The 57,671-nt window shown below is 45.6% G+C and carries 55 protein-coding genes and 2 riboswitches (2 of these 57 running past the window's edge); of the genes, 42 read left to right on the top strand and 13 right to left on the bottom strand.

Annotation, left to right across the window (positions count from 1 at the left end; all coding sequences use genetic code 11):
- The 7 genes in view from ACH59B_RS23890 to ACH59B_RS23860 are tightly spaced (at most 60 nt apart) and all read left to right on the top strand, a layout consistent with a single transcriptional unit that may run on beyond the window.
- Positions 1 to 961 carry the 3' portion of an NADase-type glycan-binding domain-containing protein gene (locus ACH59B_RS23890; protein ID WP_285693493.1) on the top strand. 455 nt of this gene lie to the left of the window's left edge, so only the last 961 of its 1,416 coding nucleotides appear in the window; the start codon falls outside the window, past its left edge; the stop codon is at positions 959 to 961.
- Between the two features lie 24 nt (positions 962 to 985).
- A complete protein-coding gene (locus ACH59B_RS23885; protein WP_025366084.1) occupies positions 986 to 2,176 on the top strand; it encodes a hypothetical protein in 1,191 nt (396 codons plus the stop codon).
- 25 nt (positions 2,177 to 2,201) lie between these two features.
- The gene (locus tag ACH59B_RS23880; protein WP_025366083.1) at positions 2,202 to 3,395 is read left to right on the top strand and encodes a hypothetical protein; all 1,194 of its coding nucleotides are present in this window, start codon (positions 2,202 to 2,204) and stop codon (positions 3,393 to 3,395) included.
- 60 nt (positions 3,396 to 3,455) lie between these two features.
- Positions 3,456 to 4,526, top strand: a complete 1,071-nt coding sequence (locus ACH59B_RS23875; protein WP_236633976.1) for a hypothetical protein — start codon at positions 3,456 to 3,458, stop codon at positions 4,524 to 4,526.
- A 17-nt stretch (positions 4,527 to 4,543) separates the two neighbouring features.
- Positions 4,544 to 6,571, top strand: a complete 2,028-nt coding sequence (locus tag ACH59B_RS23870; RefSeq protein ID WP_349365374.1) for a DUF4163 domain-containing protein — start codon at positions 4,544 to 4,546, stop codon at positions 6,569 to 6,571.
- A 21-nt stretch (positions 6,572 to 6,592) separates the two neighbouring features.
- Positions 6,593 to 7,987, top strand: coding sequence for a hypothetical protein (locus ACH59B_RS23865; protein WP_031462412.1), 1,395 nt, complete (start codon positions 6,593 to 6,595; stop codon positions 7,985 to 7,987).
- Positions 7,988 to 8,015: 28 nt separating this feature from the next.
- Entirely contained in the window at positions 8,016 to 8,162 is a 147-nt protein-coding gene (locus ACH59B_RS23860) for a hypothetical protein (protein WP_016822753.1), read from the top strand.
- 251 nt (positions 8,163 to 8,413) lie between these two features.
- Here the strand turns inward: ACH59B_RS23860 and ACH59B_RS23855 are convergent, their stop codons facing one another.
- On the bottom strand, positions 8,414 to 8,761 hold the full coding sequence (locus ACH59B_RS23855) for a hypothetical protein (protein ID WP_016822754.1): 348 nt from the start codon (positions 8,759 to 8,761) through the stop codon (positions 8,414 to 8,416).
- 80 nt (positions 8,762 to 8,841) lie between these two features.
- Between ACH59B_RS23855 and ACH59B_RS23850 the strand changes: the two genes are divergently transcribed.
- The 11 genes from ACH59B_RS23850 (at position 8,842) to ACH59B_RS23800 (ending at position 20,266) form a co-directional block, all read left to right on the top strand.
- Positions 8,842 to 10,302 (top strand): lipase family protein, encoded by a 1,461-nt coding sequence (locus ACH59B_RS23850; RefSeq protein WP_285693477.1) that lies wholly within the window; start codon positions 8,842 to 8,844, stop codon positions 10,300 to 10,302.
- Positions 10,303 to 10,341: 39 nt separating this feature from the next.
- Complete coding sequence (locus tag ACH59B_RS23845) at positions 10,342 to 10,638, top strand: WXG100 family type VII secretion target (protein WP_017428620.1); 297 nt, start codon at positions 10,342 to 10,344, stop codon at positions 10,636 to 10,638.
- Between the two features lie 492 nt (positions 10,639 to 11,130).
- Complete coding sequence (locus tag ACH59B_RS23840; protein WP_013373571.1) at positions 11,131 to 11,475, top strand: hypothetical protein; 345 nt, start codon at positions 11,131 to 11,133, stop codon at positions 11,473 to 11,475.
- A gap of 174 nt (positions 11,476 to 11,649) precedes the next feature.
- Entirely contained in the window at positions 11,650 to 12,723 is a 1,074-nt protein-coding gene (locus ACH59B_RS23835) for an ABC transporter substrate-binding protein (RefSeq protein ID WP_263560906.1), read from the top strand.
- A complete protein-coding gene (locus ACH59B_RS23830; protein WP_404302846.1) occupies positions 12,723 to 13,652 on the top strand; it encodes a nucleoside hydrolase in 930 nt (309 codons plus the stop codon). The genes ACH59B_RS23835 and ACH59B_RS23830 overlap by 1 nt, the downstream gene beginning before the upstream one ends.
- 27 nt (positions 13,653 to 13,679) lie before the next feature.
- Positions 13,680 to 14,501 carry an ABC transporter permease gene (locus ACH59B_RS23825; RefSeq protein WP_016822759.1) on the top strand — a complete coding sequence of 274 codons (822 nt, stop codon included), beginning with the start codon at positions 13,680 to 13,682 and terminating at the stop codon, positions 14,499 to 14,501.
- Positions 14,502 to 14,507: 6 nt separating this feature from the next.
- The gene (locus ACH59B_RS23820) at positions 14,508 to 15,296 is read left to right on the top strand and encodes an ABC transporter permease (RefSeq protein WP_013312456.1); all 789 of its coding nucleotides are present in this window, start codon (positions 14,508 to 14,510) and stop codon (positions 15,294 to 15,296) included.
- A 16-nt stretch (positions 15,297 to 15,312) separates the two neighbouring features.
- The gene (locus ACH59B_RS23815) at positions 15,313 to 16,371 is read left to right on the top strand and encodes an ABC transporter ATP-binding protein (RefSeq protein ID WP_016822760.1); all 1,059 of its coding nucleotides are present in this window, start codon (positions 15,313 to 15,315) and stop codon (positions 16,369 to 16,371) included.
- Positions 16,372 to 16,399: 28 nt separating this feature from the next.
- Positions 16,400 to 18,121, top strand: coding sequence for an adenine deaminase C-terminal domain-containing protein (locus tag ACH59B_RS23810; protein ID WP_017428615.1), 1,722 nt, complete (start codon positions 16,400 to 16,402; stop codon positions 18,119 to 18,121).
- A 354-nt stretch (positions 18,122 to 18,475) separates the two neighbouring features.
- Complete coding sequence (locus ACH59B_RS23805) at positions 18,476 to 18,952, top strand: Dps family protein (RefSeq protein WP_031462407.1); 477 nt, start codon at positions 18,476 to 18,478, stop codon at positions 18,950 to 18,952.
- 150 nt (positions 18,953 to 19,102) lie between these two features.
- Positions 19,103 to 20,266 carry a nitric oxide synthase oxygenase gene (locus ACH59B_RS23800; protein WP_290409755.1) on the top strand — a complete coding sequence of 388 codons (1,164 nt, stop codon included), beginning with the start codon at positions 19,103 to 19,105 and terminating at the stop codon, positions 20,264 to 20,266.
- A 24-nt stretch (positions 20,267 to 20,290) separates the two neighbouring features.
- Here the strand turns inward: ACH59B_RS23800 and ACH59B_RS23795 are convergent, their stop codons facing one another.
- Positions 20,291 to 20,452, bottom strand: coding sequence for a hypothetical protein (locus ACH59B_RS23795; protein ID WP_017428612.1), 162 nt, complete (start codon positions 20,450 to 20,452; stop codon positions 20,291 to 20,293).
- Between the two features lie 121 nt (positions 20,453 to 20,573).
- Here ACH59B_RS23795 and ACH59B_RS23790 point away from each other — a divergent pair, with 121 nt between their 5' ends.
- Positions 20,574 to 21,032 (top strand): hypothetical protein, encoded by a 459-nt coding sequence (locus ACH59B_RS23790; RefSeq protein WP_031462405.1) that lies wholly within the window; start codon positions 20,574 to 20,576, stop codon positions 21,030 to 21,032.
- A 69-nt stretch (positions 21,033 to 21,101) separates the two neighbouring features.
- On the opposite strand, the gene ACH59B_RS23785 is transcribed toward ACH59B_RS23790, so the two are convergent.
- The 5 genes from ACH59B_RS23785 to ACH59B_RS23765 form a co-directional block, all read right to left on the bottom strand.
- Positions 21,102 to 21,539, bottom strand: a complete 438-nt coding sequence (locus ACH59B_RS23785) for an AbrB/MazE/SpoVT family DNA-binding domain-containing protein (RefSeq protein ID WP_013373561.1) — start codon at positions 21,537 to 21,539, stop codon at positions 21,102 to 21,104.
- A gap of 185 nt (positions 21,540 to 21,724) precedes the next feature.
- On the bottom strand, positions 21,725 to 22,444 hold the full coding sequence (locus ACH59B_RS23780; protein ID WP_016822765.1) for a 3-ketoacyl-ACP reductase: 720 nt from the start codon (positions 22,442 to 22,444) through the stop codon (positions 21,725 to 21,727).
- A 117-nt stretch (positions 22,445 to 22,561) separates the two neighbouring features.
- The gene (locus ACH59B_RS23775) at positions 22,562 to 23,413 is read right to left on the bottom strand and encodes a DUF4097 family beta strand repeat-containing protein (protein ID WP_017428576.1); all 852 of its coding nucleotides are present in this window, start codon (positions 23,411 to 23,413) and stop codon (positions 22,562 to 22,564) included.
- Positions 23,414 to 23,417: 4 nt separating this feature from the next.
- The gene (locus ACH59B_RS23770) at positions 23,418 to 23,969 is read right to left on the bottom strand and encodes a DUF1700 domain-containing protein (RefSeq protein ID WP_017428577.1); all 552 of its coding nucleotides are present in this window, start codon (positions 23,967 to 23,969) and stop codon (positions 23,418 to 23,420) included.
- Positions 23,962 to 24,291 carry a PadR family transcriptional regulator gene (locus ACH59B_RS23765; RefSeq protein ID WP_016822768.1) on the bottom strand — a complete coding sequence of 110 codons (330 nt, stop codon included), beginning with the start codon at positions 24,289 to 24,291 and terminating at the stop codon, positions 23,962 to 23,964. The genes ACH59B_RS23770 and ACH59B_RS23765 overlap by 8 nt, the downstream gene beginning before the upstream one ends.
- A gap of 380 nt (positions 24,292 to 24,671) precedes the next feature.
- Here ACH59B_RS23765 and ACH59B_RS23760 point away from each other — a divergent pair, with 380 nt between their 5' ends.
- Positions 24,672 to 25,205 (top strand): DUF6985 domain-containing protein, encoded by a 534-nt coding sequence (locus ACH59B_RS23760; protein WP_016822769.1) that lies wholly within the window; start codon positions 24,672 to 24,674, stop codon positions 25,203 to 25,205.
- Between the two features lie 87 nt (positions 25,206 to 25,292).
- On the opposite strand, the gene metE is transcribed toward ACH59B_RS23760, so the two are convergent.
- From metE to ACH59B_RS23740, 4 genes are all read right to left on the bottom strand, one after another.
- Entirely contained in the window at positions 25,293 to 27,611 is a 2,319-nt protein-coding gene (gene metE, locus ACH59B_RS23755; protein ID WP_017428578.1) for a 5-methyltetrahydropteroyltriglutamate--homocysteine S-methyltransferase, read from the bottom strand.
- Between the two features lie 157 nt (positions 27,612 to 27,768).
- Positions 27,769 to 27,965: riboswitch (cobalamin riboswitch) on the bottom strand.
- Between the two features lie 189 nt (positions 27,966 to 28,154).
- The gene (nrdG, locus tag ACH59B_RS23750) at positions 28,155 to 28,652 is read right to left on the bottom strand and encodes an anaerobic ribonucleoside-triphosphate reductase activating protein (protein WP_016822771.1); all 498 of its coding nucleotides are present in this window, start codon (positions 28,650 to 28,652) and stop codon (positions 28,155 to 28,157) included.
- The gene (locus ACH59B_RS23745) at positions 28,649 to 30,598 is read right to left on the bottom strand and encodes an anaerobic ribonucleoside triphosphate reductase (protein WP_017428579.1); all 1,950 of its coding nucleotides are present in this window, start codon (positions 30,596 to 30,598) and stop codon (positions 28,649 to 28,651) included. The genes nrdG and ACH59B_RS23745 overlap by 4 nt, the downstream gene beginning before the upstream one ends.
- 292 nt (positions 30,599 to 30,890) lie before the next feature.
- Positions 30,891 to 31,361, bottom strand: coding sequence for an AbrB/MazE/SpoVT family DNA-binding domain-containing protein (locus tag ACH59B_RS23740; protein WP_017428580.1), 471 nt, complete (start codon positions 31,359 to 31,361; stop codon positions 30,891 to 30,893).
- 232 nt (positions 31,362 to 31,593) lie between these two features.
- Between ACH59B_RS23740 and ACH59B_RS23735 the strand changes: the two genes are divergently transcribed.
- Entirely contained in the window at positions 31,594 to 34,515 is a 2,922-nt protein-coding gene (locus ACH59B_RS23735; protein ID WP_404302838.1) for a glycoside hydrolase family 3 C-terminal domain-containing protein, read from the top strand.
- Positions 34,516 to 34,581: 66 nt separating this feature from the next.
- Complete coding sequence (locus ACH59B_RS23730) at positions 34,582 to 35,079, top strand: Rrf2 family transcriptional regulator (protein WP_016822775.1); 498 nt, start codon at positions 34,582 to 34,584, stop codon at positions 35,077 to 35,079.
- 88 nt (positions 35,080 to 35,167) lie between these two features.
- Here ACH59B_RS23730 and ACH59B_RS23725 read toward each other — a convergent pair whose 3' ends face one another.
- The gene (locus tag ACH59B_RS23725) at positions 35,168 to 36,259 is read right to left on the bottom strand and encodes a diguanylate cyclase (protein WP_017428583.1); all 1,092 of its coding nucleotides are present in this window, start codon (positions 36,257 to 36,259) and stop codon (positions 35,168 to 35,170) included.
- Positions 36,260 to 36,481: 222 nt separating this feature from the next.
- Between ACH59B_RS23725 and ACH59B_RS23720 the strand changes: the two genes are divergently transcribed.
- The 10 genes from ACH59B_RS23720 (at position 36,482) to ACH59B_RS23675 (ending at position 47,301) form a co-directional block, all read left to right on the top strand.
- A complete protein-coding gene (locus ACH59B_RS23720; protein WP_016822777.1) occupies positions 36,482 to 38,116 on the top strand; it encodes a spore germination protein in 1,635 nt (544 codons plus the stop codon).
- 43 nt (positions 38,117 to 38,159) lie between these two features.
- A complete protein-coding gene (locus ACH59B_RS23715) occupies positions 38,160 to 39,335 on the top strand; it encodes a Ger(x)C family spore germination protein (RefSeq protein WP_017428584.1) in 1,176 nt (391 codons plus the stop codon).
- A gap of 24 nt (positions 39,336 to 39,359) precedes the next feature.
- Entirely contained in the window at positions 39,360 to 40,469 is a 1,110-nt protein-coding gene (locus ACH59B_RS23710) for an endospore germination permease (RefSeq protein ID WP_019688881.1), read from the top strand.
- The gene (locus tag ACH59B_RS23705) at positions 40,466 to 41,572 is read left to right on the top strand and encodes a GerAB/ArcD/ProY family transporter (protein ID WP_017428586.1); all 1,107 of its coding nucleotides are present in this window, start codon (positions 40,466 to 40,468) and stop codon (positions 41,570 to 41,572) included. Before ACH59B_RS23710 ends, ACH59B_RS23705 begins: the two co-directional genes overlap by 4 nt.
- A 424-nt stretch (positions 41,573 to 41,996) precedes the next feature.
- On the top strand, positions 41,997 to 42,392 hold the full coding sequence (locus ACH59B_RS23700; RefSeq protein ID WP_013373543.1) for a Fur family transcriptional regulator: 396 nt from the start codon (positions 41,997 to 41,999) through the stop codon (positions 42,390 to 42,392).
- Positions 42,368 to 43,207, top strand: a complete 840-nt coding sequence (locus ACH59B_RS23695; RefSeq protein ID WP_017428587.1) for a response regulator transcription factor — start codon at positions 42,368 to 42,370, stop codon at positions 43,205 to 43,207. The genes ACH59B_RS23700 and ACH59B_RS23695 overlap by 25 nt, the downstream gene beginning before the upstream one ends.
- Before the next feature lie 142 nt (positions 43,208 to 43,349).
- On the top strand, positions 43,350 to 43,763 hold the full coding sequence (locus ACH59B_RS23690) for a BlaI/MecI/CopY family transcriptional regulator (protein ID WP_016324858.1): 414 nt from the start codon (positions 43,350 to 43,352) through the stop codon (positions 43,761 to 43,763).
- Positions 43,764 to 43,766: 3 nt separating this feature from the next.
- A complete protein-coding gene (locus ACH59B_RS23685; RefSeq protein WP_016822783.1) occupies positions 43,767 to 44,627 on the top strand; it encodes a M56 family metallopeptidase in 861 nt (286 codons plus the stop codon).
- A 119-nt stretch (positions 44,628 to 44,746) separates the two neighbouring features.
- The gene (locus ACH59B_RS23680; RefSeq protein ID WP_013373539.1) at positions 44,747 to 45,154 is read left to right on the top strand and encodes a DoxX family protein; all 408 of its coding nucleotides are present in this window, start codon (positions 44,747 to 44,749) and stop codon (positions 45,152 to 45,154) included.
- Positions 45,155 to 45,312: 158 nt separating this feature from the next.
- The gene (locus ACH59B_RS23675; RefSeq protein WP_404302832.1) at positions 45,313 to 47,301 is read left to right on the top strand and encodes a methyl-accepting chemotaxis protein; all 1,989 of its coding nucleotides are present in this window, start codon (positions 45,313 to 45,315) and stop codon (positions 47,299 to 47,301) included.
- An 87-nt stretch (positions 47,302 to 47,388) separates the two neighbouring features.
- Here the strand turns inward: ACH59B_RS23675 and ACH59B_RS23670 are convergent, their stop codons facing one another.
- A complete protein-coding gene (locus tag ACH59B_RS23670; RefSeq protein ID WP_025366067.1) occupies positions 47,389 to 48,375 on the bottom strand; it encodes a DMT family transporter in 987 nt (328 codons plus the stop codon).
- A 180-nt stretch (positions 48,376 to 48,555) separates the two neighbouring features.
- On the opposite strand from ACH59B_RS23670, the gene ACH59B_RS23665 reads away from it, so the two are divergent.
- The 10 genes from ACH59B_RS23665 to cobJ all read left to right on the top strand — a co-directional run.
- Entirely contained in the window at positions 48,556 to 49,413 is an 858-nt protein-coding gene (locus ACH59B_RS23665) for a LysR family transcriptional regulator (RefSeq protein ID WP_016822786.1), read from the top strand.
- A 70-nt stretch (positions 49,414 to 49,483) separates the two neighbouring features.
- Positions 49,484 to 50,197 (top strand): pirin family protein, encoded by a 714-nt coding sequence (locus ACH59B_RS23660; protein ID WP_025366066.1) that lies wholly within the window; start codon positions 49,484 to 49,486, stop codon positions 50,195 to 50,197.
- Between the two features lie 15 nt (positions 50,198 to 50,212).
- Positions 50,213 to 50,551, top strand: a complete 339-nt coding sequence (locus ACH59B_RS23655; protein ID WP_019688877.1) for a hypothetical protein — start codon at positions 50,213 to 50,215, stop codon at positions 50,549 to 50,551.
- Positions 50,552 to 50,730: 179 nt separating this feature from the next.
- The gene (locus tag ACH59B_RS23650) at positions 50,731 to 52,356 is read left to right on the top strand and encodes a spore germination protein (RefSeq protein WP_016822789.1); all 1,626 of its coding nucleotides are present in this window, start codon (positions 50,731 to 50,733) and stop codon (positions 52,354 to 52,356) included.
- Positions 52,356 to 53,573, top strand: a complete 1,218-nt coding sequence (locus ACH59B_RS23645) for a Ger(x)C family spore germination protein (RefSeq protein ID WP_404302828.1) — start codon at positions 52,356 to 52,358, stop codon at positions 53,571 to 53,573. Before ACH59B_RS23650 ends, ACH59B_RS23645 begins: the two co-directional genes overlap by 1 nt.
- Positions 53,566 to 53,790: a hypothetical protein gene (locus ACH59B_RS23640; protein WP_016822791.1), complete on the top strand. Its 225-nt coding sequence runs from the start codon at positions 53,566 to 53,568 to the stop codon at positions 53,788 to 53,790. The genes ACH59B_RS23645 and ACH59B_RS23640 overlap by 8 nt, the downstream gene beginning before the upstream one ends.
- A 43-nt stretch (positions 53,791 to 53,833) precedes the next feature.
- The gene (locus ACH59B_RS23635) at positions 53,834 to 55,000 is read left to right on the top strand and encodes an endospore germination permease (RefSeq protein ID WP_016822792.1); all 1,167 of its coding nucleotides are present in this window, start codon (positions 53,834 to 53,836) and stop codon (positions 54,998 to 55,000) included.
- 101 nt (positions 55,001 to 55,101) lie between these two features.
- On the top strand, positions 55,102 to 55,959 hold the full coding sequence (locus ACH59B_RS23630; protein ID WP_016822793.1) for a uroporphyrinogen-III synthase: 858 nt from the start codon (positions 55,102 to 55,104) through the stop codon (positions 55,957 to 55,959).
- 200 nt (positions 55,960 to 56,159) lie between these two features.
- Entirely contained in the window at positions 56,160 to 56,714 is a 555-nt protein-coding gene (locus ACH59B_RS23625; protein ID WP_016822794.1) for a TIGR00730 family Rossman fold protein, read from the top strand.
- Between the two features lie 56 nt (positions 56,715 to 56,770).
- Positions 56,771 to 56,958: riboswitch (cobalamin riboswitch) on the top strand.
- 308 nt (positions 56,959 to 57,266) lie between these two features.
- On the top strand, positions 57,267 to 57,671 hold the 5' portion of the coding sequence (gene cobJ / locus ACH59B_RS23620; RefSeq protein WP_016822796.1) for a precorrin-3B C(17)-methyltransferase. Its footprint extends 1,392 nt past the window's final position; only the first 405 of its 1,797 coding nucleotides appear in the window; it begins with the start codon at positions 57,267 to 57,269; its stop codon lies beyond the right edge, outside the window.

Below are 57,671 nucleotides of genomic sequence, written 5' to 3'. Positions count from 1 at the left end.
CGTTATGTCTCCTGACTTGCGGAAGTGTGTTTACACAGAGGATGCTGCCTTTTTTTATTATATAAATCAGATGCAGAAAACGAAAGCATTAGGACATTTATACGATGGTCACTATCTCGTTCTTCCCGTGTTCTCACCTGACAGTAACCAATTTGCCCTTGTAGATAGTAACCATAATATATTGATCTATGACTTGTCCAAGAACAAGCTAATCCAACAAATCAAGTCAGGATTAGACGGCATACAGATTGAACAGTGGCTGTATAACGATCAAATGGTCCTTTATTCAAACGATAATGATAAGGCTTATGTGCTCAATATCAGGACTGGGGAGAAGAAGTTACTAATGAAAGCCACAGAATCTCCTGTTATAACCTCGGATAACCACAGGGTTGCTTATTTGAACTTGAAGGGTGAAATCCAACAACGAGACATCCAAACAGGTCTGCCTATAAAATACTCCAATGTGTTCCACAGGATAGGCTATAACGTGTCCCCTACACAATGGATACAAACTACAACGGATTTGATGAAATATCGGAAAAACATTCCGGCACAGAGAATTGTTGCTTCATCTACACTTCCAGATCAGGCGGGGAACTCCTATGCTGCCCGTAACATCATGGATGGAGATGCGAGAACAGCCTGGTGTGAAGGAGTTAAGGGAGACGGGAACGGGGAGTGGATCAGAATTGATTTCGGCTCTATGCAAGAACTAAAGGGGTTTGAGCTTATCAATGGTTTAGCTAAGTCATCTAATGCTTTCCAAGCAAATAATAGAGTTAAACGAATGAAACTGGAGTTTTCAAATGGACAGACCATAATGGTAGATAATGATTTTATAAGAAACGAATTTCTTGATAAGCCCATTCATACTTCATTTGTGAAAATATCGATTGAGGCCGTAGAGCGAGGAACCAAATATCACGATACCTGTATGTCGGAGATACGATTCTTCTAGCATCCCTAACAAAGGAGAAGGCATATGAAGTGGAAAGAACCAACGTTTGGTGCAACCCCTATGTTGAAAGCTTTAACAACCGCTAATGCACACAGAAAAGCACAGGCTTTTGATCTGGTGGCAGAACAGAAGAAACAGAAACTGAATTACCCCGACTGGGCCCAGTCCTGGCTGCGTAAATACAAAGAGGACTGGTACATCGCTCAAGCCAACGGTGATGAGGTTGGCATGCGTAAAGCACAAAAGCTAGCAGAGGGGCTGCGAAGCAAATTACGTGAAATGGCCACATTCCCCAAGTGGGCTCAAGAACAGATGCAAAAAGAAATCGTTCGTTGGATGACTGCGGAGGCAAGCGGAGATATCAGGGAAAAGCTGGCTGCTGAGAAGGCTGGACGAGCAATTCGCGAGAAGCTAGGTTTGATCGATACGAGTACTAAAGCACCACCAGAAGTACCCATTACCACTGAATCGAAAGATGAACCTATAAAAACGAACGTAAAGACTCCGGCTGGAAAATGGATACCTGCTGAATTCCAGTATAACGGTAGTTCTAAAGCTGAAAAAACATTTAAAAGACGCTCATTAAAATTCACTAAAATGCAATGGAATCAGGAAAAGATACACGGTTTGTGGGAAGCTACAAAAAAGATACAAGAAATGTATGACATTCAGATTGATCCCCGTTTTTTGTTAGCAATTATTATTCAAGAAGGAACAGGCAGTTTTAATACTAGCAGTACAAATAGGGCAGCCGATGGTGAACATGGTGCTGAAACTAATTATGCTAAAGATTTGATGAAAGCCAATAGCTTAATATTTGGGAAAATATTGGGCTATATATACTATGGTCAGGAATTCAGAAAGGCCGTAGTAAAAAACAATAAATTGAGTGGGATTACGGGTAAAGGAAACGTTTTTCAATATTGTAATTGGATCACACCAATCATTAGAATGAAATCAAAGCAAGTTGATTGCGGGGAATATGCTAGTGATAACCATTGGGGTGAACATGTGCAGGAAGTTTACAATTTATTTAGTGGGAATGAAGCTTCTAACTATGAACAATATCTGTTGAGTCTCGATAAAAGTGTGGCTCAGAAAATTGCTGCATCCGAAGGTATTAAGCTTCCTAATGTTAATTTTAAACCTGTGCAAAATGGTAACGATAGCAAAAAAAAACGTAACGGAGAGTGGACAATCGTTGGTAAACGATAACTATAATGAGAAACGAGGAAAAGATATGTACAGGCAAGGCTACGGTTATCTCATTATAATGCTTGTAATGATATTGGCGTTAACTGCATGTAGTTCTTCGTCTATCCATGATTTTAATAGTGGGGAAACAGCTACCACCAAAGTTAAGCAAGAAGACACTGGCTACTATCCAGATAAAAAATTAGACAAAGCCAAAAATGTTGTATCTGCCGATCCTAAACTCCTTCAGGACGACGACTTTGAAGTCTCATATCGGTCGCACAAGATTGATAAAAATACGGATATTAAAGAACTTATCCGTAAGTGGGGTTATGGTGAAGGATACGATAACTTCAATCGGGGATATGTTAGTGGAAATGGAACATATAGAAGATGGAGCTTGTCTTATCCTAAATATGAAGATCCAGAAATTGATTTTGTAGTCTTATCTAAAATTGAACTTGAAGGGGAGGAATTGGTGGATGGTGAAAGTTATCTAGTAGCTGTGAGCTTGGAGAATCCCAAGTTTAAAACCAAAAGAGGATTGAAGATTGGTGATACACTTAGCAAAGTACTACAACTTTACGGACAACCAAGTATTGTGAAAAATGGTAATGTTATTTACTCCAAAGATGGCCAACATTTGAGTATTAATTGGGATACTAAAACAGAGAAAGTAAATAATATTTTTATTGAATATAACATGGAAAAATCCGTTAAGCAGCAACGTAGTGGTGATTACGTAGAAGAGGATGCTCAGCCCGATCCTGATCTAGAACCATATACTATTCAGAGAGAACAATCATTTACCACCCCTCTTAATGGATGGGGAGAAGTAAAGTTTATATCCACTTTAAAAGATGAGGATATGAATGATCTGATTCAAGCAAAGTTTTTTTTGGAAGTTAACAGTGACAAAAATGTGGAAAACAAGATCCTGTACGAATTCCCCGAATTTTATGGTAACAACGGTAAAATGATTGATAGGATCAAAGCAGTAAGTTTTAAGGATTTGAATCAGGATGGACGTACGGATATTGTTATTATTGCTGATTATATCACCGGAGTTAATGCACACGGAATAGAGACACTGCCTGTCGCGGGGATTTATTTTCAGAGAAAGGATAACACATACACTACTCTTCCTAAATTGGATAAGAATATTAATCAAACAGGCCATAATCAAACGCTTCAAAATGTCATTCAATACGTAAGCAAACAACGGATAAACGTGCAGTAATTAATATAAAAAAGGGAGTTTTGTGAAATCAACTTTATAAATAGAATACTATTGTTAATATTGTTAACTAGTCTGTTTTTGAATGGATGTTCAGTAGAACCTACGAATGAGAAGCAGCAGGCAGTTGACCCCACCAATCCTAGCACTCAAGTGATAGAGCAAGAAGCCGTGACTGAGCCAGAGTCTGCTGCTCAAAAACAAGATCGAAATAGTAATGTTGCGAATCCGATTAATAAAAGAAATGGAAATTACGTCGCAGATTCTAACACATTAGATCAGTTTATAAAGAAAGTCCAACCCTCAAATGAGCAGCTTCAGAGAATATTTAAAGAAGATTTGGACCTTGATGGAAAGCCGGAATATGTGCTTGCTTTTGGATTAGAAAAAGGGGGGATTGACAACATATTTGTAGTCCGGGAGGATGCTGGCTATCACATCATTGGTAAATTAGAGGACCCAGTTATGGTTGCACATCTTAATATAGACATGAAAATTATGAAATTAGATCAAACAGAACAAAAATTTATAGTTGTATATTCAACTAGCGAAGTGAATGAGGCAGAAGGCTTCTCTATATTTGCTTTGAACCATAACCAAATTAACAACCTTAATTACAGTTATCCAGAAGCAACAGGGCAAGGGAGCAGGAAGCTAGAGGACATTAATAAAGATGGTGTTTTTGAGGATGTGAGTTACTACCGTTTTCAGGATATTCAACAACATATGATAATAACATATCAAAAATTCGACAGCACCGGACCCGAAAAAACAAAAGTACTATACGAGAATGGAAATAAAAAATTTGTATATCCCACGGTTCCCAAAGATATTATTCAAAATTATTTGGAAGATCATTATCTTATGAATCGCTTCTTGATACACTTGCCTGAAATGGCGGAATTCACTGCGTTGTCAGCAAGCCCGAAAAATCATTTTGAAGATTTTTCCGCTATGGACTATACGGGATTAGATCTGAACATAAAAGAGATTGCTAATGAGGCTAATCAGCGGACCTTTTTAGTAAGAAGTAATTCAAGTGAAGAGAAAAAAGACCAAGGACTTGTTTTCACGTTAGAAAAGCAGTCAGGCAAGTGGAAGATTATGAGTATAGAGATGAACGATAAATTGTAGAAAGCGTGATCTCCAGCATGAGTTACTTGAAGTATGTGCGAATTTGTTACGTGCTGTTATTACTCATTTCCTGTGTAGTGCTGAATGGATGCATGAAGGGACAGGATTCTCCAGCAACAGAAACAAATCATGCGCTTTCTCTCCAAAATGACGTTAAAACGATTTCTTATTCGAAAATGTTGGATGCGTTAGTTCAAAAACTTCGTATAGTCAACGATGAGAATAAGGATTCTGATATCAGACAAAACAAGCTTGAGGAGTTCACACAGGAACTTAATTTGTTGTTAAACGAGCCAGAAAGTGTAGAGATGAAGGATGGAGAATTAGTAGAAAAATTCGATAACAATCTCACTATCTTAACAAAATCGTTTCAGTTAAAAAGTGGGCAGCTAAACGTTAGGGTTATGAATTATAGAGCACCTAAAACGCTGACAGGTACGATCGGAGATAAATACACATTTATTCAGTGGTGGAGTTCGAAGCAACTTGTACACGCCCAGATGATTGAGGATGGCGGGCCAGAATTGACTACAGACTTTGTGGTTCGAGATTCAGACCAAGGAATACAGTTGTGTTTAGGGGGACATGTTTCCATATATCATCCAGACCCCGTATTTATTGATTTGTGGGAGTTGTCTGGACAAAAGTGGACGCAGAAAAGTATAGATGTAGGTAAGATAAAGCTCCCGGATGCGTGGGAACTGAACAAGGATACGAATGAGCCTATTATTATCGAGAATCGACAACATGATAGCATGAGTATCGAGGTTTTAGACCACGGCGATGGTTTCTTAATAAACAGTGATGATTCTGAACAAAACCTTATCATTGAGTTCTCCAAAAGTGGAGAAGTCCGTATTGATTCCGAATATAGCATCGCCTCGAATACTCATGGTGAACCGCAAAGCTATGAGCTCACTCGAGAGAAGTATTCAAAAAATGGGATCGTGATTAAATACCCTCAAATTACAAAACTCAAGGATATTGCAAAGCAAAAATCTTTAAACCAAATTCTTAAGACTGATGCTTTAGAAGGGTTACAAAACTATGCGGATTCCAATTCTGGAGTTCATGTCGAAATTGATTATGAGATCAAACGACAAAGTGAACGATTCTTGAGCGTTCAATATACGGGTATTCGTTATGTGAAGGACGCAGCCTATCCTACTCATATGTTTTATACGACGAACCTGGATATGAAGCAGGCTTCAAGAATAAGATTGAGAGATCTGATAAAAGTCGAAAAACCTTTTATTGAGCTTATAAAAAGCGGGAAGATTACAGCTGTTCAGCCGGAGCAACAAGGATTAATCGGTGATTTCACAAAAGACGATTTGATGCAATTGTTAGCCAACGCAGATGTAATCAAAGGTTCGCTTGCGGAAGTAGAAATGGAATCGTTTAGTTATCTCACAAATGATTCGTTGGGGATGAGTGTACCTATGGCTCATGTAGTAGGGGACCATGCGGAGTATGAAATTCATTTTGCACAAATTCCAGAGAATATCAGGCAGAATGAGGAACTATGGAGTGAGCTAAGTTCTGTTGAGGATCAGTCTGTTTCCACAGTTGGCGGTGAAAAATTGGATACCGACCAATATGAAATTGAAGAGTCGCAGTCTTTTCAAACTACTCTCGAAGGCTTTGGAAAAGTACGTTTTGTATCCACATATGGGTATCCAGAAGGTTTTCGTAAATTCTTTTTCTTCCTACTGGATGACCAAGGACATATTCTATATCCATTCCCCAATTTCTACGGGAACCGTGAGTGGGTTGCACGTTACGAAGGAGTAGAAGCAGTGGCCTTCAAGGATGTGAATAAGGATGGATTGAAGGATGTTATCATCATTGCGGATGTTGACAACGGGATTCATGGGCCTGGTAGAGTTGATGAATTCCCTATAGCGGATATTTATTTTCAGAAAACAAATAAAACCTTTACCACGATCCCTGCATTAGATGAGACTCTTAACGATCAGGGACATAATCAAACCATTCAAGATGTCGTTCAATATGTAAGCAAACAACGGATAAACGTAAATTAACCGACAAAAGGGAGCGGTAACATGGGATATCCAATCATCAAGTATAACGGGACGGTTTTATCTCTTAAAAACCCGAAAGTTAAAGTTGTACAGAAAATGAATGAGCATGTGAAAGTCTTTTTGACAGGTGTGTTAACGGGTGCCCAAATGGAAGAATATACAGATCATATGGAAGCAGGGGCGAAGTTAGTTATATCTTATGTGAATGATGATCATAAACAGATTGTATTATTTCGAGGATTAGTCGCGCAGTTTAGAATCAAGTTGGTGTCCAATGTAGCCCATTTGGTCGTCGAAGCTCTATCCTATACAAGCCAGCTGGATGAAGTGCTTCATAGACAAACTTTTCAAAATGTAAAGATGAAGCTGCAAGTATTGCTCGAACATGTGCTCAAATCCTATCCCAAAGCCAATTGTACGAGCCGCTTAAAAGATCAGCTTTTACAGGAATTTACGATGCAATTCGACGAAACAGACTGGTCGTTTTTGAAACGTATAGCGTCTCGACTCGGTTGGGGACTGATATCTGATCCGATTGGAGAAAAACCTCAGTTTTATTTTGGATTACCGAATGGTGTCAATCAAGGGGAGCTCAAACAGTATAACTACTCCATGACCAGAAAAACCAAACCAGGTTCCGGCAAGGACGACAACCTTTTGTATTATAAAGTGCAAACGACAGGAGCCAAAGATGTCCTACTGCAAATTGGGGCTGAGGTTAAATTTAAAGGGAAAACTTTATACGTCCTGCAGTCTGTGGCGTTTATACGTCATAGTGCTTTGTGGCATGAGTATGTGCTGACTACAGCGGATGGAATGAAGCAGGATTTGATTGTAAATGAGAGCATTCGTGGCATCTCGTTGAAGTCCAAGGTCATTGGAATCGAGCAGGATCATGTGAAGGTTTTCTTTTACGAAATGGACAAGGTCAAGCCGAACGTAAAGGAAACCTACGCGTTTCCAACGGCTACATTTTATACATCGGAAGGAAATACAGGATGGTACTGTATGCCGGAGTTGTTTGACTTTGTAGACATTTACTTTCCGACCGCTAAAGAAAAGGACGCCATCGTAACTCATTCAATCCGCAAGAGATCCAAAGGGGGCGACTTTATTAAGGACCCGTCCACGAAGATCTTTATGACCAAGTACCGCAAAGCCATTATATTTGAGAAAAATGAAATTTTAATCACGGGGAACGACGATGAAGTAGTGATTCGACTGCTAGATGACCACGGCATCGAATTGCGGAGTAAAAAGGACATCCGTGTTAAGGCTGATGGAAACCTAGTACTCAATGCGGGTAACACCATACAAGTCACAGCCAAAGATGCCATTGGTTTAAAATGTAAAACGAGTTTGGTCGAAATGGACGGAAACATCAAAATGACTGGAGAAAAGATAAAGACGCAGTAAATAAAACCACCAAGGGAGGGGGAAAAGCATGGCTAAAGTAACTACAGGAGCAATCGTGAATGAGAAAACGCCGACCCAGGAAGATATGGTTCAAGAATGGAAACGTAAAATAAGCAAAGGCGAATATCCTTTTATTTATATAAATCAGCCTCTCGCTCAAAGTGAAAAACGTTAAATAAGTCAGGCAACGTGTAAACAAGGCTCCTTAGGAGCCTTATTTCTATGTTCATCTGTGCAACTTTCACCTAACATACAGTTACAAAGACCTATTCCGCCCAAGCTATGTACTATGACCAGAAATACTGAATCCAATGACTTTATACTTATTTTTCCTCTCGGCTATATCACTCGTAAATAGGATGCACTATAATTATACTACTTCTTAATTTGGGAAAAATTAGACGTTAACATTTATAATAGCCCTTCTCAGGAAGAAGGGGTCTTGTATTTGGGAACTTCGCTGTCGATAAACCAATCTGGCCCAGAGACGTCGATTACTTCTTTGGTTTTATAACTGTAATAAATAGTAATTTTGCTGTCTTCGTGACCTTTAATGTACCCATACAGATATATTCTTGAGTGGATAGCCGGATCGTCCACAACATAATCTTTTAGTATGAAATCAGCATTATAGTGTTCTTTAATAAATTCCACGCCGATCGGAGTGGCGACGTCTACTAATTCTTTTTTCTCTTTGTCGGACAAGCTGGAACAACCTCCTAAATACATAATAATTAAAATAAGTGCCAGAATCAGTTGGATTTTTCTGTTCAAGTTACAATTCTCCTTTTCTGGTAATCACCTTTTTTCATAACTCTATAATATATTTACACAATAGACAAGGTGGGAATAACTTGACCTACATTAACGACAAAACATATTGGACCATTGCAGATAGAGTGTATGACCGGGATTTGACTGCTAAAGATGCTAAGAGCAGAATTCTTCCTGACTGGAAGATTGTTGAACCTGAAGGTGCTATGCTGCATGACACAAACGGTTCTGGATTCGATGCGACGGTATTCCATAACGAAAAAACCAATCAGGTGATCATCGGTTATAGGGGGACAGAACCTCCAGATCGGCCCAAGTGGAGCGTAGCGATGGACTGGGGGACGGACATCAGCGATGTCGTCGGAGGACGCGCAAAAACGTTGGAAGAAGTCCATCATTATTATGAAAATAATAAGGAAGAGGTGGCTAAACTCCCACCACAAGTGCAAACTGCATTTCTTCAATATGAGGAAAAGTATCAGAATAATCAATTTACACAAGCTCAAAATCTATATGATGTTGTAAAAAAAGAGTATCCTTCTGCTGAGATAACGACCACAGGCCATTCTTTAGGAGGAGCGGAGGCAGAATATGTGGCGGTGCGGAATGGACTGACATCCGTCAGTTATAATCCACCAAGCATTGTACATCTATTACCGGATGATCTTCAAAAGAAGGTAGAAAATGGCGATTTTCGAAAGACGAATGTCGCTTATGTCAACCCGAAAGATACTATTGGTTCGGGAGTTAATGATGCACAGCCACATGTGGGTGCAACCTACTTTATAGACAATGATTATAAGACAGCTAATGCAGCCAAAATCACTGTTCCTGTTTCATTACCAGTCGAAAGAGAAAATAAATGGGCCAACTTTTTTTTGGGACCCAAATGGACTCCCATTGTTTATGTCCCAATTACGTTGCCCATGATGCAGCAAGATGCAATTACCAAGTTCTATAATTCGGTATTGGGTGAAGCAACGCATAGCATGGATCATTTCACATTTGATGAAAATGGCAATATTAGCAATCCGCTGTACACCATGGATGGACAATTGGTAGAAGGAAATCCGCGGGTCCAGGCGTACGAGCAAATGCTGGCTGCGCAGGCAGAGCTCAAGCAAGTCATGGGCGATTTGGTCGAACGCTACGGTGGACAACTGGGTGCCTTCGGTCAGTTTGCTGCTAATGCCCTAGGTGTGAATTTGATGGGAGCAGGCCAACAAAATGGCCGCGCTAATAGTGGAGCTTATTTTGTAGGCAACAAAAATGGGGGTACAATTCAATTAACACCTGAAGAGCTAAAGCATGCGGCTAATCAGATGCGCTCTAGCTTGCATGGATTTTCTAGTGATACCCGTGCGTCCATTCAGTTATTTCAGGCTCATATCGGAACAAGTGAAAGTCAGTCATTGACCCCGCTTGCGCATAGTGCTACGGCGACACTGGATCGAATTAATCGCTGGTATCAGGAATCGATTACAGAGATAGCAGAGTACATCGATCGCAAGGGTCAGGAATTTACGATGGTGGATCAATAAGAAAGAGCAGCTGGAAGAACACAACGGGAGGCGAAAGAGATGAGCAGAATATCTTTGAGCCTGGGGGATCTGCGGAGGGCTGTACAGCAGTGCGAGCAGCTAAAGCAAAGACTTCAGCATCAGGAGCAACAGATGAAAACTATATATAGTCGTCTGCAAGACTGGCGGGGTGAATCAGCTGCTGAATTAACACGCAAAATGGAGGCGTTCCTCCAAGGAACCACATTACGGATACACGAGTTGGATGAGCATAAAGAGCAGTTGAAACGTTATATTCGCAAAATGGAAGAAGCTGATCGGCGGGAAGAAAAGCGCAAACGAGCAGCACAATGGTGATTAGGCGTATATCATAGCTAACTTTATGTTGTTGTGCCAGCTACATAACTTAAAAGAACCGTACTATCGCTAGGGGACTTCTGCGGGGTACGGTTTAATGGTGTGTACATAAAAAATACATATATAGTAGAAGAAAAAATATCTCCCGAAATGCGAAAATAGCATCTTTGGAGTCTGTAGCTTGAAGTTGCTGTTATTTTGGAGCATTGTTGTACGGGCTACAGTTAATGTAAGTTTCATCTGATCAATGGAAATAGCTACTTATTTCCTTTCGTTGTTATCAGCCCTTTGGTAGGATGGATCTAAACCGAGATTTTTGAAGTCGGTAAGTGTAAAAAATGTTCTAAAGCTACAAAGTTCGACATATTGTTCGCTTTTTCGCGATGTATACTATTGAATCAGGGATTTTAGTTTGCTATTTATCGCATATTTATGTATAATCTATCGTGTTGAAAGATTGATTGTACGTAATATGCTGATGAGGGTGGGTTCATGACGCTGCTCGACAGTAACGAAAGCAAGAAGCGGATGTGCCAGATTTACAATGAAGTTTCAAAGGAACTGTTCGGCTTCGGGACCACGCTGTTGCGGGCCACCGTTGAGAACAACATTGTTACCTTTGTAGCGAAGCACCGGCGTTCTCCACGCTCGGCGGCATTGGAAGTGGAAGCCCCCGGCTTGAAGCTGGAAGTGGATTTCCGAATGTCCATGCTGTACAAGAAGAGACTTCGCGAGAAGCTGATTGAGGATATGGAGCTCGATATAGAAGCTTTACTGCGCGATTATGATTCAGCAACGCAGTGGGCCATTACGAACATCATACTGAAAGAATCCTAATAAAATTGGATATTCGGCTTTTCGCTTCGGATCTATCTGAGGGGAGAACCTGTTATAACGCGCAGCGGGATCAACTTATTCTTTGTTTACGAAGAAAAGTATTCTTGTTTTACAAGAGTACTTTTCTTTTTTGTGTCATAAGGTGTGCAGAATAAAAAACAGGGGGAGTTTCATATGAAAAAGTGGTTTAAAGGATTTATGGCTGTGACCTTGGCATCTGTGGTACTGGCAGGTTGCGGCAGCAATGCTACTGGTGGTCAGGCAGATGGAAAAGATGGCTCAGCTGATGGGAAAAAGAAACTAGTTATTTCCACATGGGGCTTCTCCGAGGACTTTTTTAATAAAGAAGTGTACGCGCCTTTTGAAAAGGAGCATAACGTTGATATTGTTGTAGAAATCGGAAATAATGCGGAGCGATTGAACAAAATCAGTCAAGGCAGCACGGATGTCGATCTGATTTATCTGTCTGATTATTATGCCCAACAGGGGATTCAACAAGGGCTGTTCGAGAAGTTGGATCGCAGTAAAGTGCCGAACTTGAACCAAATTTATGATATTGCCAAAGCACCGCTGGGTGAGGAATATGGACCTGCTTATACAGTTGGACGCCTCGGTATTGCCTATAATCCGGAACTGGTGAAAAAAGATGTGACCTCCTGGGCTGATCTGTGGGGCACTGAATTCAAAGGAAACGTGACTCTGCCGAATATTACGGCAACGGCTGGGCCGATGATGGTGGATGCGGCCTCCAAGGTAGCGGGTAGCAAGGAATTTAATGAAGACCAAGCCTTTGGGAAACTGAAAGAGCTGAGTCCGAATATTGTTAAGTTTTATAGTAAAACGTCTGAGTTCGTAAACATGTTTAGCCAGCAGGAAATTGCGGGCGGTCCGATTATGGAAATGTACTTCAAAGATTTGCAGGCAGCTGTGCCAGGGGCGAAATTTGTGGCTCCAAACGAGGGTGCCTACGCAGTAATGAACACAGTTAATGTAGTAAAAGGGTCTGACCAGAAGGAGCTGGCTGAGGAGTTCATCAACTGGCAGCTGAGCAAGGAAGTTCAAGAAAAATCCGCCAAAGCAAAGGTTGATTCTCCGGTGAATACACAGGTGGTACTGTCTGGTGCGGATACAGAGGGAATTACGTACGGTACAGATGTAGTGAATAAGCTGACCAAGCTGGATATGAAATTCGTTAACGATCATATCAAGGCATGGACAGATCGCTGGAACCGGGAAGTTGCACAATAATGAAAAAGATCATATTAGATGTAGATACAGGCATTGATGATGCGTTGGGTATTTTACTTGCGGCCAAAAGTGGTCAGCTGGATATCCAAGCGATTACTACAGTATGCGGTAATGTTTCACTTAAGCAAGCAACACTGAATACATGCAAAATCCTCAACCTGCTGGATAGACCGGATATTCCGGTCTATCGGGGGGCAGAGGCTCCATTAATACGCAAAGGCCTGCACGAGCACCGTGTTCATGGAGAAGACGGCATCGGAGGCGCATTGAGTGGAATGGTCCCAGCCATCTCTGCATCCGAAGGTTTCGCACCGGATATCATCATTGATACGGTGATGGCTCACTCGGGGGAAGTAACGCTGGTTTGCACCGGACCGCTCACCAATCTGGCGTTGGCGCTGCTGAAGTGTCCCGATCTGACGGATCACGTCCATGAGGTCATTTTTATGGGCGGCGTTATTCACGGATGCGGCAATATCACACCTGTAGCGGAGTATAACATGTACGCTGATCCTGAAGCCGCACGGATCGTATTTCACGCAGGATTTGGTCGACTGATACAAGTGGGGCTGGATGTAACACGGAAGGCACTGCTGACTGCCGATCATGTTGCTCGTCTGACCCGTCCGGAGATTCGTAATTATGTAGCTGAAAGCACGGCTGTTTATACCAAGCGTTATGAAGAACGCAACGGCGTAAAAGCGTGTGCGCTTCATGACCCGCTTGCCGTAGGTGTGGCATTGAATTCAAGGATAGTTGATACCTCCCTGTTATATGTCGACGTGGAAACCTCCAGTCGTATATGTGACGGACAAACGGTAGGCGATGTGCAGAACCGCCTCAATCATAGTCCCAATATGACTGTGTGCGAACAGGTGGACAGCGAAGCTTTTCTGGAACTGTTTATCCAGGTGCTGAACAAGGAATAACATTTTGATAACCGCAAGGAGCTACCCATGAAGAAAACATACTTGTATTGGCTGCTGCTGCCAGGTTTGCTCTTTCTGGCGGTGTTCATGGTCATCCCGATTGTGTTGACGATCGGTTCGACCTTCGTACAGAACAGCTCATTCACCCTAGAAGGCTATCTCCATTTCTTCAAGGACCCTTATTTTCTGAAAATATTGCTGACTACGCTGGAGGTCAGTGTCGTAACGACCCTCGTATGCGTATTGCTCGGTTTTCCGACAGCTTATTATATTTCACAAAAGGCCCCGCGTCGTAAAGGAATTTTACTGGCGCTGGCTATCTTTCCCTTGTTGACGAGTCCGGTGGTGCGGTCATTCAGCTGGATGGTCATATTGGGCCGCAAGGGATTACTCAATAACGTGCTCATCAGTTTAGGACTCGTGGATGAACCGCTGAATATTTTGTACACTCCGGCAGCGATGATTATTGGTCTGGTCCATTTGTTTTTGCCGCTGATGATCATTTCACTGATTGGTGTGCTTGAAAATATCGACGGTGACCTTGTCCATGCTGCGCAGAGTCTTGGAGCTTCCAGATTCAGCGCATTTCGTAAAATTGTATTCCCGCTGTCTGTTCCGGGTCTGATCATTGGAAGCATTCTTGTTTTCGTGGGCAGCCTGACAGCTTATACGACCCCAGCACTGCTGGGAGGAAAACAGCGGGTTATCGCTACATTTTTGTATCAAAATGCGATGACGCTTAACGACTGGTTTTTAGCTTCTGTTATCGCGACAATTATGATTGCTATTACATTTATCGTGGTCGGTCTCTTAAATAAGGCGGCCCATAAACTCAATCCGAAGGGGTAGGTGGATATGCGGGAGAAACATTACGGACTAGGCTTCTTTAGCCTGCTGGTCTTCATCTTTCTGCTCGGTCCGCTGTTGATCATATCGGTCACTTCTTTCGAGCCGGGCACGGTATTAAAATTTCCTCCGCAGGGCTTTTCCTTGCGCTGGTATGAAAATATTTTTGAAGTGGATTTGTTTATGTCCACGTTCAAAACGTCGATTGTCGTCTCTCTGCTGGGCAATATCTTGGCGTTGTTAATCGGTATGCCAGCCGCTTATGCACTTAGTCGGTTTTCCTTTCGCGGGAAGGATGCGCTGAATGCCTTGTTCCTTTCCCCGTTACTTATACCAGGTATTGTGCTTGGTTTTACACTGCTGCGTTATTTGATCATTGTGTACCATTTACCGGTATACGCTGGACTTTTGATCGGACATACGGTGATTATGCTGCCGTTCATCATTAGAGTCATTGCATCCAGCTTGTCTAACTTTGATTTTGCGATTGAGGAAGCAGCGCTTAGTTTGGGAGCTGGACGGCTGGAAACCTTTTTCAAGGTGGTTCTACCCAACATCCGCTCAGGTATTATTGCGGCTATCCTGATTGCCTTTCTGGAATCATTCAACAATGTCGACATTTCCGTCTTTATGACAGGACCGGGCTTCAGCACCCTGCCTATTCAAATGCTGACTTACGTCGAAAATTACTTTGACCCGACGATTGCAGCGATCTCGGTTATGCTGATGATTTTAACGGGTATCCTGATGTTCTTGATTGAACGACTGATGGGATTGTCTTACTTCACTAAAAGGTAATGGAGGCTTCAACCTTATGGCACTGCTTACTCTGGATCGCGTTTCGGTCGCTTATGACAACCAACTGATCTTGCAGGATTTCGATTTGCAGCTCGAACGGGGGCAATTGCTCTCGTTGCTCGGACCGAGTGGTTGTGGCAAAACGACTACACTTCGTCTTATTGCAGGATTTCTTGAAGCTAAACAAGGAACATTTTTGTTTGGTGATAAGGATTATACCCGGGTTCCAGTGAATAAACGGAACTTCGGTTTTGTATTTCAAAGTTATGCGCTTTTCCCGCATTTGTCAGTTTTTGATAATGTAGCCTTTGGTTTACGCTTGCGTAAAGTAAAAGAAGATGATGTAAAACGACGCGTTATGACTATGCTGGATACGGTGAGCCTGGGGGGATTTGAAAAACGTTTCCCCGGCGAATTATCAGGCGGGCAGCGTCAACGTGTGGCGATTGCACGAGCGCTTGTAATTGAACCCGATCTGCTGTTGTTTGATGAACCTCTGAGTAACTTAGATGCTAACCTGCGTGTGAATATGCGCGTAGAAATCCGCCGTATTCAACAGGAACTGGGCATCACTACCGTATATGTATCGCACGATCAGGAGGAATGTTTTTCGATTTCTGACCAGGTTGCGATTATGAATAAGGGGAACATCGAGCAATTAGATGCTCCATCGACCATTTTTAAATATCCGACGACCGAATTTGTCGCCCGCTTTATTGGGTTTAATAATTTTCTAAGCTTTGACGAGCGCACTGAAGAAGGGGAACGTATTCGATTGAATACAAGCGACCTTTCGTTTAGCGTAGTGCGTAATCAGGGTACAGTCCAACCGGGTGCTCGCCAAGGCGCTATTCGCCCGGATGATTTGGTCATTCGAACTGAAGGCAACGAGACAGGAGAAAATGAGCTTCCCGGTGTCATTAAGGTAAGTACGTACCTAGGACGCAGCTATCAGTATGTGGTAGAGACAGCGAAAGGAAACTTTACGGCTAATCAGGAAATGGATACGCCTTACTTGAGTGGTCAACGGGTTACCCTGCATTTTCCGGCAGACAAAATGGTGCTGGTCCAATAATCAGCGGGTTCGATGAAGGAGATACATCATGCGTGCAGACAAAATGATTTTACAAGTTAAGGTGTATAACAGTTACTACAAGACGTTCGAGGAAGGCAATGTGGCTATACTTGACGGCAAGTTTATGTATATCGGTCAGCGCGGTCTGGAGTCTTTTGAGGCTGCTGAAATTGTGGAGGGGCACGGGAAATATATGATTCCCGGCCTAATCGACATCCATCTGCATATCGAAAGCACAATGGTGACACCAGCAACCTTTTCCTATGGACTCATTCGCAATGGGGTCACGACGATTGTACCAGAACCGCACGAAATGGCGAATGTTTTCGGACTGGAAGGCATTCAGGAAATGATGGAGGCCAGCAAAGATTGCGTGGCTGATATGTTTTACGGGATTCCTAGCTCTGTTCCAGCGACGCCTTTGGAAACCTCAGGGGGTGAAATTGACATCCCCGAAATTGATGCTTTGTTGCAAACGGGTGAGATGATCTGTCTGGGTGAAATTATGAATTATGTGGATGTCATTCGTGATCCGGAAAGCAAGACGAACCGCATCTTACGCCACGTTCGTGAGCACTACCCAGAGCTGATCATTGAAGGCCATACGCCGCAGTTGCTTGATCTGGATCTGCATCAGTTGATCTATGCAGGAATAGGCTCAGACCATACCCACCAAAGCATTGAGGGTATGAAGGCCAGAATGGCCGCCGGGATGTTTATTGAGATCCAGGAAAAATCCATGACCCCTGAGGTGATGGACTATCTCATTCAGGAAGACGTGGCACAACATTTTTGCTTCGTAACGGATGATGTGATGCCGGACTCTTTCGTAGAGCGAGGGCATCTGAACCACATCGTAAGTAAAGCGATCGGGATGGGAATGAAGCCTGAGGATGCGATTTATGCAGCGACGTATACTCCTGCTGCCCGGATGCGTATGCATGACCGCGGGACCATTGCGCCAGGGAAAATAGCCGACTTCGTGCTGCTATCGGATCTGGAGCAATTTGATGTAGAGCAAGTCTATAAGGACGGACTCAAGGTATTCGATAAATTCGAGGAATACCATCAGGCACCGGTAAAAAGTTGCTTTCCCGCCCACTTTTATCAAAGTGTGAAGCTCAATCCGCTTACGGAGCAGGACTTTACTGTAAAGTTGGATGTAGCTGATGGCGCACATCCATGCCGTATTATGATGGTCAAGGATGGATCTACTTTTACAAGCGAACGGATCGCACCTGCACAAGTAGAGCAGGGTGAACTGGTATGGGAACATGGTGAACATGGACTCATTGCTACGTTTGAGCGGTATGGCAAGAACGGCAACCGTGCTTACGGTTTGATCGGGGGAGATACGATTAAACGCGGGGCAGTGGCAACCACCTATTCGCACGATAACCATAACTTGTTGGTCGTGGGGCATAACAAGCAAGATATGATATTGGCCGCGAATACGGTTTTATCCAGCCAAGGGGGCTTTTGCGTAGTTGAAAATGGCAAGGTGCTGTCCCATTTACCGTTAACGGTGGGCGGAATTTTAACAGAAGGACCACTAGAAATGGTTGCTGCCCATGTGAAGGAACTGCGTTCAGCCTTACTGTCGCTGGGCTATCGCCATTACAATCCAATCATGTCGCTCAGTACTCATTCTTTGCCAGTTAGCCCGGCTTTGAAAATTACCGATCACGGCTTGATTGATGTAAATGCAGGCAAAGTTGTATCCTTAATCGTGGAACCTTCTGAAATATAAGAATAAAAGTAGAGCTGATCCATTGTGGGTCGGCTCTTTTTATTATGTAGCAGACAAAATTAACATCTTGTAGAGGCTAATTGTTGTAACCTATTTATGATGCGTTGGGAGTACTTGATGAATATTAATCAATTGGCAACTTCACATAATCTTCATGATTAAACTCTAATAAAGTGCTTGAAAAACACTAACATAGTGTTATAATTAAAACAGGATTTAGATTAAGTCTAAATTAATCGCTAAATATTTTTTAGCTTTAAGCATGGGATTTAGAAGAAAATCAGATACTACTGCTAGCGAGTATCAAGCATCACTCAACTATACTATGAATCATAACGAGAGGGGATTTTACACATGAGTACATTAAATCATACGAACGCACCTACACAAGAGGCAATTCAAGAATTGCATAAGGCTTTGAACCGTCAGGTCGCTACCTGGTCTGTGTTGTACACAAAACTGCATTATTTCCACTGGTATGTAAAAGGACCTAAATTCTTCACACTGCATGCTAAATTCGAGGAGCTTTATAATGAAGCAACAGCTAATCTGGATACGATTGCTGAACGTTTGTTGGCTATTGGCGGCCGTCCTGCTGCGACCTTGAAGGAGCATTTGCAACTGTCAGCTATTCAGGAGTCCGCAGGCGAGCAGACAGCTGAAGATATGGTGAAGTCCGTTGTAGCCGATTTTAAAACGATTACTGTTGAACTGGCTAATGGTATGGAAGCAGCAGAAGCGGCACAGGACAAAGCGACAGAGGATCTTCTGAATGGCTTGAGAGAAGAAATGGATAAACATATCTGGATGCTTAGCGCATATCTGGGATAAGTTTCTGGGAGTGTTTTCCACGGATATGGAGATCAGGTGAACAAGATATACATCCCGTTGGTTCCGGCCTGCTACTGGAGTATAATGACAAAGAAGCATGGAAGACCACAGGCTCATAAGGAAGTGAGCTGCCGGGATGGGGTGTAGGTTATGGAAGTGAAACAACAGCTTTTGCATGAAGCGGAGCAGTTTATATATACATGTTATGAGGAGCTGGGTCGAAGCCGCGATGATGCGGAAGCCCGGCTTCTTCATATTCGTCACGACATAGAGACTACTGGAACATACGATCATACTTACGAAGAGCTGGAACACGGGGCACTTATGGCTTGGCGGAATAGCAATCGTTGTATCGGTCGATTGTTTTGGGACAAGCTATTGGTCAGGGATGCACGTGGAGCGTCAGATGCGACGCAAGTAGTCCACGAGCTACTGGAGCATATCCGTATAGGAACAAACGGCGGTAAAATTAAGCCAACGCTTACTGTATTTCGTGCCTCCCAGCCGGGACAGCCGAATATTCGTATCTGGAACCATCAACTCATTCGTTACGCTGGATATGAAACGGCTCAAGGGGTCATCGGGGATCCAATCTCGGTGGATTTCACCAATGCTTGTAGGGATATGGGGTGGCAAGGAGCGATGACTGCTTTTGATGTATTGCCGCTGGTTGTGGAAGCGGGGGGTCAGCCTCCCAAGCTCTTTGATATTCCTGAACATTTGGTGATGGAGGTGCCTATTGAGCATCCAGAACTCTCTTGTATAGCCACTCTGGGATTGCGCTGGTATGCTGTGCCTATGATTTCGGATATGACACTGGAGATTGGCGGTATCATCTATACAGCAGCTCCGTTTAACGGCTGGTATATGGGGACAGAAATCGGTGCCCGTAATTTTGCGGATACCTTCCGTTATAATATGTTGCCACAGGTGGCAAAACTGATGGGGCTGGATACGACGAGTGAAACAACGCTATGGCGTGATCGGGCGCTGGTGGAGTTGAACATTGCTGTGCTGCATTCTTTTAAAAAAGCAGGAGTCAGCATTGTCGACCATCATACCGCAGCGGCCCAATTTAAGTTGTTTGAGGAACGGGAAGCCAAGGCTGGCCGCGCACTGACAGGTAATTGGACGTGGTTGATCCCACCATTATCCCCAGCAACCACACATATTTTTCATAGTTCTTACGATAATCGGCTTGTGAAGCCGAATTTTGGAGTTCAGGAAAAGCCGTATATGACGAGACAGGCTAAACCAACAACAGATGTAGCGCTGCCGGAAAAGCCGCAAGGTTGTCCTTTTCATTCTGGTTAACCTAACGGGATACTGATTGCTGGATCAGGAATCCGGTTTATCCCCGACAACGATCAATAGGGTCGCGATCGGCCCTATAAGTAGTGAGAGCGCAAACCAGTTAAGCCTGCTCCGATTTTTGGACTGTGCCAAGCCGGCATTAATAAGGGCAAGTGTTCCCCAGCCTAAATAATAATCTTCTGGCATGGTATTCTCCTTTGTAAAAAGGTATAATATCGTACTGTGTATTGTATGAGTACATTCATAATTTCATAAGTTATATCGTAAATATAACTTTATATATCTTGGTTTGAGGAGCGAAGCTAAGTTGGAGAGAGATCAGGCAGAGCGCATTGTCGCTGAGCTTTTGGAACGGGCTGCTATAGGCGTAACAGTGAAGCTGGAGAAACGTTTTCCTGGTGGACGGCTGATTGGGGGCAAATATGCTATGCATGCTCACGCCATTACCATGTATACGGATGTTATTGAAACACAATGTTTACAGATGTTCGGCAGCGCGGATCGAGTTGAGGAGTATTTTACGGTTGTGCTTGCGCATGAGATCGGGCACGCCGCCGATACTGAATTAGTGGGTCTCTCCGATGCGATGGAGCAAGAGAACATGATCGGGACCCGGCAACGGCTTGCGCTGCAAATTGAGGAAAACGCATGGAACTATGCGCTTAGACTGGTGCCTGAAATAGAAGCATCGTTTATTTCTGCCGTAATAGACGAGTCCCTGCTTGCCTATCGAGTCCCGATTGTGGAGCAGTCTGACATTGCGTAATAATGAATGATTCCAGAGCCGACAGGCTCTTTTTTTATTATTTTTAACAAACGAGGTGAACGGATAGATTCAAAGGAGCAGCTTTTTAAGCTGTGAGACGCGACCTTGAGACAATTCCAGCATTTCGGCTAATTCTTTTTGAGAGACATTAGGGTATTCCTCCATGAGCTGCTTAAGTTTATTCAGGAGCTCATTCTGATTTCTGTAGCTCCTTCTTTTCTTCGGCTGGACAGGACGTGCTTCACTCAAATGACTGGAGGGATTATCGCTCTTCAGGTTCTCAATACAACTCTTGCATATCAGATGATCTCTGAAATAGCTTAAATGATCAACGGCACCACAAAAATAACAAGAAACCCCCGTATACTTGCGAATCATCAGTCCCTCTGGTGTAATAAAAAAATCGAGAGCATCTCCAATATTAATATTCATAGAAGTGCGCAGTTCTTTGGGTAGCACAATGCGTCCCAAATGGTCTAGTGGTCGTGTCATTCCTGTATTCTTCATCATTTTTCCCCTTTCTTGGAATGCGCTTATGGTTGCTGGAATTGTATGTTATGTATGCTGGAAGTACAAAGCGCTTATATTACAGTTTGTTTTGGTATAGCTATCCTAAAAAAAGCTCCGGCATGACGAACAATTACGTCTGCCGGAGCTTGGTGCAGCCAATGAATCTAAGATGTCATGTCGAATTACTGTGGGTTGGTTGTCCAAATGCCAGCTACTTTTAATTGAACCCGTGGCGGCAGCTTCAATGCAGCTAATGTCAGATCGGCCAAATCCTGCGGCTGAAGCATGCGGTCCTCGTCACCAATATTCAATCCCGCATTTACCGCCAATTCTGTATTGACCGTGCTTGGAGTCAGCGCGGTTACCCGAATATTGGATTTGCGAACTTCCTGCATCAGTGCTTCCGTGAAGCCCATCAAAGCAAATTTGGATGCGCAATATGCCGAGCCTGTTGCAAAACCTCGTTCCCCTGCTGTGGAGGAAATGTTAATAATATTTCCGCTCTGTTGCGCCAGCATGCTTGGAAGAGCGGCGTGTGTAACATAATAGGTTCCCATCAGGTTTACGCGAATAATACGTTCCCACTCTTCGGGGTCCATATCTGCGACTGTGCCGAAGGTGGCGATGCCTGCATTGTTGATCAAAATATCGACGGCACCCAGCTCATGCTCCAGTGAAGCTACAGCAGCAGCGGCCTGTGTACGATCCGATATATCTGCAACAGCACTCACCACTTTCACACCGTATGTACTCCCCAGTGAATCCTGCAGCTTTTGTAGGTCGGTCAATGTGCGTGAGATTAACCCCAGATTAACGCCTTCCTTGGCCAAGGTCTCGGCAATTGCCTTACCAATTCCTTTGCTGGCTCCTGTAATAATGGCTGTTTTGTTTTTAAGTTCCATCCAGTCTCCTCCTTATCACTATATAACGTGGTTGTGCATCTGAGCACATGGTTACATTATACTAGGTTAAACCCCTTGAACCAAACTTCGCCTGATGAGACATTATGTAGTAGCCTCCTATTTGGAAATATCAATATCCCCTGAAGTGGTTTCGACCTTGATCACGCTCGCGGCGCCGGGAACAGATTCGGGAGTGTTTATGCTTCCAGAGTCAGAGTGGACATTATAGACACCTTTAAAATCGAGAGCCTGCTTAATATTTACATCACCGGAATCAGAATTCACTTCCAAGTTGGATACGGTGCGTTGCGTAATATTAGATTCCCCTGAGGTTAGGGATAGAAGGCCGTTACCGCTATAATCGCGGATGGTGACATCTCCTGAAGTAAGCTTTAGCTCCATATCTGCTGTAAGCTGATTGGCTATAAAGTTACCGGATGTTAGATTTGCGATCAGGTGGGTACTTCGGAGGTTTGTAATCTCGGCAGTGCCTGAGGTAGCAGTAATAGAAGTATTCTCCACGGAGGCATCTTGAAGTTTTACATTTCCTGAATGTGTATCTACCTGCAGATCAGCTAGTGTTTCCCCAGCAGGCATCTCTACAGTAATCGTTTGATCCAAATCAGGGGTAAACGAAAGGAATGACAAGGAAGGGGCCGGCTTCGATTGAATGGTAAGCTTACCGTTCTCAATTCGGGCATTATGAATCTGGTCGGCTACTTTTGTCTGAACTTCTCCGCTGATGCGTATCGTACCTTGGTCGCCAGAGCCAGGAGTGAACAAAATAGAAACATCATCAGAACTGTCCACTTTCAGGTTTTGAAGCTGACCACGTGTGAATGTCCATTTTTTATTTATAGCTGTTGTTTCTTTCATTACTTGTTGATTCCATGGAGCACCGTAGACCACCATTCCGGCTACACCGATGACAATGCACAATCCAGCTGCAATAAACCACATTTTATTCATGTTGTTAGTAAGCTCCCCTCAGGGTAGTCTGATTCCATTTCCAGTATCGCACTGTGCCCTTTACCATAAGGAGTAGGAGATAACGTACCCCAGGCAGCAGCAATAGCCCCATACCTGTTAACGTGATGGAGAAGAAGAATTTGGTCGGGTAAAAGGTGCTGTTGAGCGCATAATCAGTGACGGCGAGTAGAGGGGCTGCAACGAAACTGACCGCCACTGCGGTTAATGAAGCCCATACCGCCCATAGGGTAGCTAGAATCGGGATGGAGATCAACAAGTTGAGAAACAGCAGCCCTAAGAAAGTAAAAAGATTGCGTGCGAAGCTTCCTTGGCGAAGTGGAGGGGAAGCGTTCCAGCCTACATTGGGAACATCCAATGCTTCTCGGGCAATATCCTCTGGGTTCCCCAACTCATGGGCAATTTCAGTTTCGCTTTTTCCATTGGCCAAGCCGTAGTCAAAATGCTGGCTCAAATCACTAAGCAACTCATGGCGTACCTCTGCAGGGAGAGGAGATAGGCGCTGCTCCACCTCTGTAAGAAACTGTTTTCTATTCATCAGGATCTCCTTCCTTCAGTAGGCTTGCGACATGATGGACAAAATCATTCCATTCCCGTGTAAGTAATCTTGTATAATGGCTGCCGGTATCGGTCAGCCGGTAATATTTACGGGGCGGGCCCTCGGTCGATTCCTGTAAATACGTCGTGCAGTATCCCTCGGATACCAGACGGCGAAGCAGTGGATATAGGGCTCCCTCTGCTACTTCGATATGACGGGAGACGGCTTGAGCCAATTCGTAGCCATAGCGGTCTCTACGTCCAATTAGAACTAGAACGCATAGTTCCAGTACCCCTTTTTTGAATTGGATGTTCACATTCACGAGCGATGCTCCCTTCCTGATGTAATCATAATTCATAGGTGTCGTTCGGAATAAGGGGAAGAAACGTGTGTTTGTGCATAATTTGTCACGGGTACTAATTATAAATCAGTAGTCAGGTATAATTTAACATCATGTACTGATTAATGCAAGGTACTAAATTTTTAATAATAAAATCTTCGGGTCAAAATGGGCCGGTTTTCTTTCTTGAAGGCTTACACGAATAGCAAATCTTGTAGAATAAAGTAGTTTTATTTGGAAATTCCTCGATTTCTGGCTGGAAACACCCACAGAATGTTACTTTAATTTCATTCATTAAAATGATAGATTGTAAAGTGTTCAATAGAGCTAAAGATTACCTATTATAAAGAGGTGGATAAAGGATGGACTGGAAGCACTGGTATAGGGAATTGGAACAGGATGATGAGACTTGGGATGTGTCGGAGGAGGTTGTACTGCGTGGTGTGGTACATCTTGATTTTTGCGGGCATCCGTCGGAGGTAGAAGTCGAATTTATCGTGGGAGCCGACTCTGAAGAACAGGCACAGGCTATAGAAGAACCTACGGAACCTCAGAGAAAGACATGGGAGAAGTATATGGCATGTTCGTCAGCGATCCATCCTCAAGTATTGGAGTCCATATACCATCATTATGTAGACATCGTGGAAAAGTATCGGAAGGCATACAGCTTATGGGGAGAGGACCCTAATGAATATGCGCCTTATGTGGAGCGACCAGAGCAATTGCTGGATCGAATGCAGCTTATATCTATACTGATTTCCGACTCATCGGAAAAGGATGAACTATATTTGAATTTTAATTGTTCCTGGGATCGAGAGCATGGCTTAGGCGTACATCTGAAGCAGCTAAAAATCGAGCATATTCAAGGTTTATATACATTATATGACTTGGAATAAATAACTCCCTTCCGGTCTCTAATAGAAAGACCGAAAAGGGAATAGGATATGATGGATATAACAACGTGATTGGATACGATAAAAATATTAGTTGGATACAGACAGCACGGCTCGGGCTGCTTGAGCCGCCTGTACCATTTGCCGCAACGCGGCGACAGATTCCTCCTTGGTGCGGGTTTTCAGCCCACAGTCTGGATTAACCCAGAACAAATCTGCTGGCAGTACGCGCAAGGCACGCTGAATCATGCTTAGCATTTCTGATTCATCAGGAATGCGCGGGCTGTGGATATCGTACACGCCCAGACCGATGCCTTTGTCGTACACCTGATCCTCAAAGCTAACAATCAGTTCACCATGACTACGAGAGGTTTCAATAGAAATCACGTCGGCATCCATGTCTGAAATGGACTGGATCATATCTTGGAATTCGGAATAGCACATGTGTGTATGGATTTGGGTCGCAGGTTCAACAGTGGCCGTGGTCACAAGGAAGGCTTGAACCGCCCAATCCAGATAGGCCTGCTGTTGTTCTTTTTTCAACGGGAGCCCTTCGCGAATTGCGGGTTCATCCACCTGAATCATGCTAATACCCGCTTGTTCGAGTGCCTCTACCTCTGCCCGTAATGCCAGAGCTAATTGCAAAGCAACTTGCCTGCGTGGAATATCATTGCGTTCAAAGGACCAGTTCAAAATGGTCACAGGGCCTGTAAGCATTCCTTTAACTGGTTTGGAGGTTAACGATTGGGCAAATGCCGCCTCTTCCACAGTCATTGGTTGATCGAACGACACATCTCCGTAAATAATCGGCGGTTTAACACAGCGGGAACCGTAGGATTGCACCCATCCGTTTTGTGTAAAAGCAAAGCCTTTCAGCTTTTCGCCAAAAAACTCCACCATGTCGGTCCGTTCAAACTCCCCATGTACAAGCACATCTATGCCAATGTCCTCTTGAATATCAATCCATTCCTTGATCTGCTGCTGGATGAATGTCCGATATTGCTCGGCAGACCATTCTCCTTTGCGATAGTGCAGACGGGCCTTGCGAACCTCAGCAGTTTGCGGGAAGCTGCCGATGGTCGTCGTAGGCAGTGGGGGCAACTTCAGCCTATTTTGCTGAATTATACGGCGCTCGGCGAAAGGAACGCTGCGTGATAGTGGCTCCTTTGCCAACAGGTTGGCCAAATCGGCAGCTGTCTGTACCCTTGCCGCTGAGCTGTTGAAGCGGGCTACCGCTTCCGCACTTTGCTCAAGCTTGGCAAGTGCGGATGGATCATGCTTACCAAGTGCAGCCGTCAAGACTGCGATTTCATCCAGCTTTTCATCGGCAAAGGCTAGGGCATGCACCAGCTCTCGGTCCAGCTTGTGCTCTGCTTCCAGACTGACCGGCACATGCAGCAGACTGCACGATGGCTGCACGATAAGCTGTTCTGCATTGATTTGTTCTGCTAACTGGCCCAACAGCGCAGCCATGGCATTCAGGTCGCTGCGCCATATATTGCGCCCATCAATGACACCAGCACCCAGCGTTTTCCCTTTGGGGAAGCCATGTCGCGATATATGCTGGAGATTTTCGCCATCATCATAGACAAAATCAAGACCCAGTCCCTGGACTGGAAGTTCAGTCAGACGCTCATAATGATCTAGGCTACCAAAGTAGGTTTGCAGCATGATGTTTAAGGAGGGAGCAGCTTGGGTCAAAGCTTCATAGACCTCCTGAATAATATCCAGATCCTCTACTGGGAATGAGGTGGTCAGGACAGGTTCATCGATTTGGACCCATTGTACGCCTTCTGCTGCTAGTTCGGACAGGACTCGGGCGTATAAAGGCAGGAAGGTTCGTATAATAGAGGCCAGATCCTTACGATCATAGCCTTTGGATAAAACAACAAATGAGTAGGGACCGATGAGAACCGGTTTACCGTCAATACCTAGCTCCTGCTTTGCTTCACGATAAGCGAGTAAGGGCTTATTTTCAGTGAGCACTGGAGCCGCATTTTCCAATTCGGGAACGATGTAGTGGTAATTGGTATTCATCCATTTGGTCATTTCGCTGGCGGTAGCTCCCTTCTGCCCACGTGCCATCCCGAAATACACAGACAGAGGAACCGGACCTGTAGGACGATAGTTGAACCGTTCGGGTACGAGACCGAACATCACAGATGTATCCAGCACATGATCGTAATAGGAAAAGTCTCCGACAGGAATGCGATCAATCCCTTTGTCACGTTGCTTGCTCAGATGCTCCAGACGCAATCTTTTCATCTCACTATGCAGTTCACTTTCGTTAATACTACCCTGCCAGAAGCGCTCCAGTGCTTTCTTCCATTCCCGGTTCCCGCCGATACGCGGATATCCCAGATTACTGCTAGTCAAACCGGACAATGTAGATCGTTCGTTAATGGACATGTAGGTTTCCTCCTAAGTGGTAGCCAGTTTATTTTTACGTACCAAAAAAGGCATTCTGTCCCCAAGGCTAAAAATAAGTAGGGGAAAGAATGCCTCCGCGATTAAAATTCAAAAATACGGCGACTGCTCTTAACACCTCCCTATCTTCCGTAGGTACTGCGATGTTGTTAAAATAGGCAGGTCTCCTGACTTACGGATCATGACGTTCAGCATCCCTTCCCGGTCTGTGGACCAGTGGGTGTATGAGCAGCTGAACATTCCCCGTTTACAGTGGCGGGACCGTCCCGGATTTGCACCGGCTTCCCTTTTAAGTCTGATCTGAATAGAACAGACACCTATTTCCAAACTATGCGATTAAGGTATGACGAATAATTATGCACTCGTATACTTGTTCACCATCATAAGTGAAACTCACAGGATGTGCAATAGAAACAGTAATAGAAACTGGGGTGCAATCTGTTAGTTATATGCAAAAAAGACAAGCCCAACCCATCGTGGGGAACTTGTCTTTGGTATAGCATCTTGCTAAGTAGAACATCGCCTTTAAGCTAATGAAACGGTGTAACCTGCTTGAGTACTGGCTTTCACATCTACCAGGCGCTGATTACGGCTGCCCCGAAAGGGGAGGGTCAGATCTTTTTGCTGTTCAACAAAACGGCCATCTACAATCACGTCACACAATAGCGCCAGCTCCTGTCGCTCCTGATCCATGAGCAGATCTTCGTAAACAAAGCCTGTGTAGGCCCAGACGGTTCGGTCGGGACAAGCCGCACGGAAGTCACGTACAAATTGCGAGCATTCTGCTGCTGAGAAAAAAGGGTCTCCCCCGCAGAGAGTCAATCCGTCCAACAGCGGATTATCCATGATATCACGGATGACCTCCTGTTGACGCTCGGGCGTGAATGGCTCCCCTGCGCGAAAGTTCCACGAAGCTGGATTAAAGCAGCCGGGACAGGCATGGCGGCAACCGCTAATGAATACGACGGTGCGCAGGCCGTATCCTTCATTCAGAGATTCCGGAATATAGCCGCACAAATTCACTTATGCTTCACCCGGTCGCGAACTTCGGCTTGCTTGGCAGCATTAAAACGAACGGTATAATCACCTGTCAGATATCCGGTTACCCGACGTAAACGCTGAAAGTGCGTGTGTTCCTCATCCGTGCCGCATTGAGGACAGCTTGTCCCGATAATCCCTTCATAGCCGCATTCCGTACAACGATCCACCGGATGGTTGATGGAGAAGTAGCCAATGTTCTGATGCAGCGCGTATTGAACAATTTTAAGAAACGCCTCCGGGTTATTCCGCGCATTACCGTCCAGCTCGATGTATGAAATTGCACCCGCATTACATAGATTATGGAACGGAGCCTCCAAGCTGATTTTACGAGCAGCCGGGAGCTTGTAATACACCGGAATATGAAAGGAATTCGTGTAATATTCCCGGTCATTTACTTCAGGAATAACTCCGAAGTCACGTTGATCCAGCAATGTGAACTTGCCCGACAGCCCTTCGGCAGGTGTCGCGAACAGTGTAATATTTAGATTGTGATGTTCACTCATTCGATCACAATACACGCGCATGGAGGTGATGATTCGCTGTGCTTCACGGTATACAAAATCATCCTCTCCGTGGTGTTTTCCGTATAATGCTTTCATACACTCAGCCAGCCCGATAAATCCGATCGAAAGCGTACCGTGCTTTAGGACGCTTCCCACCTTCTCATCAGGTGCCAGTTCTTTTCCGCCTTCCCATACCCCTTCGCGCATCATAAAGTCCGAGGCTTTGGCTGGCTGGCTGGTCTGGATATGATAGCGATGGATTAGACCGTCTACTGCAATTCGCATAACCTCTTCCAGTCTCGCGTCAAAGCGGTCACGGTCAGGTGTCAGACGCTTGCCTGTGCAAATACCATATTCAATCCCGAGCCGTACCAGATTAATAGTATTAAATGAGAGATTACCCTTGCCGCTCTGGCGGTTTCTGCCGAAACGGTCAGAAATGGTACGGGTACGGCAGCCCATCGTGGCAATGATGGTATCCGGGTCATCTGCGCGGTAATAAGGCAGATTGAAGGTAGCATCCACATTCACAAAGTTGGGATACATCCGCTTGCTGGAGCATTCTACCGCTTTTATGAACAAATCGTAGTTGATATCGCCCTCTGCCTGGTTGACTCCTTTTTTACATTGGAAAATATGTTGTGGGAAAATAGGAGTTTCCCCGCTGCCCAGTCCACGAATCGTGGCTTCCAGCAGCGATTGCGAAACAAGCCGACCTTCAGCAGACGTACACATCCCGTAATTCAGTGAAGTGAACGGAATTTGCCCCCCTGCCCGACTGCTCATCGTGTTCAGGTTATGAATGAGCGACTCGGCGGCCTGCCGGGTTTCTGTTTCCGTTTCCTCATAGGCAAATGAGTATGAACGAGGGCAGACTTCTTGCAAATGGGTATTGGCTAAATGCAGTTCGTCATCAGACCAGTTGGAGTCTATTTCTTCCTTGAACAACCGGAGTCCTTTGCGCAGGTGCTTGCGGAAGGAACGAGCAACGTATGGAGCTAGATCCCAATCTATTTTATTGGCAGAGACACCACCAAATTGGCTATTTTGTTGAGACTGGAATATGATGGCGACCAGTGCCATAGCAGACATAATTGTTTGCGGTGTGCGTACAGAGCCATTGCCTGTATTGAAACCGTCTTGTAGCAAACGACCAAATGGGATAAAGATACAATTTGTAGTTCCGAGCGCATATTGGTCCAAATCGTGAACATATACATACCCATGGTCAATCGCGTCTGTTAATTCAGGCGGAAGTACACGCAGGCGCGCATACCATTTGGCATATTCCGAGCCAAGCTTGCTCATTTTGCCGCTAAACGATTCTCCATTTAAATTTGCATTCTCCCGCAGCATGTCCAGATCTTGTGCCCCAATGACTCGCTCACCGATGTCGTATAATTGATGTTCCTCCAGCACCTTCATCGTAAAACCCTCCATATAGTAAAAAATATATATTTTTCACAAAAACAACATATTGATGATATCTAGTGATAACCAATTGTTTCGATCTATATATTGTATATACGTAGACATTGAGAGTATGTGACTATTGTCACATTGATAGAGGCGAGAAGCAGGAAAAGGCCAGGTATAGAATAAGGGACACATCCACAGATATGCACCTTACTCTACACCTGGCCATTGTAGTTACAGTGAAATAAGTAGGTTTTCGAGTACATCGTATATGATATTGGGAAAAAAATTTTTAGAAGGTTTAGAGCAGCTTTTTCAGTTGGGACACACGGCCTTGGGAAATATCGAGCATTTCTGCATACACTTTTTGTGGCAGGTTCGGATGTTCCTGAATCAGCTTGCGGAGCTTTTTTACCATTTCACCTTGTTGCACTCTGGAATGCTTGGGCTGCCAGGTAGTGTTGGCTTGGTTCGATTTGGTATGTTCTTGAGCCTGGATGGCATCGTTGCTTGTGGCATGTACATGTTCATCGTTCTTTAATAACTGGATGCAATCAGCGCAAATAAAGCTGTCCCGAAAATAAGTTAAATGATCCACTGCGCCGCAAAATTTGCAGGAGACACCCGTGTATTTCCTTAATACAAATCCTTCTTCATCTACGAAGAATTCAAGCGAATCACCGATATTGATATCCATAGTGGTGCGCATTTCCTTAGGGAGTACAATTCGCCCCAGCTGATCCAGAGGCCGTGTCATTCCGGTATTTTTCATCAGCGCTTCCTCCTTCAATGATATATCCTGATTATACCAAAAAATATCATTTTTAGCTTTATATAAGAAAAAGAAATTGTAACTTTTTTTCTCGTATGCCGCGGTTTGTATTTCATCCAATTTAGGATGTTTTCGGTATTGTTGCTGGTGTACTCCTTTTTCGTTATGATATATTAAAGCGCTTTCGTGCATAACTTTTTATCATCTTAATGAAGCTAAGGAGATGACGGATTTGAGTCATGAAACAACGGGTATCGAATATTTATTTCAAGATCCGAAGATTCAACTAGATGAGCGTGTACGGGATCTCGTGTCGCGACTAACCTTAGAGGAAAAGATCGAATCTATGCTGCAATACCAGCCGGCCATTGACCGTTTGGGAGTTGCAGCTTACAAGCACGGTACGGAAGCAGCACACGGGATAGCCTGGTTGGGGGAGGCCACTTCATTTCCTCAGCCTGTGGGTTTGGCCTGTACTTGGGATACGGAGTTAATGCGTCAGATCGGCTCTGTTATTGCAGATGAGGCGCGTATCTACTATCGTCGTGATCCAAAATTGAACGGTCTTACCCTGTGGGCGCCTACAGTGGATATGGAGCGTGACCCAAGATGGGGAAGGAATGAGGAGGCCTACGGCGAAGACCCGTATTTGACGGGAGAATTGTCGAAGGAGTTAGTCAAAGGGATCCAGGGTGATCATCCGGTATATTTGAAAGCGGTTGCGACGTTAAAACATTTTCTAGGTAACAATAATGAAGTGGACCGGGGTATTGGCTCCTCCAGCATAGACCCACGAAACCTGCGAGAATATTATCTAAGAGCATTTGAGAAGCCTTTTACGGAGGGCGGAGCCCAGTCGATGATGACTTCTTACAACTTGATTAACGGAACGCCTGCTACGTTATACCATGGTGTTAACGATATTGTCAGAGGCGAATGGGGAATGGACGGCTTTGTCGTAAGTGATGCGGGTGATGTGATGGGGATTGTAAACGACCATCAATATTACGATTCCCATACGCCGGGCGTGGCTGAATCTATTCGCGCTGGAATTGACAGCATTACCGATGATGCAGAGCTCTCCAAGCAGGCGATTCGAGAAGCTTTGGAGCAGGGCTCGCTACAAGAAGAGGACTTGGATCGGGCATTGTTCCATACGTTCCGTGTTCGTTTTCGTTTGGGGGAATTTGATCCGGCGGCAGACAATCCCTATGCCTCCATCGGGGAGGAGGCTTTAATGACAGAGCAAGCCCGTGCATTGTCGTTGCGTGCGGCGAGGGAGCAGATCGTACTGCTCAAAAATGAGCAGGAACTTTTGCCATTGAACCCTGCCCAGTGTGGCAAAGTAGCGGTCATTGGTTTGCATGGCAATGAGGTGTTCCGCGACTGGTATTCCGGTACGCTACCTTACCGGGTTACACCGCTGGAGGCGATTCGTGCCAAGCTGGAAAGCGGGGGCGCGGAGGAACGTGTCGTGTACTCCGATGCCAAAGATCGTGTGACCTTGACGGCATCGACTGATGGCGCGAAGCTCATAGTTAATTCTTCTGGCGATATGCGCTTGTCCCAGGATGGAGAGCCAACGGTATTGACCATGACAGATTGGGGCTATGGCAGCGTGACGCTGCATGATGAACATCTGGGTACCTATGTGACGAGCGATGAGGAGACGCTTCGCGTGACAGCTGCTGAAGCGTATGGCTGGTATGTTAAAGAGGTCTTTGGACTGACTCCTGTAGAACAAGGAGAGCATCTGTGGACCACGTGGAATGGTAAGCCAGTGATCGCAGGAACGGAAGGCTCCTTAAAGGTGATGGAATCCGCAACTCCTGCATCTAATGTCACAGACTCCGACCGTACGACTTTCCGTATTGAGACGGTATCGGATGGCTTGGCGGAGGCGATAGCCGCTGCGCAAGCGGCAGATACAGCGATTGTATTCGTTGGAAATCACCCGCTCATTAACGGAAAGGAAGAGAATGATCGCCCAGGCTTGGAACTGGCTGCTTCCCAGCAGCGACTTATCGAGGAAGTATATCGCGTTAATCCGAATACGATTGTGGTTCTGACGGGCAGCTATCCTTTTGCGATTCCTTGGCTTCAAGAGCATATTCCAGCGATCGTATATACGTCTCATGCGGGACAAGAGCATGGTACAGCCATAGCGGATGTATTGTTTGGAGATTACGCACCCGCAGGGCGTCTGAACATGACCTGGGTTCAGAATGAGGATCAATTGGGTGATATCAGAGATTATGATATTATCCGTGGCGGCCGTACCTATCAATATTTTGAAGGTGAACCGTTATATCCATTTGGACATGGGCTAACGTATTCGCCATTTGAATATAGTGATCTGCATACAGACGCCCATAAGGATAACGTTAAATCTATGGCTACACTTGACGCCGCAGATACTATCCAGGTGTGGGTAGATGTGACGAATCGGGGGGAAGCTGCTGGCGAAGAGGTTGTACAACTGTATGTACGCTCTGAAGCCTCGCGCGTAAAGCGTCCGTTGAAGACACTGTGTGGATTTCAACGCATTCGCTTGGAGCCAGGTGAGACGCGAACGGTCTCTTTTACGGTTCGGGTAAAGGATTGGGCGATTTGGGATGTCACACGGGATTGTTATTGCGTTGAATCGGGTGAATATACACTGCTGGCAGGTGCCTCCTCAGCAGATATTCGATTGGAGCATCCTGTGTACGTTCGAGGTGAAGTTATTCCACCACGGCAAGCTGGACCAAGGATACGAGCTGAAAACTTTGATGATTGCTTCGACATCCTGCTGGATGAAAGCAAGGAGCAAAGGGAGGCCTGTGTACGTCCCCGTTCACCGCAACGTTCTGGTTGGATTGCTTTTCATGGCGTAGACATGAATACGGTGAGTGTAGCCGAGTTTCAGTGCCGCGTGTCAGGCAACAGCAGTGATGCAGCCATTGAACTGCATTTGGATGGGCCAGACAGCCAAGCTGTGGCACGCATCAATGTGGGTAATACAGGAGGGGCACAAGCATGGGTGACACTCTCGGAAAAGGTACAGTCAGCCTCCGGCATCCGGGATGTTTATCTGTCACTTAGTGGAGAAGTACGACTAGGTCATTTTACTTTGGGCGCTAGGGATCCAGAGGGTTCCGGCTTTCAGGCTTGAACTTACATCTGACATCACGTACAATGCATTCAACGAAGTTTCTACAGCTTAGGGGTGTCATCTCATTTGAATAGTGAAAAAAGACTACGCACCGCAACGCCCAAATGGCTTGGAATTGCGGTAAAGGCGCTTGTCTATTTGGAAAAACACGGGGAGCTTTGTGCCAGCGGCTCTATTGCCCGCTCCATTGATTGCGAAGTCACTTTGGTGCGCAGAGTGCTGACACGGCTTGTGCAGGCTGATTTGATTGCAGCACGTGAAGGGCGCGAGGGAGGTTATGTGCTTACCCGTTCAGCGGATCATATTACACTTGCTGATATATACCACGCCATTGAAATATGTGATCCCATTTTCCCGGGGATGATGCATGAACCGGAGACGAACCCTTTTTGCGGGGAGTTGGCGATCGCCGTATCTGAGATTTTAGCTGAGAGTGAACGTCGTATGCTGGAAGTATGGGAATCTCATACGCTTGCTTCGCTCGCCAAGCGTACATCCCTTGTGGTGGGGAATTGCAATCATACTGAAGATAAGGATGCCAAGTCACCTTCCCCTAGGGATTAACATCTTTTCTTTTTAAAAGGATAATAGCCGATACGATCCTCAAGAGAGGGTTGTATCGGCTATTTCTGTGTAAGGGTCATGCCTCAAGTTATATTTCATAGGAGCAAACCCGATTACGTCCTGCTTTTTTAGCTTCATATAATGCTTTGTCCGCCTGTTCCAGCAGGGCTGCTCCGGATATATCTTCTCCTGTACCAGGGAAGGTGGTCACGCCGATGGACACGGTGACTTTAAGAATAAGTCCGTCCGCTAAAACAAACTCGTACTGATTTACTCCGCTAAGAATCTGATTAGCTATGCGTAATGCTTGCCGAAAAGCACAATTCGGCAATAGTACGGTGAATTCTTCTCCCCCGCTGCGAGTGACTACATCATTAGTACGGCACTTTTCCATTAAAATCTGCCCAAGCTGACGCAGCACTGTATCGCCTGCGGCATGTCCGTAGGTATCGTTGACTTTCTTGAAGTGATCAATATCCAACACCAGTACAGATAAGTGCTCATGACGTTGACGAGCTTGAGGGAGCTGTTCTTCCAATGAGAACTCAAGCTGTCTTCTATTGCTTAAATTAGTGAGATGGTCTGTGTAGGAGGTATGCTCCAGTCGAAGTAACAGCTCATTGGATGTGTTGATAGATTCAGCAATGAGGTACAGAAGACATCCGCCGACCATGGAAATGAAGAATTGGAGCGGATACACGTGCAGAACATCATCGAGATTTTTCAAATTTATCATAAGGGGACAGAATATAATGCCCAAAGCAAAAACATTCATCATAATCAGCTTGGGTAAACGCGACCAGGACAAATGTGACAGTACAGCACACCCCAGACCAGCGAGCAGTATAAAAATGGCGCCTACGATGGCTTGAGTGTTGATACCAAACAGCAATAGTCTGCCTAAACATATAAAAAGCGTTGCCATAAGCGCAGCTGGGGCGCCGATATAAGTTGCGGTAGCTACGATAGCCAGATGTCGAAGATCAGCGATGGTATTAAATCCTACTGGAATGGAGTAGTACATGATAACAATGCCATAGCACCCAAAAAGAGCGCCACCAATCCAATGTACCTTATGCGTTAAGGTGTGTAGACGGATTTTATACCTTTGTGAAACAAGACCGGTTATGTACAAAAAGGTGACAAGGATACAGGTATTTACAAAAAACGTACTAAACAAGATGTTAACCCTCCCGAGAGGCATATTCCTTCATTTTATCAAAAAGAACTGACATTAGGCTTAAAAAATTAAAAATTTATTCAAATTTATTACGCTGGGTTTGCTTAAAACGTTTCGATCGAGTGCTTGGTGCATAACTGGGAACAGATTGAGCATACTCCAAAGATACATTAATTAGGAAATAGGTAGTGTACTGTTGCCATTTGGAGAGGAGGTTTGCTCATGATTCGCTATCCCTATCGCAAACATAATAGAAAATCGGGTGTGGATAAGAAGAATGGAAATTCTCCGCGCTATTTAAAAATCGAGGCTTGTTTGGAAACCAACTTGCAGCAAGTTAAGGAGTTGACGTCAGATAGCCCAGACTTTCTGATTCGCCGCTTTAAAGTGGGCCTTAGGGCGGATGTCCCCGCCGCTATTGTGTTTCTAGATAGTATGGCCAAAACGGATACGGTGAATGAACTCATCATGAAATCCATGCTTAGCCGCCCATCTGCTGAGGTAGCTGTGGAGGTGGAGAGCGCAGAGGCGCTGTACACAAAAATACAGAGTCACGCGCTTGCACTTGGAGAAGTGAAGGACTGTGATGATTGGAATTCCATGATGAAGCAATTGTTAATGGGGGACACAATCATCTTATTGGAAGGCTGCGAAAAAGCCATTGCGTGCGGTACACGTGGGGGAGAGACACGCGCTGTCAGCGAGCCAACAACCCAGACAGTCGTCAGAGGACCAAAAGATGGATTTGTGGAATCTCTGTTCACGAATATTTCTCTGGTTCGGCGACGGATTAAAAGCTCTGATCTTACACTGGAAATGTTTCAAGTGGGAAGCACGTCTCTCACGAATGTGGCCATGCTATACATGAAGAATATTGCGAATCCACGTGTCGTAGAGGAGGTTCGTAAACGGATAGAAAGCATCAACATTGACGCTATATTTGAGTCCGGCATGGTTGAGGAGATGATACAAGAAAATCATTTCACACCCTTCCCAACGATCTTTAACACGGAAAGACCTGATACCATCAGCAGCAATATTATGGAGGGCCGAGTGGCGCTTATTATAGACGGAAATCCGTTTGTATTGGTGATGCCCACAGTGTTTGCTCAATTTTTCCAGAACTCTTCGGATTATGAAGAGCGTTACGATATGGCGACTGTTGTTCGGCTCATTAGATATATCAGCTTCATTATTCTTATTCTAGGGCCTTCTCTCTACATTGCTTTAACAACATATCATTATGAAATGATACCGACTCCATTGCTGATTAGCATATTAGCTCAGCGGGAATCCGTTCCTTTTCCGGCATTTCTAGAGGCGTTAATTCTGGAGATCACCTTTGAGATTTTGCGTGAGGCAGGTATCCGAATGCCGCGTGCGGGTGGCCAAACGGTATCCGTTATAGGAGCGCTTGTGCTGGGTCAAGCGGCTGTGGAAGCCGGAATTGTCACCCCGCTACTCACGATTGTAGTAGCCCTGACGGGGATAGCCAGTTTCGCAATCCCAGCCTACAACATGGCAGTAGCCGGGAGATTGTGCCGATTTATTTTCATGATCCTGTCTGCGTTCATGGGCCTATACGGCATTACATTGGGGCTGATTGCGCTAATTGCTCATATGAACAGTCTGAGTTCCTTCGGGGTGCCCTACATGGCGCCTTTTAGTCCTTTTGTGCTGGAGAGTCAAAAGGATGCCGTATTGCGACTCCCATTCTGGATGATGAAGAAACGTCCTAAAAGCATTACGTCTAAGAACCAGAAACGAATGAAGGATGGAAGCGGAAATTCCCCTTCGGATAAAACCACGCCGATGCAGGAGGGGGGCAATCAGGGTGTATCAGGGGAAGAGGAATGAACAAAGTGCTGTAACCTTTAAGGGGAGAATAGGAGGACTGTGTTTGGTCTTGCTTCTGTTCGCTCCATTGTTATCCAGTTGCTGGGATTCTGTGGAGTTGAACCAGCGAGCCGTAGTAGCGGGAATAGGAATTGATATGGCGGGGGAGTCAGAATATGAGGTCTCCCTGCAGGTGATCGTGGCAGATGAAATCGCTGGAGCCAAAGCGAGAGGAGATACCCCTGTCGTTTTGTATCGGGAAAAGGGCAAAAGTCTGTTTCAAGCGATTCGCAAAGCTTCACAGAGGATCCCACGGACTATTTCTCTGGCGCATGCTAGATTGGTCGTCATCGGAGAAAAGCTGGCACGGCATGGAATTGGCGATACGCTGGATTTTCTGGAAAGGTATACGGAAACCCGTCTGACGATGAAAATGCTGATAGCACGCGGTGAAACTGGAAAGGATGTACTGGCAACCATGACTGCGATCGGCCGCATTCCCGCTAATGATATTTCAGGAAAGCTGGAATTATCTCAAAATTTGTACGCTGGGGATTACGCGGTGAGTGTCGATGATGTCATTCGCAGCATGTCCAGTAAAGGGAGTGGTCCTGTGCTTACGGGCGTAGAGGTGAGCGGCAATTTGGAGCAGGCCTCACGGAAGGACAATGTGGACAATGTCTTACCGGAAGCAGTTGTTCACATTAATGGGATGGGAGTATTCCAAAAAGATCGTCTTGTCCGCTGGTTGGACGATGGCCAAGCAGTTGGACTGTCTTTGATTAATAACAAAGTGAAAAGTGCGGAAACAACAATGAGTTGTGATAAGAAAGGGGAAACCGTTAGTATTGAAACCTTGTTCTCTAAAACCCATATAGACAGTCAGATGGAGCGAGGTGAGCCTGTTTTTGTAATTCATTTGAAGCAGACCGGAGCAATACAGGAAGCTGAATGTTCCATTAACCTGAAAAGTTCAGAGGTTATCAAACGATTGCAGGAGCAATGGGCAGAGGAAACGAAACGCGTCATTTTATCAACCGTCAAAGAGGTTCAGCGTACTGGCAGCGATGTGTTCGGCTTAGGTCTTGCACTTGAGAGGAGATACCCAAAACAATGGAAAAGGCTCTCTTCCGATTGGAGCCGTTATTTTGCAGAAAGCACCGTTCGTGTTCAGGTGACTTCGGTATTGAAGCATACACAGTCGCGAACCAACCCGTACTCAAGGGGAGAAGCCGACTAGTGAAATCAGGAAGGGGGGAAGGCGATGAAGAAGACACAGATAAGTTCAAAAGAAATGATCTCTCTCATGGTGCTGTTTGAATTGGGCACATCCATGATGTCTATTCCCGGTAGGGATGCGGGTAAGGATGTATGGATCGCCATCCTCATTTCCACGATTGTTGGGGCATTGCTTTTTGTTTGCTATGGCAGCCTGCACCGACGTTTTCCTGATTTGCTTATGACACAATACTGCAGAGCTCTTTTGGGCAAGAAAGCAGGGAGCGCGCTTGCTTTTTTATATATCGTGTTTTTTCTCTACGGCGGAGCACGGGATCTTAGGGATACGGGGATCCTGATTGCTGACCGTACACTTCAGCATACGCCGTTGACAGTCATCTGTGGCTTAATGGTTGTACTTGTCATGTATGTGGTGTATTTGGGAATTGAGGTTGCAGGCCGGACGGCCATTATCATGTTGATTTTGCTACTGCTGCTGGGTCTCGCTACTAATATGTTGATTTTGTTGGCAGGCATTGTGGATGTGGGCAATATATTGCCCATAGCCGAGCATGGCTGGCAGCGGATATGGCAAGTAGTTTATTCGCAGGCCGTAATGCTACCGTACGGCGAGATGGTTACGTTTGCGATGATTCTTCCCACCTTAAAAAAAGGCTATCGTGCCAATGGGGTAGGGGTCTCTGCTATATTGTTTGGAGGGCTACTCCTGTCTGTTGTTACGCTGTCCAATGTGCTTGTACTAGGAGAGGACGTGTTCAAACGGGCGACTTATCCCCTGCTTACTATGATCAGCAAGGTCGAAATATCTGATTTTATCGACAGAGTCGATGTGATCGGCGTGATGAGCGTTATAATTTTTGATTTTTTCAAAATCTTCATCTTTTATTATGCCGCAGTTAAAGCGGCAGAGGATGTATTGAGAATATCCTACCATAAACTGATTCTGCCATTTGGGCTGATCATGTTAGTCTCTTGTGTATTAATGGCACTGGGTTATCAAGATCACCTTGAAACAGGCGAGTTTGTACTGAAATGGCTGTTTCCGATATTTGCCGTGTTTTTTCCACTCTTACTTCTAATTGTATCGTGGCTGAAAAAGACCCGGAATAAAAAAATAGAGGAGAATGCCCCATGAGTCATCGTCTTGCCAATAAAACATACATCAGTACCGGACAAATGCTCATTCTGATGTTCCATTTTATTCTAGGAAATGCAGTCATTATTAATATGGATAGTGAATATGAACGGAATACTTGGATTGCTCAGACTATTGCTATGCTGGTCGGAATGGTATTGTTCCGGATGTACACCTACACGGCAGAGAGATTCCCCGGCCAAATGTTGACTACCTATGCTCGTCAATTGGTAGGGAATAAGGGTGGAACGGCAATAGGGGTACTGTACATTCTGTTTTTTTTGTATTTGACCAGTAGAAATTTACGTGATGAGACTGAACTGGTTCGTGTGTCTGTACTGGAAAAAACACCGAGCCTAGTCGTGGCTTTTCTGATGATTCTCTGTGCAATCTATGTCCTCTGGCTTGGCTTTGAAGTACTGGCCCGTACGGGGCAGGTGTTTTTTGTAGTAATCCTCATCGTTATGCTTTTGGGAAATACATTATTGCTCTTATCGGGCAGTGTTCATCTTGAAGAACTGATGCCCGTCATGAGTAAGGGTTTTAAACCTGTACTCATGTCAGCCCTAAGGGATCGTTTGGCTTTTCCTTTTGGTGAGCTGATTTGTTTTATGATGTTTGTCCCTTCTGTAAAAAGGCCTTCACAGATCACCAAAGCTGGATATATAAGTATTTTAGCTGGAGGCACTATTTTAGTTGAAGTCGCAATATTAAATGTAACCGTGCTGGGGACCGATATAACAGAGCGTTCTATTTTTCCATTATTAAGTACATTCCAGAACGTGCAGCTTTCGGAATATGTGCAGCGTCCAGATGTTATTGTACTGATGTCCATTATTATCGGAGACTTTTTTAAAGTGGCCTTGTTTTCTTATGCAGCAGTGTTGGGGATATCGGATATATTTGGTTTACCGTACCGAAAAGTGCTCTTACCTTGCGGTATTATTGTTTTACTATGGTCACAGATAGGGGCAACAAACCTGAGTGAGCACTTTGAATTTGGACGACTGTCCCTCATCTATGTTCATCCATTATTTGTTTACGTTATTCCTTGTTTGTTCTTCCTGCTGGCTCTCTTGCGGAGAAGCAGAGGAAGAAGTTGAAACTTTGAGGAAACGTGACCATTGTGAGAACAGGAAGCGAAATGCATTTCCTATTGGCTTTTTGCCTACATTTATAAGGAGCACCATGAGCATTCCCACCAGCACAATATATTCTGATGGTCGCATCGTGCGAAAAGCCAATGAAACAGGCTCCCAAGGATGATGAACACCAAAAAGCCACTTTACCGACACACTTGTCCCAAGCATTAGTAGCATAAAAAGTATGAATATCCAAAGTGTTTTCATCAAACATCCCTCCATGAGCTGAATGTATATCATGTATACATTGTGTTGCAAAGCGGCACAATTTATCCGATCTCATTGACTTGAAATAAATTAAGATTTATACTTATTCTAAATTAATTTTTATTGTGATTATAAGTTTGTAATAAATATAATCTGCGTTGGTTAAGGGAGATGCGGTATGAGAACTTTAAATTTAACTTCGCAGCGCCAAGCGGTATATGATGTGGTCCGTGAGGCCCACGATCATCCTACCGCTGCCGATGTTATGAATCGGTTGATGGAGCGCGGATATAATCTGGCCTATGGAACGGTCTATAATTCATTGCGTTATTTAACGGATAAGGAATTAATCCGTGAGCTGAAACTAGGGGAAGCTGCTAGTCGTTATGATGGTCGGATGGACGATCATCAGCATATTATTTGTCAGGTATGCGGCCGAGTAGATGAAGTGATGAGTGAAGTCCCACACGATTGGATTGATACGGTTGCGCATGAAACGGGATATACGATTGCCCATGCCCATGTCGTATTCGGAGGAGTGTGTAAGGAATGTCAAAGCAAGCGAATCAAGTAACGAATCGTATTAAAGTAGCTGACATGCCTAGACGGGTGAAGGGCAGTTGGACATCGATGTTGTCTGCCCCGTCTACACCTGCGGTGCAGACCGTTCCTTCTAATGAACCTTTGTATTGTCCGACCACGCGTCGCATCATCCTGATCAGTTCCGTACCGGGTGTAGTCCACGGTGTGGTGCGTACGTTGTCAGATGCGTGTTTTGACGTAATGGTCTTCCATCGCTGGGAGCCTGAAGTGCAGCGTCATTTGGGGAGCGACCTCTTGATTTACGATTTGACCGCCACTGATCCACGGCGTGAATTGCTGAGTATCCGCAATGATCTTGAGCATGAATATATGAAAGACACACCAGTCATGTATGTGGTTCAGGATCGGATGTCTTTACGTGCGCATGAGCTGCTTCCTTCGGAAGAGGTACTGATATGGCCACTAGCATCCAACCAAATGGTGCATGACATTGAGCGGATGATTGTGCGTCATCCGGTGATTTCCCGCCAGGCAGCGCAAACCAGTCAGCGTACGGTGTTCAAGGATATCTGGATTGACCGTGATAAAATGTTGGTATATAAGGAAGAAAATCTATTGAATCTAACCAAAACAGAATACGATTTGCTATTGAAGCTGATAGATTCTCAAGGAAAAGTGATCTCGCGCGAGCAAATGATGCATGATATCTGGGAAACCGATTTTGTCGGCGGCAGCAATGTTGTAGATGTGCATGTCAAAAGTTTGCGCAAGAAGCTGGACGATCGACCTGCGGAGCCTGAATATATAGCAACCGTAAGAGGTGTAGGATACAGATTGGCAGATTAAACGGAAAGTTATGAATATCGATAAATTCCGCCGGATGGATACCATTCGGCGGTTTGTATACGGTGCCTAAAGCTGACACTAGGTGTGACAGTTGACTTTATCAGGATACATACACTACAATCGGTAGTGTGAGGTGCTTCTTATGAAACGACTGAATTTTAAAGCTGGCGAAACCGGACTTAACCGATTTTTCGGGCCTCTGGAAGCCAAAATCATGGATATTTTATGGTCCACTTCGGATCGGAGTATCAAAGAAGTGCAGACCGCATTGGAGGGGGATCGGGACTTTAACTTCAATACGGTAATGACCGTGATGAACCGTTTAGTGGAAAAGGGGATTTTGAGCAAAAGTATACGCGGGAGAACGTCCTTATACCGTCCTGTTTTAAGCAGAGAAGAGTTTATGGATGAGCAATCCAAAGAGCTGAGTCACGAACTGGTGGATGAATTTGGTCCGCTTGCTGTTAACCATATGATTGATGCTCTGGAAGTAGCTGATCCGATTTTGATCGAACGTTTGGAACAAAAAATTAAACAATGGAAAAAGGATATGTAGACGATGTGGAAAACACGTTCTAAATTACTGTTTACAGCAGGCGCCTTGATTTCGGGTTTTGCCCTTATGCAGATGGGGATGTACGCCGGGCAGCATGTTTTCGGCTGGAAATTGAATTTTAACGTGTTTCAAATTTGCAGAAGTTTGTTGCAGCACTATGGAATCGGCTACATGGTGGATGCGCTCAGTGGACTGGTTTTTGTAACCTTCGGTATCGCCGGAGGAGAAGCAGTCAGACAGTGCATGGCTACCAGGGCAGCTTTCCGCAGACTGCATCGAATGCGCGACCTGCCGTTGACCGAAGCACTGGGTGAGCGATATCGCGAACTCGGGACCGATCGAATTTGGGTCATTGATTATGCCAAGCCTGCTGCCTTCACCATGGGTTTATGGAAGCCGCGAATTGTATTGTCCTCTGCACTGTTGTCCGTACTGGACAAGCATGAGGAAGAAGCGGTTATATACCATGAAGCCTATCATATGAAGCATTATGATCCATTGAAGACCTGGTTCCTGCAAATGTGCGCTACACAGCTGTTTTACTTGCCGGTGCTACGTCACATTACCAACCATTACAAGACGGCCCGTGAAATCTTGGCGGACAACGAAGCGATTCATCGAGCCGGTTCACCGGTTGGAATTGGGAGCGCATTGCTCAAGCTTCTGAGTATGACACCCGCTAATGCCCGTCTGGTAAACTCCGCCGCTTGTTCCTCTTTTGCAGAAACGTCCATTAATTATCGTATCTCACGTATTCTAGACCCTCAACAAAAGCCGACCATTCAGATGCCTTGGCGTTCGATTATGTTTTCAGGCTATGTACTCGTCATGCTAACGCTTATGTTTACACTGGCGTTAATCTAGTTTGGCAATATGTATCATAGAAGGTGGCGCCTTGTGCGCTACCAGTTCTTGATATGTATAACACTACATTTTGTAGTGTTAATTATCTAATCCGTATACAACTTAAAGGAGATGAGTTTATGAATCAAACGCTTGCGAATATTGGATTGTTATTGGTACGAATTTTTACAGGAGTTATTTTTATCGTTCACGGTGCACAAAAGTTTCAGGGACTAGACGGAACCTCCGGCTTCTTCCAGAGCCTCGGACTCCCTGGCTGGATGGCCCCTGTGGTCGCTACGGTTGAGTTGGTTGGAGGGATTGCACTGGTTCTGGGTATCGGAACACGACTGGCTGGAGCGGCATTGACCATCGTAATGATCGGTGTATTGCTGACTGCAAAAAAAGGACAGCCTTTTGGCTCGATTGAATTTGATCTCCTGATTTTGTTCACCAGTCTTCAGCAAGCCCTTGTCGGTGGGCGTTTTCTGGCGGTGGATCAGTTGTTTGGCCGTAAAAAGGCTGAAAATAGTAACGTACAGGTCTAAATGTTCATATTACCGCATCCTTAGTCTCATAGGATGCGGTTTTTGTTTTGCTCTTTTATGAAAATTCTTTGTAAATGATTTGCTACTTTCTGCCGATATAACTTCCATGGAATGTAATGAAATAATATCGCTTTTTGAGCAAAGGGGAAGAAAGATACATGGCAACAACGCGAAAAAGAAAGACCATATGGACACTCAGGAACAAGTTGATTTTAGGCTTTTTACTTGTTTTGCTGATTCCAAGTTTAAGTATTTCCATTGCAACCTATGAATCATCATATAATGCTATGGAGAAACAGCTTTACAGCAGTGCAAATCAGGGGGTAACGACAGCTAACTCCGTGATTGAATATGCAATCGCCAGTAAAATTGAAGATGTGCGATATTTGGCGGAACGCCTCGACGGTTCGATGATTGATGGTCGAAATAGCCCCTTGATTGAGCCCAAGTTGATCCAATACAAGGGCTTGCACGAAGATGCTACAGATATTTTTGTCGGTACACCAGAGGGCTTGATGATCCGGGGGGTGCCTAAGGAGGATGAAGGAACATTTGACCCTCGCACACGACCATGGTACATAGAAGCGATGAAGCAGCCCGGTAAGGTTGCAATTACGCCTGTTATCATCAATTCATCGGGTATTCCTGTTGTTGTAGTATCTCAGACGCTTTCCGACCAGTCTGGAGTTATCGGGATCTCTCTGAATCTGGAAAGTGTACGTAAACTGGCCTCCATCAAAGTGGGCCAAGAGGGGTATATCATCATTTTGGATCATTCGAAGAAATTCGTGGTCCATCCTACGGCTAAAGCGGGTTCATCTCCTCAGGAGAATTCGCTTGATAAGTTGTATACTGCGCCGAGCGGGAATTTTAAATATATGCATGAAGGTCGCGAAAAATATTTGACTTATGTAACGAATGAGGATACCGGCTGGAAAATTGCAGGTACCTTCTATCAATCCGAGATTAACGATGCCACCGCTGCCATGCGTTATGTAACTATTTTCGTGCTGGCTGCCTCGTTGGTAATTGCGCTTATCGCGATTTTCCTAATTACCCGTTCTGTTCTGGTACCGATTCGTAAGCTGCAAAAATCAGCAGAACGAATCAGCGAAGGAGATTTGACGGGTGATTTGGAAACTGGAAAAACAGATGAGGTGGGCGAACTGTCTGCTCACTTTCAAACCATGGTGGATAGTTTGCGCACGATGATTCGAAGCGTACGCGAAACGACAGATCGGGTAAGTTCTTCAGCGGAAGAACTGGCTGCGGGTGCAGATCAGACGACCCAAGCCATTGAGCATGTCACTATTGCTATTCAGGAGGTGGCTGTAGGCAGCGAACGTCAGTTACAAAGCGTCAAGCATGGCTCTGTGAGTATGGAGGGACTGGCTCAGCAAGCAGCGGATGTATCCGAGCGTATGGTGGGTGTATCTGAACATGTGAAGATGAACGCCGAGTCAGCACAGGAAGGTAGCAAGGCTGCTACGCAGGCTGTACAGAAAATGCATGATATCGACGAGACTGTTCATGATCTTGGACAAGCTATGGACTCCCTGAGTGAGCGCTCTGGTGAAATCGTGAATATTATCAGTGTTATATCTGGTATTGCCAAACAGACTAATTTGTTGGCATTGAATGCATCCATTGAGGCCGCACGCGCTGGGGATCATGGTAAAGGATTTGCCGTGGTTGCTACAGAGGTACGCAAGCTGGCTGAGGAATCTGCCAAATCGGCTACCTTGATTTCGGAGCGCATTGAAGCGATGCAGGTGGATATGAACCATGCTTTGGGCGCGATGCAACAAGCGCGGGCACGGGTGACGGAAGGTATTGATTCGGTAACCACATCCGAGCATTCCTTTGCGGAAATCAGTCAGGCTGTCGAACGCGCGATGGGGCATATCCATGATATTACTGGAGTGACTCAGGAAATGGCACGGGGGACTGTAGGCGTCGCAGATATTATGAGCGATATTTCCCACATCTCGGACGAGGCAGCGAGCAACACCGAGTCGATCTCAGCGGCGGCTGAGCAACAGCTGGCTTCCATCGAGGAAATTGCTTCATCCACAGCAGACCTGAGCCAAATGGCAGAGGAGCTGCGCGAACTGGTTGGACGTTTCCAGGTTGAAAAAAAATCCTGAAATGATAAAAAGCGCCCGGATACCGGAGGTTATATTCCGTATCCAGGCGCTTTTTTTGATGTTTTATCATAACTTTGGTTCGCAGGGTTAGAAGTCACCGTTGAACGACTTGCGGCGATTCAGACGGAAACGGGCACCCCGTGAGCTGTTGGACGGACGCAGAGAGCTTCTTTGAAACATATTGTTCAGAATCAGTGCGAAAATGACCAGTACAGTCCCGTACAGTTCAAAACGGCTAATGGCATAGCCTTGGAAATACATAAGTACCAGCGTGGTAATCGGTACAAAATTAATAAATAGAATACCGTTTAGCGGAGACAGCTTGCGGATTCCGGCATTCCAACTCAGCAAGGCCGCTAGCCCTGGAAGCAGGATCATAAAGCTCATTTCGTATTTGACTGACCATACGTGCTGCCAATCCGGCACTGCAATCCAGTTGAAAGCAGAGGCAAAGGTCACGACTACAAAAGAAACCAGAGTTCCAAGCAGGCAGGTCAAGGTTGAATATCGAAGAGTAGACCACCCTGCAAAATGACTGCCTCCCATGGAATATACGACCCAACCGACGACACCCACGAAAATAAGCAGCAGCGCCAATAGATGTTGTCCGGCAAGCGTGAAAAAGGTCCATTTGCCGTTCGTGATAACCAGTAATGCCCCAGCCAGCGCAATCAACATGCTGATTAATGTATATTTTGGAGGCATTTTACGGGTCATGATCCACACCATCGCAATGGAGATCATCGGCATTAGCACTTCCATAATAGCAGCTACAAGGGTACCTGCTGCCCCCATCGCGTGCTGTCCCTGGAAAACGGCCATATTATAAATGGTAAATCCCATAGTTCCGAAGAACAATAACACCTTGCCCTTGCCCTCAAAGCGAAATGCAGTCCGTCCCTCTTTGAGCCACAATAGCACTATTAATATGAGTGTAACCGATAAATAGCGCAAAAATGAAAAGTACAGTGGATTAATATGCTGTAATGCAATGTGCGAAACCGGAAACATCGCCCCCCAGGACATACTGGCGATCAGGCATAGTAAAGATCCGGTCATGATCTGTTTGTTCATGGTGTACAAAAGCTCCTCCTTGCCGGTCTCAGCGGACATATCTTATGGACACATCATAAAGGATAGGAAGCTGTTGGTAAAATGATTGAAAATAAACATTATGATCATTTAAAATGATGATAAGTGACAAGGCGCGTCAATTTTGGTGGTCCTTGCCCTTCACAATAAGGGGGAACAGTAGTGGATCTGAACGATTTAAACATTTTCCAGACGGTGGCTGCACATGGCAGTGTCAGCAAGGCTGCAGCCGAGCTTAGCTACGTCCAGTCCAATGTAACGGCCAGAATCAAGCTGCTGGAAAAGGAACTGCAGACGCCTTTATTTTATAGACATAAGCGGGGGATGATCCTCAATGCTGAGGGCAAGCGTCTGCTGCAATATACGAAAAGCATTTTATCGCAATTTGAGGAAATGAAGCATGCGTTTCAGAACACCTCTACACCTTCAGGGGTGCTGGAGATTGGTATCGTGGAGACTGTCATTGCCCTTCCGGCCATTTTACATGCTTACTACAGTAAGTACCCGGATGTCGAATTGTCCCTCAAGGCCGGGGTTACGGAATCACTGGTGCAGGAGGTCGCAGAAATGCGACTGGATGGAGCCTTTGTAACCGGACCAGTCAAGCATCCGCTCATTGAACAGTTTGATGTATTTCAGGAAAAGCTGGTCCTCGTATCTCAAGGAAATGACTTTTCGGTTGACGATTTTACAACTCGTCCGCTCCTGGTATATAAAAAAGGCTGCGGCTATCGGGGAAGACTGGAAACCTGGCTCAAAATGGAGGGGATTATCCCCAAGCGGATCATGGAGTTTGGGACATTTGAGACGATTATCGGCAGTGTAGCGGCAGGCATTGGAATGACCGTTTTCCCCGAATCCTCGATCAGCGGGCTGGTGGCTCAAGGTCTTGTGTGTGGTCATGCCATCCCTGAGCCTTACAATGAAGTGACAACGGTGTTTATCCGCCGTAAGGAGGCCTTCGTTACCAGTACCTTGCAGTCTTTTATAGATGAGATTACCACTCAGACAGAAGCGTAGCTTTATGGCTTGGGCTCGGGTACAATGAGAGGGATTTGATCTCATTGTTCATCCTTGAAGGAGGGCTATTATGTTTACAATATATCCGGCTGCTTCCCGATTCAGCTTCGATAAGGGATGGCTGCGGGGGAGCCACAGCTTTTCATTCGCGGAGTATCAGGATGAGAACAATACAGCGTTTGGTCCTATGCGTGTCTGTAATGACGATGTCATCGCACCAGGCCGGGGCTTTGGGGCGCATCCGCACAGCGATATGGAGATTGTCTCCATTGTGCTGTATGGGGAGCTGCGTCATGAAGACAACCGTGGACATGTGGCGGTGACCCGTTTTGGAGGCATTCAGCGAATGTCAGCGGGGCACGGCATCATTCATACGGAGCACAACGCTTCGCAAACCGAGGATGTCAGTCTGCTGCAATTGTGGTTTAGTCCGCACACAAGAGGATTGCAACCTTCCTATGAGACTACAACGTTCAATACGGAACGTCTGCAAGGTCAGCTCCTGCCTGTCGTTGCTGGAAAGCGTGTACCCGGCACGGAGGGTGAAATAGCTTCAATTAATCAGGATTTAACGATTTATTTAAGCAAGCTTCAGCCTGGGGAACAAGTAGAATTTACACAGGCCGAGGGTCGGCGCGTGTTCCTGTTCGTCATCGAGGGCTCACTGCGTGTCAACGGTGAACATCTTCTGCAAGGCCGAGACTCTGCTCGCATAGAGGAGGAGCCGAAGCTATCACTGAAGGCAGAGGATTCTGTTTTTTATATGTTGATTGATTTGCCCTAAAAGGAGGTGCGCACAATGGCGCAGCAGGAAACATGGCTGATCAAGCATGCCGTCACAGGGCGAAGCTTTGCTGACAGCCGCAAGCAGCGTTTCGATTGTCGTTTGGAATCGGCGGACGGCGTGTTTCGCTTTACGCTTCAAGAGTTGCCGAGTGAGGCAGCGGAGGCGATTGTGCGTTTCAGCGAGGAGCTGAACGTATTTCGTTTTGTAACACCCGCAGACGGCGGATTCGTGGTAAAGCATTGGTATTACGTCACCCCGGAAAGTGTACAATATCATGCTCAGATCGGTGAGCTTACGTTTGAAGCCGGTTCTGAGATTGAATACCACCCTGAGGAGTATTGGGGAGACTAAATCTTCTTAATCATAAATGTTCGGATGTATAATCGATTTTCGAAGGCTCTGCATCATTGCAGGGTCTTTTTGTTATGAGTTCAAGATGGTGAGTTCATTGGATACATAATCCTTTGCAGGCTGGTACATCCTATATGTCATATTAACTGATCGGTTTATTCGTAAAGGGGGGACTAACGATGAAGAAAGGGCGCTTTCCCAAGCTGCCAAAGCTACCGTGGAGCCGGAGAGCGGTTCCAGCCGCTGAACGCAAAACACGAAATGCTCGTGTGCCCAAAGGGCTGCCTGAGTCTTCATGGCTGGAAGAGCCACTGCGCAGCAGTCTGGAAGACAATAGGGTCGCAATGCGTGATATTTTCAAGGAATGCTCAGATATCGTCTACCGAGAGCTCATGATTTCCCCTGAACGAAAAGGGTTGCTGGCATATTTCGAAGGCACGGTAAAATCAGAGGATTTGCAGGATCATATTCTGCGGCCTGTCATCTTGGGTATGATGCTCAAGGACCCTGAAGTGAACGGCAAATTGGAGCCGTTGGATGAGACTCGTATTTCCATGTCCCAGACCAAAACGATGGACGAATGGAAGCAGGTATCGGCAGCGATACTGGACGGCAATGCCGCTCTGTTCGTAGATGGAACGGCTCGTGCTTATATTTTCAGCGCCAAGGGAGGCGTCCGCCGTGGCGTGGAGGAGCCGCAGACCGAGGCTGTTATTCGCGGGCCGCGTGAGGGCTTCACGGAGACGCTTCGCGTGAATACGGCACTGCTACGATTCAAGCTGAAGACCTCGAAGCTCAAGATGCACAGCATGACCCTCGGAACAGAAACTCAAACGAGCGTCGTCCTTACCTATGTTGAAGGGATCATAGATCCGAAGCTGGTGGAGGATGTTAAAAAGCGCCTCAGCGATATTAAAATTGATGGTGTTCTGGAGACTGGATATATTGAGGAACTGATTGAGGATCACCCATATTCACCGTTTCCGCAAATGGAATACACCGAACGTCCCGATACCGTCACCGCGCAATTACTGGAAGGACGGTTTGCCATTTTTGTGGACGGCACGCCTTTTGCCCTGATTGGACCAGTCACGATGTGGCAAATGATGCAAGCGAGCGAAGATTATTACGAGCGCTTCTTCATCAGTAATATGGTGCGCTGGATTCGTTTTCTTTTTCTCATCATGGCTCTCTTTCTGCCAGCATTATATGTAGCGGTGACGACCTATCATCATGATATGCTGCCGACGACACTCATATTGAGTATTGCGGCGGCTCGGGAATCCATCCCTTTTCCAGCCCTGGTGGAAGCATTGATGATGGAAATTTCCTTTGAGGCGCTGCGAGAAGCTGGGATTCGTCTCCCCAAAACGGTTGGTCAGGCTGTCAGTATCCTTGGGGCGCTCGTTATTGGTCAGGCCGCAGTACAGGCAGGAATCGTATCGGCGCCAATAGTTATTGTTGTGTCGCTCACAGGTATTGCCTCGTTTACCATACCGCGTTTTAATTTTGCGATTACGGTTCGTCTGCTGCGATTTCCAATCATGCTGATGGCTGGTTTATTTGGCTTGTTTGGCATCATTATTGCGACAACGCTGATTGCAACGCACCTAACCAAGCTAACATCGTTTGGTGTCCCTTATATGAGTGGATATAGCCCGTACAACCATATGGATCAAAAGGATATTATCGTCCGTGCACCTTGGTGGAAAATGACCAAACGTCCTTCATGGATTGGTAAGGACAACAACAAACGAGCGAAGAAAGAGATGAATGGATCGCCTAAAACCGAGGAGGGATGGTGATGAAGCCCACATCGAATACACAGCAAATACGTAAAACAGCTGTACTCTGTTGTCTACTGCTTTGTTCTGTTCTTTTGGGAGGATGTTGGGATCGCCGTGAAGTGAACGATGTGGCCTTTGTGATGGGGACCGGGCTTGATAAGGAAGGCGATCAATACCGGGTAACGATGCAAATTGCTCTGCCCGGACAGCTCGGATCTTCGGGCAGCACAGGAGGAGGGGGAGGTACAAGTGGGACGAAGTCCTACTACCTGGAGTCCAAAACAGGTCCAAGCTTTCGGGGAGCAAGTACTGAGGAACAGCGAGAGGTTTCGCGGACGCTGAATTATTCTCATCGACGGGTGCTGCTGCTCGGGGAGACGCTGGCACGAGAAGGGATTAGCAAAATGATGGATGTCATTGCACGTATTCCGCAGAACCGCCTGTCTTCCCTTGTTGTTATCACAAAGGGGTCAGCGATGGAAATGCTTCAGGCAGATGCTCCGATTGAGCAATATCCAGCAGAAATGGTGCGTGAGCTCAACTTTTCCTATATGAAGAAACCTCGTTCCGTTAAGTTGCTGATGAATTCCGTCCTACTGGAAGGCATTGACCCGGTAGTGCCGGTAATGTCTCTGGTGAAGAATGGGCCTGATAGTCTTAAAGACAAGAAGACAAATATTCAGGTTGATGGACTGGCTGTCTTTCGCCAAGACAGATTAACAGGGATTATTGATAACCACCTCAGTCGGTTTCTGCTGTTGGGTATTGAGCAAGCCAAAGAAACAGAAATTTTTATCCCCCCTCCCAAAGGTAGAGGCTATATATCTGTGCATCTCATCGAAAATAAAGTTCATATCGAGCCTTTTATTCGGGGGGACGAAATTCGAATGACGGTTCATATGAACTGCAATGGGAATGTGAAGGAAAATGAGACGAGCTTCGATATTTCCAGGGAGGAGAATTTGAAGTGGTTGGAGCAGCAAACGGTCGAGGAAATTAAGAGGGAGCTGGGAGAGGCTGTTCATGTGATTCAGCAAAAGTATCATTCAGACGTGCTTGGCCTGGGCCGGGCTATTATTACGAATCACCCGGATGAGTGGAAACGGATTAAACCTCAGTGGGAGCAATTGTATCCCAAGGTGGAGGTCACCATAGATCCGGTCGTGCATATTGAGAATATCGGGGCGGTCACCAAGCCATTCGGGGTCAAAAAGGAGCAAATCCAGAATGAATAAAGTTTTTCTATTACCTTTATTGCTGGCTATGATCTTCATGTATCTGATTGACCGTAAACGTATTAGCAATGCACCTGCCGTCAATCGCTGGGTCTCCCGCGTATTGTATGTCATTAGCATTGGCATCTGGATTTATGGCACATCGACAAAGAGCACTGTTTATGTGGCTACTTGGCTGACCCGCTTTATTGACATGTGGCTCCCCCCTACGTTGTAAATCGTGTAATGGATGCCTGCGGGCAAAAGGAGGATGTACCTGCATGAAACAGTTCACAACCAGACAAATTGTGCTGCTTAGTGTATTGATGGAGGTCGGTATTACCCTTATACATGCTCCGGCGCAGGCAGCAGATCACGCGAATCAGCATGCCTACTGGACCTGTGCAATTGCGGCCATCGTGCTATGCTTGCCGATCTGGGCGATGTTGAAACTCAAGCGGCGTTTCCCTGATCAGGATCTGATGGAGGCGATGGTAAGCTCTCACCCTGTGCTGGGACGTATGCTGCTTGCAGTCTATTTCATTTTATTCCTGATCATTTTTGCGCGGGATTTGAGGATTATTACCGATCTGGTGGAGGTGGTTCTTTTGCCGCTGACTCCGATTGTGATCGTATCTCTTATTGTGCTGTTGACTCTGGCATTTATGGTTAAAGGGGGGATAAGTACCCTTGTCAATATGACCGAGATTTTTGTACCGTTGTTGATTGTGACGTTGTTGACTATGCCGCTTTTTTTTGGACGTAATATGGATTTTTCGATGCTGAGACCCTATTTACATCCGGAAGTAGATGGAGTTATTAAAGGCAGTTGGCGGATGCTAGGTTATATGGCCGATATCATGATGGTTCCCTTTGTGATTTCTGGGAAGAGCTATAATGGACGTAGTGCGTGGTTGGGACATTTACTCGGAACCGCTATTCTGATCATGCTGGTGTTGCTGTCGGAGTTGGTGATTGGAGTTCCTATCTTGTCACGACTGTTTTATCCATCGTATGAACTGGTGCGTCAGTTGCAACTAACGGACTTCCTGGATCGGTTCGACTTGTTCGTGGCAGCACTGACCGTACCAGCCTTTCTTACGAAGATTGGAATTGATCTGTACGTTACCAGTTTGGCGGTAAAGCGCATGTTTGCCCATGTCTGGGGGAGTCTGATGGTTTGGCCCTTAGGTTTGTTAGGTTATGTCTGTTCGTTTATGCTGTTCTCCAACATCGTACAAATTTATGATTTCAGCCGGGAATGGACTGCGGTGATGGTCATCTTTTTTGTATTCATGCCCTTCTTGCTGTGGATGTTGCTCCGACCCAAATTTAAAGGGAGAGGTGATGATGATTCATCATCTGGCAGGGAGAGGGATAGAAGTGATCAGAAAGAAGGTCAGCAGGAAAGCCAGCAGGAAAGCGAAACAGGACACGCCCACTTATAAGATTACTGTATTTATCGAAAAAGTAATTCTTATTTGTCTTTTGCCTCTCTGATTGTATACTTGGTAGAAAGAAATACGACATCTACAAGGGAGGCAACAGCATGGCACAACGCATGGCAGGTAAGAGAGTCGCTCTTGCCGGTCCCCGTAAAGCAGAAGAAATGGCGTTGCTAGTTATGAAGATGGGGGGCGAGCCAGTAGAACGCCCGGCCCAGGGGACTGTTTTTCTGGATGATATCGAGCTGCGCAACGCTGTTGTATCGTGGGTGAAGAACCCTCCGGACTGGTACATCTTCACGACAGGTATGGGACTGGATGCTCTGTTCGATATGGCAGAGGATATGGGCGTGGCCGAGCAGATTATAGAGTTGCTGCAATCCTCCAACATTGCAGCACGGGGCTACAAGACGGTCAATGGACTCAAAAAGCGTGGCTTTACGCCAGCAGTACGGGACGAGGACGGAAGTTTGATCGGATTGACACGGGCTTTTGCCCCATATGATCTGAAGGGGAAGGAAGTACTGTTGCAACTGCATGGAGACCCGGCCCCCCGGTTGGTAGAGTGGCTGGATGAGCAAGGCGCAGTGACCCGCCAAGTACTTCCTTATAAGCATATCCCACCTGAAGAAGCAAAATTGCAGGCGCTACTAGATGATGTTATAAACCGTACGATTGATGCCGTTACGTTCACGAGTGGTCCGCAAATTCGATTTTTGGCCCAATATGCCAGAGAGCAAAATCGACTGGAGGATTTACTGGAAGCTTTTCGTGAAGATGTCATTGCTGTATCGGTAGGCAAGGTGACTGCACAATCCATTTTGGAAGAAGGGATTGAACGAGTCGTATTTCCAACTGAAGAGCGCATGGGTGCGATGATGGTGGAGTTGGGCAAATATTTCGAACATAGCGATTCGGTGCATGGCTGTGGTCTGAAGAGCGTGAACGGTCATTTGAAATGAGCTAGAACTGATAAATGCAGTAAGCTAAAAATGAACTTATATTTACTAATACAGAGTAAAATAGAGATAAGGGCCTACGAGGTCTTTATCTTTTTTTGTTGGACATGCATCGACAAAGTTTTTTGTTATAGCGAAAATATTTATCTAATATAATGAATAAGTTTCGATGCATGATATTGAGGACAGGAGCTGAGACGTTTATGAATTCTATTTGTGTATTTGCAGGGTCCAGACCTGGACATTCATCGGTATATGTTGAGGCGGCAGGCAAGCTGGGTGAAGCTATGGCTCGCCAGCATATCCGTTTAATTTATGGTGGCTCCAGCAGAGGGCTGATGGGTAAGGTGGCGGATGGACTGTTGGCGGGTGACGGTCAGGTCACCGGCATTATGCCCACCCTGTTATTCGATGCAGAGATCATTCATCGGGGAGTTACCGAGTTTATTGAGGTAGCAAGCATGCATGAACGTAAAGCGGCGATGAGCGAGATGGCCGATGCGTTTATAGCCCTTCCGGGAGGCTTGGGAACCTTTGAGGAGCTGTTCGAGGTATTGTGCTGGGCGCAAATCGGTATACATCGCAAGCCCATTGGGCTGCTGAATGTGAATGGATATTTTGACCCGTTGGTAGAAATGGTACGTCATAGCGTGCAGGAAGGGTTTACCGGAGCTGATCATCCAGCGCTACTGAGTATATCTGCGGACCCGGATGAACTGCTGCATATGTTGAAAAATAAAGCAGAGAACTTGAAATAAAGCTTTTTTCGTGCTTGCACAACTGATTGAGGCAAGGTTATGATAAGACCCATAATCAAATAGCGGACAGACAAGGTGCCTTTGCGGTTGAGCAAAGGGTAACAGGGAATCGGGTGCAAGTCCCGAGCGGTCCCGCCACTGTAAGGAAGAGGGTTCTTTTAAATGGTCACTCGTACAAAACGGGGAAGACGAGAGAATCCGTTGATGCCAAGCCAGGAGACCTACCTTGATCTGTATGCACCGTTAACCTTCGCGGAGAGGATGGGTGTACGAAATCAGGAAATCAGGCACACGTTGCTTTTTCCATGTTGGTTACAGGTTTGCGTGGATATGAACGTGCAGCAGCGTTTGAAGCGTAAACAAAACAGATGGAAAACAACGGCAGATAGGAGGAAGACAAGAACTGTCTTCTTACGCTGTTTCGTCTGGTAAGAGAGATACGTACATAGGAACCCCATCCGGGCAGGATGGGGTTTTTTTGAGTTAAAGGATGCCACAAATTATTGAAATAGATAGTATAGCTGCCCTGAAAAGGATGATAGGAGGAGCACGATGAGCCCATTAGGAAAATTGCTGGTGATTGGATTTGGACCAGGAGATATGGAACATATCACAAAACGGGCGTTGGATGCGCTGGCCGAAAGTGAGGTCATTATCGGCTACAATACCTATGTTGATTTGATTCGTCCGTTGTTGAACGGACAGGAGATTGTACGCACAGGGATGACAGAAGAAGTGAGCCGTGCGCAGGAGGCGGTTCGCCAAGCAGAGATGGGTAAGAAGGTAGCCGTCATTTCTAGTGGAGATGCTGGGGTCTATGGCATGGCAGGGCTGGTGTACGAAGTGCTGATGCAAAAAGGCTGGCGTCGCGAGGACGGGGTTGAGGTAGAAGTTGTGCCGGGGATCTCGGCTATTCAATCCTGTGCTTCGTTGTTGGGAGCGCCGGTTATGCATGAT

The sequence above is a fragment of the Paenibacillus sp. DP01 genome, from assembly GCF_044784315.1.
Lineage (GTDB): Bacteria > Bacillota > Bacilli > Paenibacillales > Paenibacillaceae > Paenibacillus > Paenibacillus polymyxa.
Note: the sequence above shows the minus strand (reverse complement) of the source record. Positions and strands in the feature narration are given on the sequence as shown.

What these genes read in the sequence shown, in the direction of transcription:
- ACH59B_RS23885 (WP_025366084.1), top strand. Translation starts at nt 986, where the DNA reads ATGAAGTGGAAAGAACCAACGTTTGGTGCAACCCCTATGTTGAAAGCT.
- ACH59B_RS23880 (WP_025366083.1), top strand. Translation starts at nt 2,202, where the DNA reads ATGTACAGGCAAGGCTACGGTTATCTCATTATAATGCTTGTAATGATA.
- ACH59B_RS23870 (WP_349365374.1), top strand. Translation starts at nt 4,544, where the DNA reads ATGAGTTACTTGAAGTATGTGCGAATTTGTTACGTGCTGTTATTACTC.
- ACH59B_RS23865 (WP_031462412.1), top strand. Translation starts at nt 6,593, where the DNA reads ATGGGATATCCAATCATCAAGTATAACGGGACGGTTTTATCTCTTAAA.
- ACH59B_RS23860 (WP_016822753.1), top strand. Translation starts at nt 8,016, where the DNA reads ATGGCTAAAGTAACTACAGGAGCAATCGTGAATGAGAAAACGCCGACC.
- ACH59B_RS23845 (WP_017428620.1), top strand. Translation starts at nt 10,342, where the DNA reads ATGAGCAGAATATCTTTGAGCCTGGGGGATCTGCGGAGGGCTGTACAG.
- ACH59B_RS23840 (WP_013373571.1), top strand. Translation starts at nt 11,131, where the DNA reads ATGACGCTGCTCGACAGTAACGAAAGCAAGAAGCGGATGTGCCAGATT.
- ACH59B_RS23835 (WP_263560906.1), top strand. Translation starts at nt 11,650, where the DNA reads ATGAAAAAGTGGTTTAAAGGATTTATGGCTGTGACCTTGGCATCTGTG.
- ACH59B_RS23830 (WP_404302846.1), top strand. Translation starts at nt 12,723, where the DNA reads ATGAAAAAGATCATATTAGATGTAGATACAGGCATTGATGATGCGTTG.
- ACH59B_RS23825 (WP_016822759.1), top strand. Translation starts at nt 13,680, where the DNA reads ATGAAGAAAACATACTTGTATTGGCTGCTGCTGCCAGGTTTGCTCTTT.
- ACH59B_RS23820 (WP_013312456.1), top strand. Translation starts at nt 14,508, where the DNA reads ATGCGGGAGAAACATTACGGACTAGGCTTCTTTAGCCTGCTGGTCTTC.
- ACH59B_RS23815 (WP_016822760.1), top strand. Translation starts at nt 15,313, where the DNA reads ATGGCACTGCTTACTCTGGATCGCGTTTCGGTCGCTTATGACAACCAA.
- ACH59B_RS23810 (WP_017428615.1), top strand. Translation starts at nt 16,400, where the DNA reads ATGCGTGCAGACAAAATGATTTTACAAGTTAAGGTGTATAACAGTTAC.
- ACH59B_RS23805 (WP_031462407.1), top strand. Translation starts at nt 18,476, where the DNA reads ATGAGTACATTAAATCATACGAACGCACCTACACAAGAGGCAATTCAA.
- ACH59B_RS23800 (WP_290409755.1), top strand. Translation starts at nt 19,103, where the DNA reads ATGGAAGTGAAACAACAGCTTTTGCATGAAGCGGAGCAGTTTATATAT.
- ACH59B_RS23795 (WP_017428612.1), bottom strand. Translation starts at nt 20,452, where the DNA reads ATGCCAGAAGATTATTATTTAGGCTGGGGAACACTTGCCCTTATTAAT.
- ACH59B_RS23785 (WP_013373561.1), bottom strand. Translation starts at nt 21,539, where the DNA reads ATGAAGAATACAGGAATGACACGACCACTAGACCATTTGGGACGCATT.
- ACH59B_RS23780 (WP_016822765.1), bottom strand. Translation starts at nt 22,444, where the DNA reads ATGGAACTTAAAAACAAAACAGCCATTATTACAGGAGCCAGCAAAGGA.
- ACH59B_RS23775 (WP_017428576.1), bottom strand. Translation starts at nt 23,413, where the DNA reads ATGAATAAAATGTGGTTTATTGCAGCTGGATTGTGCATTGTCATCGGT.
- ACH59B_RS23770 (WP_017428577.1), bottom strand. Translation starts at nt 23,969, where the DNA reads ATGAATAGAAAACAGTTTCTTACAGAGGTGGAGCAGCGCCTATCTCCT.
- ACH59B_RS23760 (WP_016822769.1), top strand. Translation starts at nt 24,672, where the DNA reads ATGGACTGGAAGCACTGGTATAGGGAATTGGAACAGGATGATGAGACT.
- metE (WP_017428578.1), bottom strand. Translation starts at nt 27,611, where the DNA reads ATGTCCATTAACGAACGATCTACATTGTCCGGTTTGACTAGCAGTAAT.
- ACH59B_RS23745 (WP_017428579.1), bottom strand. Translation starts at nt 30,598, where the DNA reads ATGAAGGTGCTGGAGGAACATCAATTATACGACATCGGTGAGCGAGTC.
- ACH59B_RS23740 (WP_017428580.1), bottom strand. Translation starts at nt 31,361, where the DNA reads ATGAAAAATACCGGAATGACACGGCCTCTGGATCAGCTGGGGCGAATT.
- ACH59B_RS23720 (WP_016822777.1), top strand. Translation starts at nt 36,482, where the DNA reads ATGATTCGCTATCCCTATCGCAAACATAATAGAAAATCGGGTGTGGAT.
- ACH59B_RS23710 (WP_019688881.1), top strand. Translation starts at nt 39,360, where the DNA reads ATGAAGAAGACACAGATAAGTTCAAAAGAAATGATCTCTCTCATGGTG.
- ACH59B_RS23705 (WP_017428586.1), top strand. Translation starts at nt 40,466, where the DNA reads ATGAGTCATCGTCTTGCCAATAAAACATACATCAGTACCGGACAAATG.
- ACH59B_RS23700 (WP_013373543.1), top strand. Translation starts at nt 41,997, where the DNA reads ATGAGAACTTTAAATTTAACTTCGCAGCGCCAAGCGGTATATGATGTG.
- ACH59B_RS23695 (WP_017428587.1), top strand. Translation starts at nt 42,368, where the DNA reads ATGTCAAAGCAAGCGAATCAAGTAACGAATCGTATTAAAGTAGCTGAC.
- ACH59B_RS23690 (WP_016324858.1), top strand. Translation starts at nt 43,350, where the DNA reads ATGAAACGACTGAATTTTAAAGCTGGCGAAACCGGACTTAACCGATTT.
- ACH59B_RS23685 (WP_016822783.1), top strand. Translation starts at nt 43,767, where the DNA reads ATGTGGAAAACACGTTCTAAATTACTGTTTACAGCAGGCGCCTTGATT.
- ACH59B_RS23680 (WP_013373539.1), top strand. Translation starts at nt 44,747, where the DNA reads ATGAATCAAACGCTTGCGAATATTGGATTGTTATTGGTACGAATTTTT.
- ACH59B_RS23675 (WP_404302832.1), top strand. Translation starts at nt 45,313, where the DNA reads ATGGCAACAACGCGAAAAAGAAAGACCATATGGACACTCAGGAACAAG.
- ACH59B_RS23670 (WP_025366067.1), bottom strand. Translation starts at nt 48,375, where the DNA reads ATGAACAAACAGATCATGACCGGATCTTTACTATGCCTGATCGCCAGT.
- ACH59B_RS23660 (WP_025366066.1), top strand. Translation starts at nt 49,484, where the DNA reads ATGTTTACAATATATCCGGCTGCTTCCCGATTCAGCTTCGATAAGGGA.
- ACH59B_RS23655 (WP_019688877.1), top strand. Translation starts at nt 50,213, where the DNA reads ATGGCGCAGCAGGAAACATGGCTGATCAAGCATGCCGTCACAGGGCGA.
- ACH59B_RS23650 (WP_016822789.1), top strand. Translation starts at nt 50,731, where the DNA reads ATGAAGAAAGGGCGCTTTCCCAAGCTGCCAAAGCTACCGTGGAGCCGG.
- ACH59B_RS23645 (WP_404302828.1), top strand. Translation starts at nt 52,356, where the DNA reads ATGAAGCCCACATCGAATACACAGCAAATACGTAAAACAGCTGTACTC.
- ACH59B_RS23640 (WP_016822791.1), top strand. Translation starts at nt 53,566, where the DNA reads ATGAATAAAGTTTTTCTATTACCTTTATTGCTGGCTATGATCTTCATG.
- ACH59B_RS23635 (WP_016822792.1), top strand. Translation starts at nt 53,834, where the DNA reads ATGAAACAGTTCACAACCAGACAAATTGTGCTGCTTAGTGTATTGATG.
- ACH59B_RS23630 (WP_016822793.1), top strand. Translation starts at nt 55,102, where the DNA reads ATGGCACAACGCATGGCAGGTAAGAGAGTCGCTCTTGCCGGTCCCCGT.
- ACH59B_RS23625 (WP_016822794.1), top strand. Translation starts at nt 56,160, where the DNA reads ATGAATTCTATTTGTGTATTTGCAGGGTCCAGACCTGGACATTCATCG.